We start from the raw sequence: 57,671 nt of genomic DNA on the forward strand, positions 1-57,671 counted from the left end.
CACCCATGCCGAAAAAGGGCATAACACCCATGCCGAAAAAGGGCATAACACCCATGCCGAAAAAGGGCATAACACCCATGCCGAAAAAGGGCATACAAAGAAAGAAAGTATTCAGAAAGAAAATTCTAAAGAAAACTTTAAAGAAAGTGAGAGCGCAAATTCTCCTGAATCCATCCTGCAAATCTGGCAACCAAATACCAATGATTTGAACGCTTGGTTACGCCGTTCAGGTGAAATGGCTTTGACTGAAAACCTGATCGAGCAAGTTCTACTTGAATTCAATCCGTACTACGAATCGAAGTACCGCATGGGGTTGTTATCTGAAAACCAAATGTACTCAAACTTTGTGAAGTGGGTGAAACGCGGTGTGAATTTCAATAGCTCAAAGTCAGCACCCAAACCAAATTCCCGCAACGTCAACGATGTATGGGGTGAGCCTAAGCAATATGCCCCTGCAAGTGACATCGACACAGAGGGGTATCTATGAACGCCATGACTTCCTTTGATCAATTCAAGACTGTGCAAGCAGCACAAATTTGCCCGATCCACAAAACCGAAATGATCAAGTTTGGCCCAACAGCCCAATGCAAGGCATGTGCGATTGAACTTGTAAAGCAAGGCAATATCGAGCATGACGCTGCTGTCAACGAAATGGTTCGTAAAAACCACTTTGCAGGGGCAAAACTTCCTGAGCGCCATGCTGAATGCGGATTCAAGAATTACGCCGTGAATAACCACGGTCAGCAATACGCAAAAGAAACCTGTCTCAAATTCGCAAAATTAATCAATTCAGGATCAGTGGCAAACCTGATCATGGTTGGGCGAACTGGAACAGGGAAAACCCATCTTGCATGCGCCATTGCCCGTAATGTGCTAGATGCTCGTAAATTCGCGAGATACGTCACTTCTGAGCAAATGGCTACCGACATAGCGGACGCATGGAAAAAAGCCGATGACAGCGAAGCCAGCGCAATCTATCGCTATACAGAGTACGACTTCCTGATCATTGATGAGTACGGATTGCATGATCAGCATGAAAAACTGCTGCAACTCGTCCACAAAGTGCTCTATGCACGCTATGACGCGAAGAAATCAACCATGATTATTTCCAACTGGACGAAAGAGCAATTGCAGCAAAGTTTGGGTGATCGTTTGTGGTCTCGTTTTCAACATGATGGATTAACACTGGTCGAGTGTAATTGGGCTGATGCTCGAATTGGTAGCGGAGTGGGTGGGGTATGAACATGAATTTAAACCTTTTCCCACATGAATTGATCATCGATAACTTTGCAGGCGGTGGCGGTACTAGCACAGGTCTTGAGGCTGCTTTCGGTCGACCTGTTGATGTTGCAATTAACCATGATCCAAAAGCCTTGGCGATGCATCGAGCTAATCATCCTGACACAAAACACTATTGTGAGTCTGTCTGGGATGTTGATCCAATTGAAGTGACTGGCAATCAACCTGTTGGTCTTGTTTGGCTTTCTCCTGACTGCAAGCATTTCTCAAAAGCGAAAGGTGGCAAACCGGTTGAAAAGAAAATTCGCGGTCTTGCTTGGGTAGCATTACGCTGGGCGGCGAAAACACGACCTCGCGTCATCATGCTTGAGAATGTCGAGGAGTTTAAAACTTGGGGCCGTGCTGCTGAGGATGGTCGTCCATGTCCAAAACACAAAGGCGAAACCTTCAGAAGTTTTGTTAAGGCGCTACGCTATCAGGGTTATCAGGTTGAATGGCGTGTGCTTGTAGCATGTGACTTCGGTGCACCAACTACACGTAAACGATTTTTTCTGGTTGCTCGACGTGATGGATTGCCAATTGTTTGGCCTAAAGCAACTCATGGGAAGCCTGAGAGCTTGGAAGTTAAAAAAGGCAAGTTGAAACCATGGCGCACAGCGGCAGAATGCATTGATTGGTCTATCCCATGCCCAAGTATCTTTGAGCGATCAAAACCACTTGTGGATGCTACATCGCGCCGTTTGGCAAATGGTTTAGTTCGTTTTGTCATCAATAATCCTGAGCCATTCATTGTTGGTGTTGATAATCAACACATTGCACCAGTAATGACTGAAATTGCGAATACATCAACTCCGCGTTGCATGTCAGCAAATGAGCCGCTTCGGACTATATGTGCTCAGGTGAAAGGTGGTCATCATGCTTTGGTTACTGCATTTTTAGCCAAGCATTACACGGGTGCCACTGGAAGTGATGTAAAAGAGCCAATCCACACCATTACCGCAAAAGACCATAACGCACTGGTAGCAGCAACCCTGATCAAGCTGAGAAAAGATTGTGTTGGTCAATCAGTCCAAGATCCGCTGCATACCATCACTGCGGGCGGCGGGCATTTTGCAGCGGTATATGCATTCTTAACAGCATTTTATGGAAACGAGAAAGACGGCAATAGCTTGGCTACTCCGCTTAGAACGATTCCAACCAAAGATCGATTTGGTTTAGTGACCGTAAAAGGCGTGCTACATCAAATTGTTGATATTGGCATGCGTATGTTCCAGCCAGTCGAATTGTTCAAAGCACAAGGTTTTCCAAGTACATACATCTTCAGTTACGGCATTGATGAGCATGGAAACACGATAAAGCTAACCAAAACTGAGCAAGGTCGCATGGTTGGTAATTCAGTTCCACCGCAATTATCAGAAGCACTTGTACGTGCCAATTTCAGCCATGAAAGCAAATACCAGGGGGCAGCATGATCTACATTTCAGAACAAATCAAAGAAGCGCTTAAAACACTGGCTGAAATTAAACGCCGTCCTCCTTATGAGCTTTGCATCGTGAAGTCTGTGCTTAACGCTTATCGCAATAATGAGCATCACAGTTTGAAAGCTGAGCTTGATGTGGTGCTTCAGCAGAAGTTTCCGAGATTAAATCGACCTAAGGAAATCATTATCGTACGTGAAAAACCTGCAATGGCAACCGATGAGCAGTATCAGGAATTTGTTGAAGCGGCACGTGCATTCACTGGCGCAATGAAGTTCATGGCAACACTTGCGAGAATCAATGCAACTACGGTTTCACTGATTGCAAATCGTGGGTTTATGCGAGTGCATGAATATCAGCAATTTCAACCGCATTTCGCGGCTGTGTTTGCTGAGCAGGCTAGACATTTGCAGCCTAAGCCTAAGGCAGAGTCGAAACCAAGAGTTAAGAAACCGAAGAACAACAACGGGCAGAAAGTCATGCGTCAGATTATGAGCGCATCTGTGGCTGAAGCGCGGAATAGAAAGGGGGTGGCGGCGTGAGCTTAATCGAACAATTGGGTGGGTATGAGAAGGCTAAAGAAGAATTAAATTGGATTAAAACATACATGTGGGCATCTAAAGAAATGTGGATGTTGGAGAAAGAGCTTCTTAAATACCGCCGTGAGCATGTGATTTATGAGGTTAATGATCAAGTGGTTTTGATCAATAAGCCCGACTTATCAAAATCTCTACATAGGGTTTTGGCTGTTCATGCTCCAACAACTATTCATGTTTGTCCTATAAATCAGGTCAGTGGAAATGATCTATTGATTCTTGGTTTTAATGCAAGTCCATTCTATTTGAGACATGCCTCCGATGAAGAATTTAAAGCGGGGCATCGACTATGACCCCACGCGACTTTCTAATTTTTATGATCCTTTTAATTGCCTTCTGCCTTTTGGCAGGGGCATCTGGTTACAGCACAAATCATGCTTTGGGGTGGTTATAAATGCGAATGACTGAACAACAGCTACAAGAGCATTTAAAACGCCACGGAATCAAGCGCCATTTGGCGCTAGATCAACAAAAACAGAAAAGTGAAGCTGCCATACATGCGAAGCTAAAAAAAGCGAATACGGAGGATTTAGAGCGTAATTCAGAAATTATTTTAAGTTGTGAAATTGGAATGATTCCACCGTCAGTAAATCATTATTGGGTAACCAGTGGTAAGCGCCGTTTTTTAAGTGACCGTGCACGAGATTTTCATGATCTTGTGCGCGTCATTGTTCCAGCCCATCAAACAAAAGAAAGACTCAAATTAGAAGTGACTTTTCATTTCCCTGATCGTCAGTGTCGGGACATTGATAATTACCTGAAAGCGACTATCGATAGCTTGGTGAAGTGCGGCTTATGTGTTGACGATGAGCAGTTCGATGTACTTGTTGTGAAACGTGGAAACATCGTCAAAGGCGGTTTAATTCGATTGATAGTGAGTGAATTAGAATAATGGGAGCATATGTGATGAATCAGGATTTAAGTGTTGATAATACTGTGCTTTTTGAGTCTCCTCGCGCGCGCGCGCGTTTTGTCTCAGCAAAAGAGCAAGCCAAAGATTTTATTAAGAAAAAACGTAAATACCGCCGTCCTGATTTTCCTCGCATGATTCTGGACTTGCGTAACCTTGGTTGGTCTCATGAAAAAATCGCTTTTGTGCTTGATGTGAAAAACAGCAGCACTGTTTCAGCATGGGCAACTGGATCAAAACCATTCTTTGAACACGGCGAACAATTCATTGAGCTGTGGAGAGATCAAACCAAAGTTGATCGTGTGCCGCGTATTGGTGAATTAGATTATCACTATGAAATCGGTCAGCTTGGGCTTGGTATTCCACGCAATCAGATTTACTTCTATCCACACCCAACACGCGCAGAAGTAGCAACCGAGCAGCTACATGTGACACTTGATACTTTTGCAGAGCAGATCGGTTTGAGTTTTGATTAATCACCCAACAAACCACAATCTTAAATATCAAACACTAGCCCTATTCAACCGAGTAGGGCTTTTTTATGGCACGTACAGTACGCACACCAGGCGCAACAGAAGAACCAACCGAAGAAGCGAAAGAACCTGTTGCCACTGAGCAAGAAAACGAACCAATGGTTGGTGAACAGGTGTCTCATTCAGGCGAAACAGAAGACTTTATGCCTGCTTGGGCTGTTGCAATTCTGGATGGTCAGAAACGCATTGAAAACAAGCTTGATGCACTTGCAGCAGAAGCGGGCTTAAAAATCACTAAGCCACCGCGTTTCAAGTTTGATCCAGCAAAAGGTCATGTAATGGAGTAATCGCAATGTGTGGTGGAAAAGTAGCTAAAACCGATCCTGAAGCAGAAGCTCAAGCAGCAGCCGATAAAGCAGCCGCAGAAGCAAACAAGAAGAAGGCTTTACGCAATAGTGCAAAGCAGGGAAGTTTGCTTGCAAGTGCAGCAGATACAAGCAATGCAGCTACCAGTGGCGCTAAAACAACATTAGGCGGTGGTTAATATGGATTTGGCTCAGCAATTATGTTCACGGCTTGGACAGATGAAGCTAAGCCGTTCTATTTATGAGTCGCATTGGAGTGATTGTTACAAGTACGGCGCACCTGAGCGCCAACAATCATTTTCTACAACTCAAAGCCAAAAATCGCAGCGTGAGCAGGAACGTGCGGAACTGGTCGATTCTACAGCAGCAGAGTCGATCCAGTTACTTGTATCAATGATCATGTCAGGTGTAACGCCTGCAAATACCATTTGGTTTCAAGCCACACCTGATGGCATGGATGATATTTCACATATAACCGATGGTGAACGCTGGCTTGAAGAAGTCTGTCAATTCATGTGGCGCAATATTCATGCAGCCAATTTTGACAGTGAAGCATTTGAAACCATCACCGATGTTTCTGTTGCAGGCTGGGGAATCTTATACACGGACATTAACCACAAGGAGGGCGGTGGTTATGTGTTTGAGTCATGGTCGATTGGTAGCTGCTGGATTGCATCAAGTCACCCGAATGGGTTGATTGATACGATTTACCGAGAACATGAAATGACAGCTTTGGCGATGGTCAATACATACGGTGAAAGTAAGTGCAGCACGGACGTTGTTAATGCCGCAACTGTAGAGCCTGACCGCCGTTTTAAAGTGCTGCATGTCATTCAGCCACGCAAAACCAAAGGCGCAGGACAGCTTAATACCGATATGCCATTTGCTTCTTATCATATTGATGTAAGTAACAAAATCATGATGAAAGAGTCAGGCTATCAGGAATTTCCGTGTTCGGTACCACGATTGCGCCGTCTGCCTAATTCTGTCTATGGCAACGGTCAAATGTCAGTGGCTTTGCCAGATGCAAAAACCTGTAATGAATTGATGCGTCAAACCTTACGTGCAGCAGATATGCAGATTTGTGGCATGTGGATTGCCGAAGATGACGGGGTTTTAAATCCGTACACCGTGAAAGTAGGTCCACGCAAAGTCATTGTGGCTAACAGCATTGATTCAATGAAACGCCTTGATGATGGGGTGAATTTCCAAATCTCGGAATACTTGCTGAACACATTGCAAAACGGCATTCGTAAGAAGCTCATGGCTGATTCATTGCCGCCAGTGGGACAGAAGCAGATGACAGCAACCGAGATCAATACACGTGTCGAAATCATTCGGCAGATGCTTGGGCCATTGTATGGACGTTTGCAATCTGAATTCTTATTGCCGCTTTTAGATCGTTGTTTTGGTCTTGCTTTGCGTTCTGGTGCGCTTGGACAGCCACCAAAAGAGCTTTGGGGTGCAAACCTATCATTCAAGTTTATTTCGCCTATGGCGCGCTCTCAGCGCCTAAATGAGGTGGTAGCAACTGAGCAGTTCATTGCATCACTGGCAAATATGGCAGGAGTAGATAAAACCGTTCTTGATGTCGTGAATTTTGATGCAGCGGCAAACGTAGTCGGCAAAGGTCGTGGTGTACCGCAGTCAATCATGCGTACAGATGAAGAAGTTCAGCAGTTACGTGATGAGCGTCAGAAAGCCATGCAGGAACAACAGCAACAAGCCATGCAGCAGCAGGCAGCACAGGCAGTGACGGGTGCAGCAGCTAAAGGACTTGAAAATACTTTAACCAAAGACCCAAGCGCTATGGACGATATTGGCGGAATGGCAAGCGAGGTGATGCAGTGATTTTTTTCATTATGGCTTTTGCTTTATTGGCTCTCATTGCATCACTTGGATGGATGCATACAGAGAAGAAATTAAAGGTTGCCCAAGAAGCAGCCAATAAAACCAATGAAGCTATCAATCAAATTAGTGATGCCGAAGTGCAAGACAAGGCAATCCGCAATCGATACCCACGCAAGCCAACACCTATGGACTATTACCAGTTATTTGAAGCGCACCCTATTGGGCGTGATGTGATGGATGATCTGGTCAATATTTTTGGCGGTGCAACGTATGTTCGCGGTGGACATGATGCAGACCGTGAGACGTGCTTTAAGGCTGGAAAGAAATTTGTTGTTGATCACATTTTAATTCAGGTCAGCAAAGCAACTGAAACTAAACAAGATAAATCTGAGGTAACGATTGATGACAACTGAGCAAACAACACCAGAACAAACAGCGACTACAACTGAAACCACTCAAACCGCACCAGGTGCAGATACAAGCCTATTGGGTGGTCAGGCAGTAGAACAAACTCAGACCGAAGGTAGTCAACAGACAACAACCCAAACTGCTACACCTGAGCCGATCACGGCAGATAGTTACGCCGTGGCAGACATTGAAGGTTTTAACTTTGATGAGTTTAAGGCCATTGACGAGAACAAGGCGTTTCTTGAACGTGCAGCAGAAGCAGGCATCACCAATGATCAGATGAAGTTTGTACTGGGTGAGTACAACCAAATCATTCCAAGTGTCATGGAGCAAATGTCACAACTCCAAACTGATACATGCAAAGAAACACTGCAAGCAGAATGGGGTGCAGAAACCCAAGCCAATCTTGGTTTGGCAATGAAAGCAGCACAGGCGGCTGGTCTTTCACCTGACGATATTAACAACCCAACGGTGGGCAATAACCCCGCTGTCATCAAGGTTTTGGCTCACTTCGGTAAGCAACTTGGCGAGGATTCATCACTTCAAAATACACAACCAAGTGGTGGAGAAGATATTCAACAATTAATGCGTAGTGAAGCGTATAGCAATCCAAAACACCCTGATCATTCACGTGTAACAACACAGGTCAGCCAGTGGTACGCGAAACAGTATCAAGAATAAGGAGTGATTGAGTTATGGCTCAAGATATGGCAACCAATGGCGCAATGATCACAGCAGGGTTTAAGCGCCAGTTTCATGACACTTTTGAAGTACAGTGTCAGCAAACGCAATCAGCTTTGCAAATGGGGGTAGAGGATCGCGGTGCAATTAGCGGCGCATCTTTTACGATCAATGACTTGGGTTCTGTAGAAATGCAGGCTTCAGGTAGTCGTTTCGGGGATACCGTTTGGTCTGTTCCTGATAGTGGAACACGTTTGGCATTGATGGCTGATTATGACTTGTTCGTACCAATCGAGCCGCGTGATTTACCAAAACTTGCAGCAAACCCGACTGATAAATATATGCAGGCGTGTTTAGCAGCAGAAATGCGTCAGCGTGACCGCATTATCTATAACGCATTGGGTGCATCAATTCAGCGAAAAATTGTTGATGGTGAAACTTACACCGCAACAGCTTTGCCAGCAGCTCAGCAAATTGGCGCATCATCTGCACCAATGAACAAAGCAAAAATTGTTCGTGCTCGTAAATTGTTCCGTCAAAACCATGCGGACAACTTGCCGTTATATATGATCTATAACGCTGATATTTTGGAACAAATCCTGATTGATACTGAATTGACCAAGTGGGATATTCAAACCATTCAGGCAATCCAAGATGGTGATATTGCAAAAAAATGGGCTGGGTTTATTTGGCTTCCGTATGAAGAACTTGCATCAGTTACAAATACTGGTGTAACCACTCAGACCACTTACGCATTTGCCAAAGGTGCTGTGCATTATGGTCGTAACTCAATTCAAGACTTCGATATTGCAACACGTCCAGACAAGAAAAACGTGAAGCAGATTGGCGGCATTGCATCCTATGGTGCAGGTCGTGCGAATGAGAAAAAAGTTGTGAAAATCGACTATATCGTCTAACCAGTTTCCCTGCTATTCCAGTAATGGCAGGGATTTTTACCCAACCTACTAACATGAAACCTTCTTCATACTTTAAAAAAATGGAGGAGGTTTTTTTATGGCTACAGCAGCAGTTGTCTTAACTACAACGCCACAGCAAGTATCTAGTGGTACATCTGGAGTAAGAATTCAGAGCCACAAGTATAAATTTAAGTGGGTTGCATCAACTTCACAGCCAACAGACTTATCAATATTTCATCTTGATTCAGATGTCTATATTGAAGGTAAAGGCGCTATATGGGCTTGGCAGGATTTAGGCACAACAGGAACTGTTATTGTGACTTGAGGCATGTATGATCAAAGGTAAAAATACAAAGATTTTCGGCGGCTCACAGTTCTGGTCAAAAAATACAACGATCATTGGTGGAATGATTAATTTAGATCGAATTATCAAACAACTATTCGCCAACTCAGAACAGGGTTTCACGCAAACCCTTGATGATTATTCGATACTTTTCCAAGATGCAGCAGGGACTACGGCATTAACGGGTGCGGGACAGACGTTGGGGTTGGTGCTGGATAAGAGTAAGGGGTTGGTGTTAGGTAGTGAGTTGGTAACTAATGGTGGATTTACAACAGATACAAGCTGGAGTAAAGGCACTGGGTGGTCTATTGCCAATGGATTTGCTACTCATACAAGTGGCACACCATCTACATTAACTCAGCCAGTTTCTGTTACTACTGGTAGAGCATATCAAATAGAATTTGATGTATCTAATACAAGTTCTGGAAATATTGCAGCTTGTTTTACAGGTGGCACTACAGTAGCTGGTACGCTTAGCGGTGCAAATGGACATAGAAAAGTAATACTATTTGCTGTAACAGGTAATGTTAATTTTGGTGTTACATGTGACACTCTTTTTAATGGTTCAATCACAAATCTAACTTGTAAATTATTGAATGGTAACCACGCATCACAACCAACATCATCCTACCGCCCACTCTTACAAAACACACCGCGCCGTATCCAATATGACGGCATTGACGACAAGCTCACAACGACACTACCAGCGCAATTAACAGGCTGCACAGTCATTCGAGCTATTCCAAACGTGGGCTGTCAGATTCTCACAAATCAAACCATTCCAACGCCGTACAACGATTCAACAAGTCATTGTGGTCTGATCGTGATTAACCGTGCGCTAACTGCATACGAAACGTCACTGGTAACGCAAATCTTCAATAAATTGGCAGGTGTGTAATGGATGAAGCTAATCTTTCAGACGTAAACATAATTCCAGATGAGAACCTGCAAGACGTAAACGATTTTGCAGAACTGTGTGGCTGTGGCCCAAACAACATCTCAGTCAAACTGCAAGATAGCTCGGGTGCAGTATTCTGGGCATGTCATTCACAGTGGAAGCCTGACGACTATGCGGCATTTAAAGCTATGGATATTCCAGCTCAATATCAGGCATCAATGTCAAAACTGTACGAACGTGCTGTACTTGATGGTGATGCTCGGCAGAATTGGGAAGCTGCTTTGAGCGAGTTAGGTCTAAGCATTGTGAAATAAACACTCAACCAAACTACACAAAACCTCAGCCACCATAACCAAAATGGCTGAGGTTTTTTTATGAGCACTACAAAAGTGAGTATCTGCAATGAAGCGTTGAATATGTGCGGTGCATCATCAATCACCAGCTTTGATGATGAGGATGATAACGCTCGGCGCTGTGCAGCAATTTATGACCAGACACGTAAATCATTGATCCGCATGCACCCATGGTCATGCTGTAAAAAGCGTGAAGTCTTGTCACCAACAACAGCACACCCAACATTTGGTTATCAAAACGCATTCCCAATGCCAAGCGATTTTATTCGTTTGCTTAATGCAGGGACTAAGGACTTCGATATTGAAAATAATCACATTTTAGCAAATACAGATTCAATTCAACTGGTGTACATCTATGACAATAAAAATGAACAGACGTGGGATGCCTTACTCGCTGAAGCTATGGCGCTTTATATGTGCTCCAAAATTGCAAAACCAATTACTGGCAGCCAAGCAGAAGGCGATAGCGCCTATCAAAAATTGATGAATCTGTTGAAGCAGGCGCGGGCAATTAATGGGCAGGAAAGACCTAATGATTCATTTTTTGGTGATGAAGAAGCCAGTTTAATTACGGTGCGCTACCAATGAAAAGTACAGTTATAAAAAACAATTTTAGTGCTGGGGAGTTGTCACCTGTTCTCACAACACGTACTGATATTCAACAGTATGCCAACGGTGCAAAAGAATTAACCAACATGATTCCTTTGGTTGAGGGTGGTGTGCGGAAAAGACCAGGTACTTATTTTCGGCAGATCATCGCAGGCGCATTGCGCTTAATTCCATTTGTTGTGAAGTCTGAAAGCTCATACTTACTGATATTTAAGCCGTTACAGCTCATTGTTTATAACCCACGCACCTATGCAGTTGTTGCAACGCTGACAACGCCGTACACAGCCGATCAAATACCCGATGTGCAGTTTGTACAATATCGCTATGACATGTTTTTTACACACAGCAAAGTTCCTGTGCAGCGTTTCCGGTCTTCCACCGATTTTACAAATTGGGAAATAGCAGAGTTTATTTTTACGCATCCACCACTTAATGATGATGCTGCGCGTTATCCATTTCGTAAAGCAACACCAAGCGATAAAACAATCGGTACAAACATAACCGTTACGCTTTCAGATGTTGCTGAATGGGCATCGGCGACATCGTATATAAAAGGTGATGTGGTTGTTTCTTCTTTAGTTTACTGGCAAGCATTGGTTGCAAATACTAATCAACCACCAGCAGTAAATAGCACCTATTGGGCACCAGTTACATCAACAGCAGTTGATACGTTCCTAGCAACAGATGTTGGTAGTTATATCTCTATCAATGGTGGCATTGTAAAGGTCACTCAATTTACCAGCGCAACAGTTGTTGCTGGGGAAATTGTTAAAGCATTTGACTCGGTAAATGCAGCAGTTGAGCGGTCATGGGGGATTACACCGCCTGCATTTAATGCAACGAATGGTTATCCGCGATGCGTTACGTTCTTTAAACAGCGATTAGCACTTGCCAACATATTGGCAGCACCAAACAAGATATGGCTTAGTGCTGTTGGGGAAAATGGAAATTTTCTTGAAACCACAGATGATGCAGATGCTTTTAGTATTGTTTCAGCAAGTGGATTATCCAACTCAATTCTGTTTATTGAAGCCACTCGTGGGGTTATTTGCCTGACTTCAGGTGGTGAATACATGGTGAGTAGTAATGGAGCACTAACACCAACCACGGCGGAAATTAACGAGCATACCGCATATGGCGCATATCCAATCACTCGACCATGCCGCGTTGGTAATGAGCTACTTTTTGTTCAGCGTGGCGGTGAGCGCTTACGTGCATTGTCTTACCGTTATGAAGTAGATGGCTTGGTATCTCCTGAGATCAGTACCTTGGCTTCGCATATTGGCGAGGAGCATGGCGGAATTGAGGAAATCACGTATCAGCAAGAGCCCGAATCAATTGTATGGTGCAAGATGGGCGATGGGAAAGTTGCATCAATCACATTCAATCGGGATCAGGAGGTTGTTGCTTGGGCGCAGCATGATTTTGGTGGTTCAACACTAAGTATGTGTTCGCTTCCAACCAAGCTAGGCAGTGATCAGTGTTTTATGCTGATTAATCGTAATGGTTCAATATGCCTGGAGGAGGTTAGTTTTAATGCAAACATGGACTCTCAGCGTGACGCTGCAATAGTAAATAACGCTATTGATGTATCGCCAATCACATACATTGATAGCTTTGATTTAATGAAGCAGGAAGATAGTGAAATTTACTATGCAGTTGCATTTACGAAATCGGGAACAACGCTAAAAATTAGCAATACAGATCAGTCTGGCACTGTGCAATTAGGTAAACCATTCGATTGTAAGATGCAGTTATTCCCGCCTGAACTATCACAATCACCAGCATCCACAATGATCTACAAGGCACAGATCATTCGTATGGCATTCTTTTTCTATAAGACACTGGCACCAGTATTCAATGGCAAGCAGCTTGAATTGCTTAAATTCAGCAATGATCCACTGAGCAAGCGCAAGTTATTCACAGGTAGATACTTGCATGAAGGTGGTAACTTTTCTGATTTATACGATGTTCCCTTAGTGATAACACACAACAAACCATTACCTTTTCGATTGCAAGCTGTAGCTATGGAAATCTCAATTAACGAGCGTTAATTATGAAATTGCGTGTTGCTACAGTGCAGGACATACCCATACTGGTTGAGTTTGGTGAATCGTTCATTAAAGAATCGCCAAACTATCAGGATCGACCTTATGACAACAACAAGGTAGCAGATCATTTTAAGTCGTTAATCAAGCATGGCGCTCTATTTGTTGCTGAAGAAAACGCTGTGATTTGCGGTGGATTTGCAGGCGGTATCAGTAGTGATTGGTTTAATGGGCAAAAGATTGCCTTCGATTATGTCATGTACGTTAAACCTGAATATCGCAAGACACGTGCAGCATATTTGCTGATTGATGGCTTTGTGAATTGGGCAACCATAATGGGTGTAGATCGTATCCAGTGCGGTACCACAACGGGGGTTGAATCTAAGGGTTGCATCCGACTGTATAAGCACTTTGGATTTAAAGAGTATGGCACTGTACTTGATTTGGAGCTAAAGGCATGAGTGAGATAATTTCTCCTGATAACACAGGGCTTTTAACTCATGTACTCGGTGAGTTGCACAATAAGCTTTACGTTAATGTAGTTCGTGATCTAAAACAGCAGACAGAAGAAAAACTTCAAGCTGGAGAGCTTGAACATGCAGATTTTCCAGTGACACACCACTTTGCACCCAATGTTTATATGCGGCAAATGGATGCCAAAGCAGGCACATTCTGCGTGAGCAAAATGCATCGTACTGAGCACATGAATATTTTGCTTAAAGGTGCATTGACGATCATCACTGAAAATGGGCTGCAATACCTTGAAGCACCGCAAATCATCAAGTCAGCCGCAGGCACAATGCGTATTGGGTATTTTCATCAAGATACAACATGGATAACAGTCCATCCGACACAAGAAACAGATTTAGAAATTATTGAGCGTGATGTGATTGTTCCAGATGAAGAAATTGAACAGTTTCTTGAATCTATTGGTCACTCACTGAAGGAGATAAAGTAATGTCATGGGTAGCAGTTGGTGCAGCCGCAGCAGTAGCAAGTGCTGCAATTACAGGGTATTCGGCATATTCATCAAATAAGACAGCTCAAGAGCAAGCGAAAGCAGACGCAGAAGCTCAGGCAGCACAAGGACGTTTGGAAGCAGAGCGCATTCTCAAGCAAAAAGAAAAACAGCAATCAGCAGCACGTGCAGCCGCAGCCGCTAACGGTCTTGATGTGAATGAAGGCACAGCAATCAAGATCAACGACACAATCGAACAGTATGGTCAGTATGACGCTGAAATGGCACGTCAGACTGGTTATAACGCATCACAAAAATTGCAGGCAGCAGCAAGCCAGTATGGCGCAAATGCGACAACTTCAGCGCTTTCAGGGGCATTAAATACCGCTTCAGCAGGCGCAAGTGCATATAAATCGTATCAGAAAGGGTGGAAGTAATGGCTAGAATTCCAATGGGGGATTTTGGGAATGCATTACCACAGGTGCAACCAACCCAATTACCTCAAAGCAATATTAATGAGTTGGCAGGCGCATTAGGCAATGTGTCCAATACCATTGGGCAAATTAATCAGCAAAAAGACCAGGAGCAACGTCAACTCGAAGTCACCAATAAAATGGTTGAGTTAAGTTCATTTAAGAATGATAGCGACAAGGCTCAGCTTGATATTGATAATGCCCTATCGACACAGTTCAATGATACTTATGCTGATATTAAAAGCCGTGTTGCTAATGGATCGCTCAATGCGCAACAGGCAAAGGATGAGCTGATTACCAAATCCAATGATATTTACAAAGGTTTGGAAAACAATATTCCAATGGCCATGCGTCAGGACATGCGGAACTATTGGGATCAGAACGTCAACAAGAGCAGTGGATCATTTGCGCCGTTGCAGATTCGTGCTGATGAGAACATGCAGCAAGTCAACTTGGATCGTGCATCACAAGTCTATGGGCGTTTTGTTGATCGTAAAGATGGCTTGGATAAATTCAATGCTTATGTTGATCGCTTGATTATTCCAGAAGCGCAAAAAGTTGAAGCAAAAAATAAATTCGCAGCCACTCAGGAATATAACCAAGTACAGGATGAAATCACCACAGCAACAGCGAATGGAGATATTGCCGCACTGGACAAGGTAATTACTGGACTTGGTGATAAAACTTACCTGACTGAAGACAAGGTGCAGGATATTCGCAAACATGTTTTATCTGTGAAAACTTCAATACAGAACAAAAATGATGCTGAAGAACGCCGCCGTATTTCTGAATCTGGAAAAATTCTAAACGATTTTGAAACACAGGTTCGTTCAGGCTTACCGCTAGATGATAAATATATTGCCAATGCACGGCAGGCAGTATCAGGCACACCAAATGAAGGCGAGTTCAATTTCTACTATGCACATTACGAGAAAATTCAGAACTTCACAAAAATGAGCACAGCAGATCAGCTCACTGAAATCAATCATTTCAAAACTCAATTGAAAGATACAAAGACCAGTAATCCTGCCGATGCTCAGAAATTATTGAATGTTTACGAAAGTTTATATGATCAAAAAAAGAAAACCTACAACAACGACCCGAACCAAGCCGCATCTGAAAATGGCTTAAAAGTCTATGACGTTAAAGGTCTTGAGCTTAAAACTAGCCCAAGCTCATTCATTGATAAGGTTGTGCATAATGGTATTAATCAGATCGCATTACGTTCTAAAGATGGCAATGTAAAAATCGCGCCAATTTCCCCAGCAGCATTACCTGATGCACAACGCGAATTTAACGCAATGGGCGTTACTCAAAAGCTGAATTTCATTGGTGGATTAATACAGAAAACCAAAGGCGTGACCGATGGGAATAAGCTGTGGGGTGCTGTTTTAGGTCAGTTATCAGGCGGTGATCAAAATTACACAGCAGCAGCTTTGGCACAAATGAATGGCTACAAGTCAACAGAAGGTCGTAGTGTTGCAACCGCAATTGTTACAGGCTCTCAATTGCTCAAAAACAAAGGCTTTTACATGCCTAAAGAAGATGACTTGCATCGTTATTTTAACGAACAGGTTGGGCAAACTGTATCGGGTACAACAGCCAACAATATGTACAACGTATTCCGCTCCATTTATGCGGATACGATTAATAGCTTGGGTGAACTACATAATGGCAAGGATGAGTCAATTAACAAATCTGCAGCACATACAGCGGTCAGTTTAGCCACAGGTGGAATATATACCCAAGATGGTAAATTTAGAAATTACATGGATGGCAAAATCAAGGATTGGAAAGTTACCAAGCCTTGGGGCATGACTGATGCAAAGTTTGAAGCGGCACTCGAGAAAGGCTATGCAGGCGTATCGCATTATACAAAAATTCCTGTTGCTGATTTAAAGGGCTATCGCCTATACCAGTCTTCAAAACGAACAGCACAAAACGAAATTCAATATGACTTGATCGATGAGCGTGGAAATCCACTGACGAAAGACGGTCACATCTGGCGTATTCGCATTCAACGGAGTAGCTATTAATGGGTACTTGGATTGATGAACTAAACGATGATGAGCAGACCAAAATTGATCAGCTCAATGCAAAAGGTATGGGTAAAGCGCCCAATCAACCCAAACAGGTTGGTTTTTTCGATGGCGTGGCTACAGCTCCGTTTCGTGGTGCTGCTGTTGGTTTTGCAAAGACTGCGGATGTGCTTTATCAACCGTTTTATGCGCTGGAAGATCGTCTGGCATACACGTTAGATGATATGCGGCATGATGGTTTGCCTACCGAAAGCTATGACTCATTTAAAAAGAAACGTGCTGATCAGCGTAATTCTTTCCTTGTCGAAGGTATCAATGCCCTAGAGGATCGTCAAAACACAGGCACAGCAGGGCAGATCGGTTTAGCTTTAGGTGATTATGGTTGGCGTGGTTTTGTAGGTGGTGCGCTTGGTGGTGTTGGTGGTGCAGCAACTTTAACGGCTGGAACGACAGGCAGCTATGTCTACACGGATTTAACCCAAAAGCATGTTGACCATAAAACAGCGCTTAAAGTCGCATCCACGAATGCGCTTGTCGATGGTATAGCCACGGCTCTACCTATGTCATATGGCTTTAAGGGTACTGGCGGTGCACTTGCTGATTATGCTTTATCAGTAGGTGGGGCAACTGGAATAATGCAGGGTGGTCAGGCTATCAGTCATCAAGTTTTGCAAGATGCTGGATATACTGCAGAAGCACAAAACTATCAGTTTTCAAAAGAGGGATTGGCTACTGATTTCCTTTTGAACTCATTGCTATTCGGTGGTGCGCGTTACTTTGGCAGCAAGCAAGCTAAACAGGATTTAAGCTCTCAGGTTGATCAGGAATTACATAGCCTATCCACTGATCAAATTGAAGCCAAAAACTCCGCTGTAGATACATTGTTGGCGCATAACGAAGTTGAGTTTGATAATTCATCTTTAAAAACTACCGACCCAATTGTACAAAACAAGCATTACCAAAATCTTGATAGTGCTATGTCGCAAATTCAAAGTGGACAACCTGTTAATGTTCCCAATAATGTGCAACGCCCTAAGGCTAATGCTGCATCTGTGGCATTGCATACAGGTAATCTATGGGCAAAGGAAATTGCTAGACGTGCCGAGGATAATGGGATTAATCCAGCTGATGCGGTAATTATTTCCCATATTGAAACTGGCGGTAAGTTTGACCCAAGCATTCAACCAAAAGACAAGAACGGAAATAAGCTCTCAAGCGCAACAGGCCTGTTCCAAACCTTAGACAGCACATTCTATAAAATGGGTGGAAAGGATAAGAACAATGGCAATGACCAGATCACCGCAGGGCTGAACTATTACAAGCACAATGCTGAAATATTTAAAAATAAATTTGGACGCGACCCAAACGGCCTTGAAGTGTATTTCATGCATTTCTTTGGTGAAGGTGGTGGGCCAATCTTTTTAAAAGCTAAAGATGGTGAAAGTTTTGTGGATGTAGCCACACGTTTCTCCAAACCAACGAAAACCCAAACAGCGCGACAAGTTGCTGAAGGTATTGCCAGAAGCCATGGCTTTCAAGATATGACCGTTGGACAAGTCAAATCCAAATATCAACAGCGCTGGAATGATGTAGCGAAGAAATACGGAACCACAGGTGAAAACGTATCAACAGCTTACGGCATGGATGGCTCAAGCTATGACATGCAGTATGAGATTAAAAGCCTAGATGAACTGATTGCATCGAATGACCGCATGTATGGCGTTAATTCAGCATACCCACAGGAACTACAGCCGCGTGACCGAACTCGTGCTGCATCGATCCAGCAGATTCAGGATATGGCAGATAATTTGCGCCCTGAACTTTTGGGTGAATCTCATAAGCTATCTGATGGTGCACCAATCATTGGGCATGACAATGTTGTTGAATCAGGCAATGGGCGTACGTTAGCGATTACAAAGGCTTATGAAAACGGTAGAGCTGAAGAATATCGAAAGTACATTGAAAACTATGCCAAGGAAAAAGGGTGGGATATTTCAGGGATTAACAACCCTGTCCTGGTTCGCAAGCGTTTAACAGAAACGGATCGAGTGCAGTTTGCAAAGCTGGCAAATGAGTCCGATGTATCTCAATTTAGTACGACAGAACGCGCTGCCAGCGATTCTCAACGACTTCCTGATTCAACCTTACTCAAGATTAATAATGACGGTTCTGTCAATCTTGATGGCTCTATGGATTATGTGCGTCAGTTTATCAATAACATTCCAAAATCTGAGCGCTCAAGCATGATGACTGATAGTGGTCATTTAAGTCAGGATGGTAAGCGCCGTATTGAATCCGCTATTGCTCAGCATGCTTATGGCGATTCTAATTTGATTACACGACTATCCGAGAATCTGGACGATAACAGTAAGTCGGTTTTGAATGCCTTGTTGCGTGTAGCTCCACAGCTTTCACAGCTTAATGATTTGGTGAAGCAAGGCGGACGACACAAAAACAGTATTGCTGCGGATTTGGCACAGGCAGCACAAAAGCTCAATGATCTTAAAGCCAATGGTCTAACTGTTCGAGATTACCTTAACCAAAATCAGCTTATTCCAGATGGCTTAAGCCCGGGCGCACGTGATTATCTCAATGTATTTTCTGATCATAGTCGAAGCTCAAAAGCGATTGGCGACCATATTCAGAATCATATCAATGATATTGAAGCCAAAGGCGACCCACGCCAAGGCTCATTATTTGGTGATACACCTGAACAGAAAGCAGCTTTAGACATTATCAATCAAAATCCTGATCAGGAAATTTCAGTGAGTCGCACCAATTCAAAAGGTGAGGTTGAAGAAATCACAATGACATTAGGCGAACGATTGGCAGAGCTTGAAGCAGAAGCCAAACAGGCTGATTTAGATATTTTGGCAACAGAAACAGCGATAAGCTGTGCATTACAATTTGGGGCATAACATGAAAGAACAATGTAAATCCGCCGTTGCCGCAGCACTCGGTAAAACCTCGCTAAATGCCCAAGAATCACAGCTTATTGAGCAACGCATCCGTGATGCTATGCGTAACCTTGCGCGTAAAGATATTAATACTTGGCGTAGTTTAAGCGAAACCCAAAAGCTAACTGAGGCAGCCAAGCAAGTTGCTGCGGACATTAAAGGGCAATTGGAACGCAAGAAACAGATTCTTGCTCAAGACATTCTTTCTCAGAATAAAAACATTGCTGCACTGGATCACCCAACATTATCAGCAATGGATGTTGTGGACCGCATGATTGCGCCTTATGGTGATATGTCTGGCATTCAGTCACTAGATTCAAAATCACGGGGCATTGCATCAATTTACCGTGGTGAGCTCACAAACTTATGGACCAATATTAAAGGGGCAATGAGTGTATTCACTGACAAGGATTTGGTCGAACGCATTGTGCGTGAGCGTTTTGGACAAGATACTGGCGATGCTTTAGCAAAACAGATCAGCGACAATATGGGGAATGTCTTTGAAACCATGCGAGAGCGTTTTAATCGTTCAGGTGGTGACATTGGTAAGCTAGATGATTGGGGGTTACCTCAAACCCATAACCTTGAAAAGATTGCCAAAGCAGGCAAGGAAACATGGGTAAATCAGTCTTTAAACCTCATTGATCGTAATAAGTATGTCAAAGAAGATGGAACGCTTTATTCTGATCAAGAAATTAAAGACCTGCTTAATTATGCATATGACACAATTGCCAGTGATGGCGCAAATAAAACTGAAATTGGTCGTCAGGCAACAGGTGGGGGAACTTCAAAAGTAACAAACCGTCATTCTGAAAGCCGCGTTCTTCATTTCAAGGATGCAGATGCATGGCTAAACTATCAGGCTGAATTTGGCGGCATGCCATTTATAGACCTAATCGAAGCGCATGTGAATGGGTTATCTAAAGACATTGCCATGGTTGAGAATCTTGGAAGCAATCCTAAAAATGCTATGCGTATCCTTATGGATGCAGCAGAGAAAAAGGATTGGGAAAAAGGGATTGATCATAATTCTATCCAAAAAACTCGAAACCGTGCTCAGGTTATGTTTGATGAGTTTAGCGGTGGAAATGCTCCGCAATCTCAGGTTTTGGCTAACCTTGGCTTAGCCTATCGCTCAATGAACGTAGCAGCCATGTTAGGCGGTACAACCATTTCATCTATTGCAGATCAGGCAACTGTTGCAAAAACTGCGTGGGTGCATGGTATGGCTTATCGTCAGGTATTTGGTGAGCTGATCCATCAACTTAACCCTGCCAGCAAAGCAGATCGTGAGCAAGCGCGTAGCCTGGGCTTGGCAACTGAGGAAATGTTAGGTTCTATTGCTCGTTGGTCAGATGATGGCTTAACCTCGGTACAAGGAAAATCTGAGGTACTGGCACGAGTATCAAGCAATATTGCGAATCAGGTTATGCGTATTAGTGGACTGAATGCCTTAACCGCTGCATCTAAAACCGCTTTTACCAAGATGTTGATGGATAAATACGGACGTTTGACACGGGATAAAGCATGGGCTGATCTTGATGAGGTAGACCGTGATTTATTAAAGGGCACAGGGCTTAGTGAACGTGCTTGGGAAGTCATGCGCTTAGCTGATCCGATTGAGGATACAAAAGGCAATCAGCTTATGTCATCACGCTCTATCTATCAGATTCCAGATGAAAAGCTCAAATCGTTTGGCGACCCTAAAAAGGTACGTGATGAGGTTGCAACGCAGCTACAGGCACACTTGCTTGATGAGCAAGGTATGGCAGTTATCGAAGCAGGGCTACGTGAACGCACATGGGCAAGTGCAGGACAGAAGAAGGGAACACCAATGGGCGAAATTGTTAAGGGTATTTTGCAATTCAAGTCCTTTCCTACTGCTTACTTGATGCGTCACGGTTCACGTGCAATGGCACAGCCGACATTGCGCGGAAAAGTTGTGTATTCAGTTTCTCTTGCTGCAATGATGACCCTATTAGGTGGCTTGGTTGTACAGCTTAAAGAGATTGCAAATGGTAATAATCCACAACCGATGTGGGATAGTGAAGACCCTAATGTTGCCATGAAGTTTTTGAGCGCTTCAGCGGTGGCTGGCGGTGGATTATCTGTGCTAGGCGACGTAGTGAAGGCTGGCGTAGACCCAACAGGACGCGGAATTTCTGATTTTATGGTTGGCCCATTGGGTTCGGATGTGAAAGCAGTGGCAGGCGTGACAGTAGGAAATGCGATGCAATGGTACGATGGCAAAGACACAAATGCATCAAATGAAGCATATAAGGCTTTGAAAAACAAAATCCCTGCTCAAAACCTTTGGTACACAAAGCTGGTGACGAATCGATTACTTTTTGATAATTTCCAAGATGTGATTGCACCAGGTTATCGAGAGAAAGTTTTGCGTAAAGCAGAGCGAGAGCAACATCGTACGCGCTGGTGGGGAGATGATTTAGATGTTCAGTCACCTGATTTTAGTGGTGTAGTGCAATAATAATGGAGAGGTTTGGTGAAAAAAATTGGATTGCTTTTAATGGTTTTTCTTGGTGGTTGTGCAACCCTGAATAATGGCGTTTCTAAAGATGTTCAGACTATTCCAAGTGATAGCGCCTTGATAAATGGATGCAAAAAGCTTGGTCCAATTCATGTCGATACGCAGGCATTAAATTTCCAAAAGGCTGCAAACGATGAATTGCAAAAACAGGCTGTAAGATATGGTGCGGATTCAGTAGCTATAACCAATAAACAATATTTATCCTTAGGCCATGTCATCATTGATGGTACCGCGCTCAAATGTTATGAGTAGAAGCATCTAAACACCCAACCGAACCACACTCAAACCCTTGTATAAACAAATTTTATGCAGGGGTTTTTCATGTCAGATAAAAAGAAAGCTGGTCACTTAAAAGAGGAAACAAAGGACAAGTTAAAACTTTGCTTGGAAATGTCTGCACAGGACACTGTTGATTTAATGACTGAAGCCTATGGGCAAGACCTTTTCGATAAACAAGGGCGAGGGGATAAAGTTTGGCTCTATAAGGGTGCCAAAGAAGCCCTATCCTGCATGGAGAAAATTAAGCGGATCCTGAATGATGATGAGCTAACCAAAGATATTGGTGGTCGCCAAGTCTCACCTGAAGAACAAGCAGCGACCATTTTGCAACAAGTAGCTGAAAAACTGGAAGCGCGCAAACAGCGCCCAAGTTAATCATGATGCAAGTGCCATTTGCTGCATTCTATTTGGTTTATGCTGAAACGCAAAACTGGATAGTTCCTGATTTTCATTTAGATGTCTGTGATTTCTTGGAAGATTATGGAACGCTTGGCTTATTGATGATGCCGCGTGGACATGGGAAGTCCACCATCCTTGATATTTACAATGCATGGAAATTATTCAGTAATCCTGAACACTTAATTCTGCATCAAGGCGCAACTGATCCAGATGCTTATAAAGTCAGCCGTGGTACCGAACAGGTTTTAGAGCGTCACCCATTATGCCAGTTATTTGGATTTAAAAAAGAACGTGGTGAAACTCAAAAATGGTGGGTTTCAGGTTCTTCAGATGTTCGACATGGCTCTATTCATGCACGCGGAATTCTATCCAACGTCACTGGTGCACGTGCAAATGAGATTCAAAATGATGACGTTGAGGTACCAAGCAACATTGGCACACCTGAAGCACGTGCAAAGTTACGCTATCGCCTGAGTGAACAAACTCACATTCTTATTCCTGGTGGACAGAAGCTATTTGTCGGAACACCACACACCCATGATTCACTCTATACCCACATTAAAGACTTAGGGGCAAAATGCATGATTCTTAAAATGTTCGAAAATGAAGCTCGTTTTGAGAAATGTACTGAAGCAACAGTAAATTTTGAGCCAGTCTATATTTTTAGTGGGATTGGAAAGCAATCTAAACTCTTGGCTTCTGGAAAAGACTACCAGTTTGTAAAGCGAAGTAATTCATACAAAATCATTTTTACCCAAGAACATTACCTGATTGATATTTACGGTGAAGCGTTATGGCCAGAAAGATTTACGCCAAAAGTTATGGAAGATCGGCGCAAAGAATGTACGACAATCAATGAGTGGGATTCACAGTATCAGTTACATGCCAAGCCAATTGGTGAAGTGCGCTTAGACCCTGATAAGTTGATTGCCTATGACTGTGAGCCAGTATTTAAAAAGGCAAATGGTCAGTTAATCATGATGCTTGGAGATAGGCGTATTGTTTCGGCATCTTGTCGAGTAGACCCATCAAGCGGAAAAACCAAGTCTGATATTTCAGGGGTAGCTTTAATTCTACATGATGAATTTGGCATTGAATACTGGCACAGATCAATCGCATTGCAGGGTTCAATTAGCGAACATGATGATCGAGGTAAGATTACTGGTGGTCAGGTATGGCAACTTTGCGATCTGATTGAGCAATTTAAGCTGACTCGAGTCACGGTTGAAACCAATGGTATTGGTGGATTCTTCCCACAGGTTTTAAAAAACTGCCTAAAAGTTAGAAAGTTACGATGTGGTGTAACTGAGGTGCATAGTACAGGTCAAAAGAATAAGCGTATTTTGAGCGCCCTCGAGGGGCCATTAAACAGTGGTGTGTTATGGGCACATATTTCAGTGCTCGAGGACGAGAAAGGCGATGATTCAGTACAGGTAAAACAAATGCGTGTATGGAATGCTGCAGTTGTTGATCAGGAGGATGACTACATTGACTCATTGGCTGGTGCTGTCAGTGATGAGCCGATCCGTATTGGTAAAACACATAACCCAGTAGAAGATACTCAACATCAAACTTGGAGAGCAACCAGTGGTGTTTATGAAGCCACCACCGATTTTAATTATTGAGGTAGCTCATGACTGTTTCTAACCAAACGCCGTATGTTGAATATACTGCCAATGGTTCAACAACTAACTTTTCACTTACATTTGATTGTGACAATGCAGATAATCTCATTGTAAAAGTTAACGATGTTGAAGCTATTGGAACATGGACACTACAAGGTTCAACGGTTGTTTTTATTACAGCTCCAATTGCTAACAGTATTGTTTCTATTGAGCGCGACACTCCACTTGAACGCACATCAAATTATCAAACTTATGATGATTCATTTTCACCAAAGCCTGTAAATAAAGACTTCGATAGCATTTGGTGGAAGCTGCAAGAGTTGTATTACAAACTAATCAACAAGGTCAGCATTAAGCGAAAAATCAACACAGTTGGCGGATTAACTGGCGGTGGTGATCTTTCTAGTGATTTAAATATTTCTATTGAAAATCAAAATATTGAACCAAAAACATACGGATCATCAATAAAAATTCCAGTAATTACAGTTAATGAAAAAGGCATTATTACAGGGATTAGTGTTGCAGATTTTGCAGGAGGTGGCGGCAGTACAATTCAAGTTGGTTTTGAAGATATTCTAAATTTACCTACCACCATTTTAGGTTATGGAATCACGGACGCTTTAAATAAAAATAGCAACCTAGGTGATCTTCAGGATAAGGCCGCTGCACGTACCAACCTAGATGTGTATAGCAAGACTGCAGTAGATAATGCGACTGCACAGGCTACTGAAACAGCTCTTGGGACAGCAAAAATTGCAACGACTGCACAGGCTCAAGCACTAACAAATGACACAACATTCCTTACCCCACTCAAGTCTGTATCGGCAATTCGTGCTGCTTTAAATGCTGGTGGAAATACGCCTATATATGCATGCCGTGCTTGGGTTAACTTCAATGCTATCCCGCTTACTGGTACGTACGCCCAATCAGGCACTACAGTTACGGTAACAATGACAGCTCATGGCATGAAAGTTGGTGCTATGTTCTACGCTACAGTAACATCAGGTACAGGGGTTACAGGCTCATATACTGTAGCCACTGTTATTGATGCCAATACGTTCACGTATGTGGCTGGTACTAGCTTAACTACATCGGGGAACATCACACGTAGCATCCATGTACGCAGTAGCGGAAATGTATCTAGTGTGGTGTATCTAGCAGTAGGAGAGTACGTAGTGTACTTTACCACAGCTATGCCAGACGCGGATTATGCGCCTATTATAGCGCCGCCAGTTACAGATGGGTCAGTTGCATACGGATTAGTTGCCAGTAATGGTAGTACAGTTCAAGCAGCAAACTCCATTAGGTTTGTGACCACCAACTCTACTGGATCATCAGCTACAAATTTTGGCAGGATTACCCTAGCTATATATCGCTAACTTATGTTAAACCCTAAGCACCATAATCACACAACCGAATAACCCAAGCCCTAGTGCCTAATAAGCCTAGGGCTTTTTAATTACAAAAATTTTTTGGTGGGTCTATGTCAGCAGATCAGACAGCAATCGAAGCAACAGCTTCAGCAGTAGCGACAAAAATTACATATGGCGGCGGTGCTGCAAGCTTTTTTGGCTTTGTTACTGCAATCAACTGGCTAAGCCTAATTGGTGTCACCGTTGCAGTTTTAGGATTGATTATTAACACATATTTTCAAATTAAGCGAGATCGGCGCGAAGAAGCTGAATCTCGTGCACGAGTGAAATCTTATACAAGTCAGCAAGGTGATGACTAATGAAGCAATGGCTTATCAACTTAAAAAATAAATACATCATTCCAGAGTGGTACAAGGCTTGGAAATCACTGGCTGTTTTACTTCCAACGATTGCTTATTTGATCACCACAGCAATGGATGTAATTCAGCAAACGCAGGGCATTGGACTTATTCCGCCTGAATATCGTCAGCACTTTGGCTTTCTATATATCGGTCTTGCAGCTATCGGTCGAGTGATCAATCAAGGTGGGATTTTGAAAGGGGAAAAATGATGGCGGATAAGAAAAAACCACTCGCAACTCTTGGCATCACAGGCGCTTTGCTGGCTTCGATCATCACTTATGAAGGCTACACATCAAAGCCAGTGATTCCGACCAAGGGCGATGTGCCCACCATTGGACATGGAACTACTGTTTACCCGAATGGTCAGCGCGTCAAGATGACTGACAAAGCAATTACTCGACAGCAAGCCAAAGCATATCTCACTGATTACGTGAACAAAGATGCTCAGAAGTTTGCTGCATCAATTCCAAACGCGAAGCTATCCCAAGCTGAATATGACGTGTATTTGGATTGGACCTATCAATATGGTTTAGGCGCATGGAACAAGTCATCAATCAAAGCAAATTTGGTGAAAGGCGACTATGTGCAGGCATGCAAGTCCTTACTGAAATACAAGTTTGTAGCGGGTCGTGATTGCTCAATCCGTAGCAACAACTGCTATGGAGTGTACACACGACAACTCAATCGCTATGAGAAATGCATGGGGGCTAATTCATGATGACAGCTATTCAAGAAATAATGGCCAAGTTTTATCAGCTCATCATTATTGTACTTACGGTACTAATCTTAATTTTAGGAATCGGCTTTGTCGTACAGACATGGCGTGTATCACACTGGAAAACACAATCTGAAAATGCAGATGCCAAATGCTTAACCCAAATTCAGAAAATCGAGCAAACACAACAAACAGCATTAAAACAGGCAAACGACAAAGCCAATCAAGCGAGTGCAGACTATGAAAAACTCAAAGCAACTCAACAAGTCAAAATCCAAACGGTTAGAGATACAGTGCAAAAGATCGTGGAAAGACCTGTTTATCGTAATGTGTGTTTTGACGATAGCGGGATGCAGCAGCTTGGGAAAGCAATCAGTCTTGGTCAAACCAAGCTATCCAGCGAACTTGATGACACAGTGCCAAAACCTGACAACTCCGAGTGACGGTACTGCTAAGTCTATTTTATTGTGGTCTGTAGATACGGTTGATAAGTACAATGACTGTAAGGCGAAGCATGCAGCACTGGTTGATGCGGTGAAATGAAAAAGCCATCGAAATGATGGCTATTATTTTCTTCAAAACCATGCCAAACTTATTGTGTCAGCAAATTATTGATTAAAAAAGCATAAAAATAATTTGTGTCAGATATTGTGTCAATTACATATAAGATATTGAAATTTAATAAATGTTATCCCCCTTGACATCGTAGAGGTCTCCAGTTCGAGTCTGGATATGCCTACCAAAATTAGTTGAGAAATCAACATATTAAAGCCCACCTTAAACAGTGGGCTTTTTTATTAGGGGAACTTTCGGGGACTTTTCGGGGAATTATATAAAGTCCTCATGTGGAAAACTGCCGTATTTAAATTTAAAAACAATCATTAACGATAGCTGATTTTCTCAGGTTTTGGCGCTTCATGACCTTCCAAATAATGATCTGTCATTTTCACTGTGGCGTGTCCAGCCAGTGCTTGCGCGTACTTTTTGCCATACTTCTGCGTAATGTTATAAATCCCTAAAGCACGTAAATCATGCAGCGATGGACGCTGATTTGGTTCAAGATGATCGTATGCACCCGACAGGTCACGGTACTTTTTAAACTGTTTTGTCAGGTGGTCTTCGGTGACTGCAAACGCATGCAGTTTGACGTTGCGGTTGTGTTCGGTAATGCGCTCTGGTCGGGTGGCAATCAGAAATGGGCAGCGCAGTTTCATTGCATGTTCGATACACTCTAAAACCACATCCCGCAGTTCAGGGTGCATGTCCACTTCAATAAACACAGGTTTGTCATAATTCAGAGATTTATGCTGCAACACGGTCATGGTGTTGTCTTTGATGTTAATGCTGGAGCGTTCCATCACCACCAGATCGGCGCGCCGTTGAATCGAATGCATCGCCAAATCTATTGCAAGTTTTAACCAGGGCGGGCAGATTGCCTTAATGGCTTCAACAGATTCATTTGAATGTCGGGTACGGTTTTTTTCTGGGCGAATCGGCTTTAACGTTTTCTCGGCAATATTGTCTGCAGCCCAGCCATTTGCCACAAAATACTTCCAGATGTCGATAAGCTGAGAACGGTGTTTTTCTGCCTGAAAGTCGGTTTGTCGTTTTAAAAATTCAGACACCATGAGCAGGGTAATGTCACTGCAGTAGTGCTGGTCCCACAGGTCATGATATATTTCCAATATTCGCCGTGATAATTTCCAGTGTGTTTTTGGCGTATTTCTTTTTGGGTAAGTGGATATTTTCGTATTCGGTAAGTGCCTGACCAAAGGTTGGCATGGTGGACTGTTTTTGTGCTTTTTCGACTGATGACAAGATTTTAGACACAATGTCTGGGTTACGCTCCAGTACGGCGTTTAGCGCCTGTGCTGCCTGAATGGCTTCGGTTTTGTCTTTGCCTAAAGATTTGCGTTGTCCGTTTGGTAGTAGGTAGCGGTAATACACCGTTCCATTTGCTTTTTTATCAATTTCAACGTGGGGCGGTAAGTCCTGATACCCCACGCCACGACCACGAGGTGTCATGTTAAATCTCCGCTAAAATTCGGTCTGCAATGCTGTTGCCTGTTTTGGGTGGGGATTTTAGTTCGATTTTTTGCACTTCGGTTGAGTAAAACAGGGGTGCGCCCCAAGAGGTACACTCGACATACCACTGTGTCCCGATTTTCTTGCCGCTTAACCAGCCACGTTTTATATGGCTGATGAGGGTGTCACGGCAGGGGCGGGATTCTTCGTCTTGCCAGTAGCGCTGTGCAAAGACAGTGAGTTTGAGGCGTTGAATGTTGGAGCTCATACCGTACCTCCAAGCATATACACCACTCCTGTAATGACTGCATAGCACAGCGTACCGATACTGGCAAACAGGGCAAAGTCTTTGGTATTGGCCAATACCACTTTGAGGCGGTTTGGGCGTTGTTCTTGTGGGGTGGGGTGTTGGTAGAGTCGTGCGGAGGTTGCGGGCATTTGACTCGGAATGTGTTTTTGTTTCATACTTATCTCGCTTAATTGCAAAGTTCCTACGCCGTCCAAAGTGAAGGGGCTTTTTTATTGGTAGTGAGATAAATATTACCTAAAAGGTAATTAATTGCAAGATAAATTATCTATTTTATCTTTAAGGTTGTTTTTTGGTGGTACAAAAAACCCACCAACGGTGGGTTTCTGAAACCTATTTTCTTTTATGGTTATGCAACTAGGCTATCCCATTCATAAACTTCTTTTGCTAGATTTGTAAGGTCTGTAGAACTATACAACTTAATTCCTTGGGGTTGTAATGTGCTGTCAAGTTTATCTATCACTTCATCAATTTGATCGATTCTTGATTGCTTTAAATGTTTTAAGTTTTCTTCGGATGGCTTAAGTAAAAATAATGAAGGCTCTCTTTTTAATTCATCAGAAGCTGTTCTGAGATCATTAATAGCTTGAAGGTAGTCGGTTTTAATTCTTGATGGATCTGCAAATACAACACTAGCCCAATTACCAATAGTTTTATTATGCCTAGGACGTAAAGGAACATGAATATTTTGTCTATTTATCTGTATAACTCTTGAAGGAGGTATAATTTTTTCAAAATTAATTCCAGCATGATCTTGACGTTTTAATTCATCTATCAAATTGTTGCTTAGTTGTTGCAAGTTAAATGAATGAAATCCACTAATATTACGTTTTTTGATATCTCTAGCTTTACCCAAAGGAACGGCTATATCAAATAAATGATCAATTAGCTTACTACCACTTTTTCCTCGGATAAATCCACGGTTATCGAAAACCAATTGTTTAGATACGCTTGGACATCCTTCATAGACTAACATTTCAGCTAGTTTTGTTATGCGTTGTGCATGAAATTTCATATCTTCATTAAACATGCATACGAAACGGTCAAAACTTTCGCCATCTATAGTTCTGATAAAAATTTCATTATCAGTTTTTAAGACCACACCCAAATTAAAGCATTCTTTAGTAGTTAAATCAGGCATCCATTGTATCGTCATCCATTCCCCAGATAGAGTTGGGTTGGAATTCTCTTTTGAAAGGCGTTCAAGTAAAGACATATCAAGCCACCAATCCTAATCTGTTAGCAAATACGGTTGTTGATTGAATAGAACGATAATGTAAAAAATCTTTTAAATATTCTATATATTTTGGTTGATCATTCGTTGGGATATTGGAAACTTCTAATAAATTTTTCCACCAAGTGGTCAGTATATCTTGCACTGAAATAAAAGCATCTTTGTGCTTATTGGCTGCTTCAACAGCTAGATGTTTTGTGGTGAATTTTGTCTGTGTTTTTACAGATGGTTGATCATTCAATATATTTAATAGTTTATTATTAAAAGCTAAAGTTTTATCCAAAGCCAATAAGTCAGAAAACCAATTCACACTTCCTAAAATTTCACCATGATCAATAATTCCCATATTTCCATCTCCGATCATTACAACATTTCCGATATTTCGATCGTCATTTGCTATAAAGTCATCAAATGCAATAATATTTGGTAGGTTCTTTTGATTGCAAACTAAAGAGTAAGCTTGAATTAACTTTGCAATAGCATTATCTGGATCATTTTTGAATAAGTTTTCAAAATCATTTAAATGAAAAATACCTTTAACACTTTGTCCGCATTCAGTTGTAACCCAAGCCCAAACTGTTTCATTGCTATTAAGATCTACAACATCAGAAAAATCTTTATAAAATAATTTACTAAGTGGTATGAGTGCTGCATTATCGGGCTGTAATATTCCTAAAGCTTTTCCAAGAGTAAAGCCTGTAAGCTCATTACATAATTTTCTTATGCGGTCGTGAGTTGGATAAACTTTTATATAACATTTTTTTATTGTTCCATCATCCCATTCAATACTTGCAAGTCTAGTAACACCCATAGCGCCACCCGTGACTATTTCATGAGAAGCTAGGTAAGAATTCTCTGTTAGTACATTTATAGACATATTTTCCTCATGATTTATTAATTTTTTTTAAAATAACTATTTTTCTAAACATCCCTATAAAGCCCCACAACTTTACCAACCAAACGACAGCCTTCTTTTAAGTCCATCATTTTTTCGTGCCAGTCAGGGTTTAAGGGTTTTAAAACCATCCCATTACTTTCAACAATTAGCTTTTTAAAGGTAGCTTCCACTTCATTGTCACAAACAACAATAACGAGATCGCCAGTTTTTAAATCACTGAGCTGAAAGTCAGGGTTTACATAAATTTTGTCATTTGGTCTGAAGTCGGGAAGCATCGACTCGCCAACCACCACCAAGCCATAACCATTCTTCCCGCATTTAGGATTGGGTGGTAACCATTCGTCAAACTGTGTTCCTGTTGGAGCACTGTCCATCGTTGTCCATGTTCCTGCCTGTACCCATGAGATCACTGGCACTAAACGTCCTGCAATCGGGAATTGATCAGCTACATTCGCATCTAATTTATTATTTTGTTCAGAATCATGTGGTACATCTAGCCAACCATGCGGCTTTCCAAAAGCATCTTCAATTTCACGGGCAACTTTATTGCCAATTCCTTTGATAGGGTTTGTGCCTGCAAACTGGCTTGTTTGTGACTGACCTTTATTAATTTTGTCAGCAAAATTTGAAACGCCACCTACTTGTTCAACTAATAAGCGAGTGTTGTTATATCTAATTGTTTTGCTGTCCATATTTTTCCTAAAAATCTTGTGATTCATCACATAAAGTAATTGTAGAGTTATCACCTAAAAGGTAAACAAGAAAAAAGGTTGTATTTATCTTTACCAAAAAGGTAATATGTGGCTAATACATAAGGATTAGCCCTATGCAATTTCGAAAATACATACTCGGACTTTCAAAAGAAGAACTAGCCAAATATGCAGAATCAGTCGGTACAACAACTGGTTATCTAAAGACACATCTGTTGTATGGGTATAAAGAACCTAGAAAAAAACTGAGAAAAGCACTGGCATATCACAGTCAAGGAAAAGTGTCTGAGGCTGAGGTTTTGGAGCATTTTGGTATTTACTCGACTAAAACGGTAATTAACCAAAATGGTAATACTCCAAGCATCTAATAACACGTTCAAAGGACACCACCATGAACATCCTAGATGCCGCATACGCAACCGTACACGACCACCACGGCGGTGCATCTGCCTTAGCCCCACGCCTAGGCATCAAAAGCCCCGCCGTACTGAACAGCAAGGTCAACCCAAATACGGAAACCCACCACCTGACATTGCTCGAGGCTTCAAAACTCATGGCACTGACAGGGGACTACCGCATATTGCAAACCCTTTGCGCCGAACACGGCAAAGCCGCCATAGATCTGCCCGACATACCCGAAAGTCAGCGTGACCATAGCCTTATGGACACCTTTGTACGCATCGCCATCCAAAAGGGCAATGTCGCACAAACCTTCCACGACATGATGGCAGACGGACGCATTACCCACGGCGAAGCCCTCGACATGAGCAAAGTCATCCATGAACTCCATGTGCTACTTGGCACACTCGCTACACAGGTGCAGGCATGTATAGAGAAAAACTAAACCCACACAGCCTGACCGCGCAAAAACAACGTCAGGCCATCCAGACATGGTACGAACCCGCATTACGCGTGCTGAACGAATTACTGGCAGAAGCACAACAGAACTTACGCCAACGGCGCTACAACGAAGCCAATGCCGCCGTACCACGCCACAAATTTAAAGAACAACTCCAGCGCCGTTTTCGCATTCAGTGGGCGCTGATTAATGACATCGAAAAAAGCCTGCTCAATGCAGACAAAATCGAAATGATGGGCGGTTACATCAAGCCCAAGGCAGGTGAGCAATGAGTCTAGATGCAACCAACTGGGCATGGCGGATTAAATTTCCCGACCGTAAAGGCGGTAGCCTTAAACCCCTGAAAAAACTGGTACTGCTGTCACTGGCAGATCGGGCAGGCGAAGACCATACTTGTTACCCAAGTATGCAACGACTGGAACAGGACACAGGACTAGACCGCAAAACCATCCTGAAAATTATTTCAGAATTACTGGCGGATAACCTGATACAGGATACAGGCGAACGCAAAGGCGTGACCAAACGTGTCAAAGTCTACAAACTGCTTGGCGTAACAGGTCGGGAAACAGTACCAACAACGGAACCATTTAACCGCCAAAAACCACCCGAAACAGTCCCATCAATGGAACAGTCCCAACAACGGAATGATTCCAACAATGGGATGTTGAATAGTCCCAACAGTGGTACTTTGAATAGTCCCAACAATGGGACACAGAATCTACCAAAGAATCTACCAGTAGAATCTAAAAATAAAAAAACGTGGTTGAGTTTGAAAAAACTTGAAGAAGAACTTGGTTTGATCACCGATGCAGAAACCATCGAGCAGATCAAAACCGCCAAGTGGTTCAAACGAGAGCAAACTGCATTTGAGCGTTACAATAGCGACAAGAACCTGTGTGATGACCTGATGCATTATCACTTTGCTGACTGGTTACTGAATGCTCGTTTAAAATACCAAAGCAGAGAGCAACAACCTGCAGCACAAAACCAAACAGCGCAGACAGCAAAACCGAAAAAGCTCTCTGACAAACAAATCAACCTGTTCGCCCAAAAACTTGCACACCATCCCGAAGTATCGAGCAAGTTTGCCGAAGCAGGGGAAAGCTACGAGCAGCTTACGGCGCGCATCGCTGTAAAACTGAATCATGCTGAACAACGCAAAAAACTTGCGCCGTATCTGGCACAGGTGGGATTTGAGGGGGTAGTGGTATGAAGGCAAATACGTTTGTAAAAAAATACGGCTGGAGTGAAGCGCAGGAGGTTGTGAAAAATGCACACTGGGACAACGCCTATAGCGATGGATCCTACTACTCGCATGTAGATTCGGAACACGATGTTTTGCTGAGTGATCTAAAACGCCTGGTTCAGTCGCATGAGATCATCGAAAAAGGTCAGGGTCTGGATGCTTGCAAAGACGTATTTTTATCTGTGGACAGTGACGAATCTGAATACATAAACCGATTAGGGGTTGAATACAAAAAATCATCTGGAGACCCAGACGATAAGGCTTTGATGCTTTGTGACGATGGGGCGTGGATTGATAGCTCGTATTTAAATTACCAACTGGACAGCGCTTACGGTTTTATCAATCTGAAACAACTCAAACAAGCCATCGCTGATGAGGAGTCCTGCTTATGACTCCGCGCGATTTTCTCATTTGTATGATTATTCTGATCATTTTTTGTTTGATTACAGGGGCATCAAGTTACAGCACAAATCATGCGTTGGGGTTTTTATGATGGGTCACAAAATCTTGATCGGGGTCGATACTCGAAGCATGCACAGCAGAATATCGAGCAATGGCAGAAAAAGCTGATGGACACGCAATTGATGCGGAGCGATTGAGTCAGGCATGGGATGCGGTTGTCAGTGAGGTAAAGCCTTCAGATTGAGGACTTTAAAAGGCTTGTAAAATGAATTTCTTACGACTTTTATGGGAGCATAGTATTTTTGAACATAAAATGATAATTAATTATCACTTTATTTCAAATAATTAAATTAAATCACATTTTCCTGTGTATTATTAAGAAATATATAAATTTGAGGGAGCATTTGTGGGCAAGCATATAAAAGGATTCAGCTTAGTTGAAATGCTAATAATTGTAGCAATTATCAGCATCTTAGCTAGCTTCGCTGTTTTAACTTATCAAATATATGTAGCAAAAGCAGAAGTGGCAGATGCATTAATAGAAGCCGATGGATTAAGGCCAATCGTTACCTTGAATATAGCAAGTAATAATAGCTGTGGAGATGAGTCATCCGTTGGAACATATGGTACGGCTGTAGTTTCTGGAACAGCACCTAATTGCATTATTACCTATACATTTAACCAAACAAAGGCTATATCAGCTCTGAAGTTAAAAGTTATAGGGTTTAATGTTGGATTAAACGGGTCATTCACAATTAATGCGGATACCACAGTAGATAGTTTGTACTTGCCGAGTTCATTTCAATAAATTGTTATAGGTATTTACGATGCATAGTATGCAATTGATGCGGAACAATTGAGCCAGGCATGGGCGGTTGTCGAAGAAACAAAAAAATAAAATAATATTTGACAGTTTTTCTAAATAATTTATATACTTATCTTGTAGTAAATTATTTTTTTTAACGCACGCTGTAGTTTTTTCGTTTTATAGCCATGTGAACCTTCACATGGCTTTTTTTATGTTTAAAGTGTTGGTCAGCCATCGTTTGGAGTAAAGTACTCTAGTCAAGATCATTTTATTTACATATATTATTTATTGTGAAAAAATACCAAAAGATAAAATATAAAAACTTTTAATTTTAGGGGAATACATGGCATTTAAACCAAGAAAAAACCAAAATAATAACTCTGGAGCAGCGGCCATCATTGGTATAGTTGTTACAGTTGTTTTAGCTTATAACATTTCGGGATACATAAAAAATAGACATAGTAATACATTAAACTCGGGATCAAATATTTCTGGGCAAACTAACCCTGAAACCAATAATGATTTATCTAAAATACAAAGTCTCGATCAACAAAGACAATTGCAAGAAAAAAATAATGCTGTGCCCTTTGAAAAGAAAGTGATGTATTTCTTTAGCAATCAAGAGCCTGCGGTTGGAAAAATTACATTTGAAGCTGAAAATTATGATGTGGTTTTTACCGTTAGAGATAAAGCTACCAACAAAATTGCTGCGGTGATTCAGTTGCCACAAAACAGGACAGCGGAGCTGAATGTTCCCTTAGGCGATTATTCAGTGAATTATGCGCTTCCAAATGGTGGAACATGGCAGGGTTTAGAGAACCTTTGGGGGACTTTCACTAGCTTCCATGATTCAAATCAAGATTTTTTGATTTCGAGAGAAAATACTGTGAATGGATATGTTATTCATAATAGTGGTATTAAATGTTGTCATCAAACTGTTGTAGCCAGCAATAGACATATTAGTAAATCTGAGTTTCTTGGCGGATCATAATGATTTGTTGGGTGAGTATTGGGCATAAATCAAAGAGCATCTAATGATGCTTTTTCTGTCTCAAATCATGTTGTAAAAAGGACATTTGGTTGACAAACTCCATTTTTAGTCCTAAAAGTTGGTTGACAAACTTAAGAATCAGTCCTAAATCGACTTTAAACTTATAAAGATAGAAATATGCTAGAAATTTTGTTAAAAATTATTGGTGCAATTGCAGCTCTATTCTTACCAATAATACTTGCTTATTTAAATAATAAATTAGCACATTTAAAGAATGGTCGGGAAAGCCGAGCTGAGCTTTTAAAGCTAGCTGAAGACCTTGATTTTGATAGTAAAGATTTAAATAAAAAAACGATTTTGTATAAAGATAGGTTGGCAAAGTCACTATTCAACAATGATTATTTGACTTATGAAGAAGCTAGATTTTTTTCTCAATATGAAAATGCGGATTTTTGGGTTAAAGAATATGCAGAAATTAGAGGTCTACTGAAAAGAGAAAGAGATACATTAGGAGCAATTACAGAAATCACTCCTAAATATACAAAGAAAAGAGTTTGGCTATGTATTGTAGGATATTTCATCTTTGCATTTATTGGAATAATACCCTTTGTAATGATGAATAAATATATTAGTTGGATAGTCAGTTATTATGAAAGAGGCATGCTTGTAAGTATATTTCTTTTGGTTATGTGGCCTATAATTTTTTTATCAATAGGTTACCTTTTTTTGAGATATTCTGAACGCTGTGCAACATGCAGGATATTTTTACATGATTTTAAGAAAGATGCTTTTAAATCTCCAATACTAATTGAGCCTCCTGAAAATCCTCAAGTTACAGAATAGTATATATCTATAGTTTTTTATTTCTCTAATAATCTTAATTTCTTTAATTTAGATTTAATTGAAAATAAATTTTTACCATATTTAAATTACATCAATAAATATAACATTTATTCTAAAATTCCACCCCACACTTGACTCAAGTTGGGGTATATTTATAGAAGTTTTTGGGTTGAGGTAGGGTAGCCTGTGTACAGTAAAAATAATATTTTGCTTCCAACTAAATCAGCATATTCATTAGAAGAAGCTTGTAAAGAATTGAACTTATTTTTCAATAGAGATGATATAGATATTGAATATGTATTGGATCTAGTTCATCAAGGACATATCTGGTTGCATGCAAAATTTAGTAAGGATAATGATCTTTTTGCTCTTCCTATCGAGTGGGAATTAGATCAAAAATTTGATAATAAAGATGAACAGGCAATAGCGGAAATAATTTTTTTTAATAAAATGCTTACCTATCAAAACATTTATAATGGAATGGGGGATTATGATTTATTTTTAAAATTAAGTATTAATTCAGCTTTTGATTTTTTAAACAATAAAAATTTTACCACTCCAATAATAGTTGATATTTATGACCCATGTGAACGTTTTTATCTTTTTGAAAACTATTTAAAACCAGATTCTTCACATAATATAGAGTTAAAAGTAATTCCAGAAAATTTTAATAGAAATGATTTTTTGAATACAGTTCTTATAAACCATTCAACAAGAGAATATATTAAAAAAATTCTTGGCTTGAAGTTTACGATGAAATTTTTGATGGAACTGAATTTGCTAATAGATACTATGAATTTCCAGAAGTTTTAGAAGTTACTGAAATACAAAATCAGCATGCTATAGATAGAATTGAGAAGTTTAAGTGGAAGGAAGAATGGGTTGAGTATTACTGGTATGGTGATAAAGAACTAGAAGATTTTCAAATAAAATATAAAATAGAGGATATCTATATTTTAAAAGATGATATAGATTTTTTAAAAAGAGGTGAAAGTAGAAAAATTAGAGAAAGAAGTGATTATATATCACCACACATCAGAAAAGTGGAAAAACAATCAGATTTAAAGCTAGCTTATGCTAGTAAAAATAGTATTTCTACTAAGTCAATAAACAAGATTATTTATGCTTTAGCTAGTATGGCAAATATTGATATCTCACAACCTCAAGCTGCATTTGCTCAACTACAGCTTTATTGCGAAAGAAACAACTTAGAGTTGCCTAATAAGGATACATGCGGTAAAGCATTCAAGGATGCTAAATACTATTTTGATAATTTTAATTCTAAATAGACTCTAAATAGAACAAATCTAGATGAACTTTAATGATACTAGCCTCATCCCCACGACGAGGCTTTTTTTATGGATATTAAATTTTTAACTAATAAGTCAGTGGTGACTTACTTTTCTGGATTTTTTTTAGGTTCATCGTCCAGTAATAAATTTGCGGATTTTACAATTGTTCGATTAATCAATTGGTTATCCAGACCTTGTTCTTTAAGAACCCGCATTAAATTCAGCAGAAATTTCTCAGATATAAGTTCGTATACTTCATCAGTACTTTCATTTCTATTTGATAGAAAACTTTCCTCTAGTCTAGAAACCATTTCAGCGCTTTGTGAACGATTGTTTTCTTCGGCAGCTTTTTCAATTTTCTCTTTTAATTCAGGAGGAACGCGTAATCGAACAATAGTGTGATCGGCTTGGTTACTCATAAATGACCTCGAAAGCCACAAAATGTGGCAAATATTTTAGTTTACGTATTTACATTACCACAAAGTGTGGCTATATTAATTAAAAGCCACAAATTGTGGCATTTGGAGAAAGCATGAAACCTAAAGAATTTGTATATGTAAAAGTTCGCTTGGAACTTGATTCACATAAGCAACTGAAAGCTAAAGGTGAGCGTGAAGAACGTTCAATGAACTTTTTAATTAACAAGGCAGTCAAATTATTGATCGCTCAAGAAGGAGTTAAAGTATGAATGCAATTGTTCCATTACAAACTCAAACCATGACAAGTTTAGAAATTGCTGAACTTGTAGAAAAACGCCATGACAATGTTAAGCGTACTATTGAAAGCCTTGTAAATACTGGTGTAATTGTCCAACCTCAAATTGAGGATGAACAATCTAAAGATACTATGGGGCGTATTCGTACAACTCAAGTTTGTAAATTTTCAGGCGAACAAGGCAAACGAGACAGCATCATCGTAGTCGCTCAACTTTGCCCAGAGTTTACCGCTCGTTTGGTAGATCGTTGGCAAGAACTAGAAGCCCAAGTTTCAAAACCTGTTGACCCCATGCAGGCACTCTCTGACCCAAATATTTTACGTGGGCTACTACTTGGCTACTCTGAAAAAATGGTTGAACTGGAGCAGAAAGTTGAAGTCATGCAACCAACCATTGATGCTTTTGATCGAATTGCGACTGCGGATGGTAGTTTATGTTTAACGGATGCAGCCAAAGCCTTACAAATGCGTCCTAAAGATTTTATTTCTTTCCTATCTCAAAAGCAGTGGATCTACAAGCGAACAGGTTCAGCTCACTACGTCGGTTATCAAGACAAAGTACAGTCAGGCTTTTTAGAACATAAAGTGACAGAAGTAACGCGTGGTGATGGTTCAAACAAAATCACAGAGCAGGTGAGGGTCACTCCAAAAGGCTTAACTAGACTTTCCAAACTATTAGGTAACGACCATGTTTAATTTAGGCAATAAAAAAGCCCTCATGAATCTTGGCGGAATCAAGGGCTTTCAGTTGTCAACATTCAGGAATATCAACTATGAACAGTATGGTACAACCGAAAGAACAAGTCAAATCCTACGATGCCAGTGATGTATCCGAAGGCTACGCCTTGGCATATGAGCAAGTAGCAGATCTATCCGTCATGATTAATGCAATCCGTAATAATCATGAAAAAACGGCTGAGTATGTAAAGAAGGTCTACAACGTACCAGATACAGTCTTTAGCGATATGAAAAGACTCTTTGCAATTGTAGAAGGTCTTATTTCGGATAATCTGGAATTTTCAAAATCACAAGAAGATGCTTACCAAAATGAATATGATTTAAATTCATAAAATAAAAGCTAAACTGGTTTAATGCGCCTGCATAAATGTTAGCTTGTTGACAAATGTCAACAACAGCATATAATTTAACAATAGTAAAAGGATTAAAGATGAAAAGACATCCTGATAAGCATATTCGAGAAGCCATCGAATACGCGATAGATAACGGTTGGGATGTTGTAGATACAGGCAAATCAGGGCATGCATTCTGTCGCTTAAAATGCGTGCTCGGGCATGCCGAACATCAAATGAGTGTCTGGAGCACACCAAAAGACCCAGAAACTCATGCAAAACAGATCCTTCGTAAAGTTAAACAATGCAACGGAGATGAACTATGAATACATATCACTTCACCGTAGTGGTACGTGATGCACGTTCAGACCTAGCAGATCTCGAAGACCAGTTTTTTGAAGCAGGCTGTGACGATGCATTGCTCTGTAGCTATAACGACACCATCTACCTAGAGTTTGATCGTGAAGCACCGAGCGCAGCACAAGCGATTACATCGGCTTTAGACAATATTCGCTCACTTGGCTTTTCAGATTTGATTGTAGAGGAACAAGGCTTTTCTACACTCTCTGAAATGGCAGAACGGGCAGGCATGAGCCGACAGGCACTTTCGCTATATGCTCAAAACAAACGTGGTGATGGAAACTTTCCAAGACCGATGTATGGACTGGCATCGAAGTCGGCTATGTACTCTTGGCCAGAGGTCGCAACCTGGTTATTTAAACAAGGAAAATTAGACAAAACACATTATGAAGTGGCGAGCACAGCCTCTTAATTTCGTGCTATTTCAGATGTAAAAAGAGACTCTTTCGGGAGTCTTTTTTTATAAAAAATTTGAAAAATAACTGGAAAAATCTCTTTGGGGATAGAAGGTATTAGTTGGCTCTAAAAGTGATATTTCTTTAATTTTTTGATTTTAATTCATTAATTAACTTATCAATCACTTCATGTTCAAAATAGTGTATTTGAGGTGTAATTTTATCTAAAGAACTTTTAATTCCTGAGATAATATGTTTAGAGTCATTTTTTTCTAAATGATCCAGATTAAGGTTTAAGAATAAGTCATAGATTTTTTCTTCTTGCCCCTTATACCAGTCTTCTTTACTGCTATAAACCGAATATTTTCTTAAAGACTCTCTGAAATTTGATAAATTAAATTTCATTGATTTGGTTTCTATTAACAGAATCAGAGCTTCTCTATCTAAATTTTTAAGCTCTTCACTAAAACTCTGTGGGTTCTCAATTTTTTTTTCAAGATCATCTAATGATTTTAAAAAGTTCATAAAAGAAATATCAAATAAATCAAAGCTATCAATAACTTTCCATGCGAATTTATTAGAAATAGACTTATCGTGCTGTTCTCTCCAATCTGTAAAAAAAAGAACTGCTGTACAAGCTGCAGTAAAAGTCGCAAAGGCAAGAAATAGGTTGGTAAGTACAGAAATCTGATCTGAATCTAACTTAAATACATAACTTGCGATCATGTAAATAGCGGCAAGAACTGAAAAAATAGTCAAACAAATCCAGCCAAGCTTATTAAATAATTTTTCTTTCATTTTATCAGCCGCCATGCCAAACCCATTCAACTACTGTATCAACTATTCAGTCCGCATGTCTTTTAAATCACCAAACTTTTACATATGAGGTTCAATAGTAGTAATGGTTTTTTTAATACAATTTTTCTATAACAAATTTGGGAAATAACTGAAAAAATATTTCGGGGAATAGATTTCTAACTGACTGTTTTTATTGAGATTAGATTCTCGAATTTTACAGTGTTTAGACACGAAAAAATGACCATAAATTTGTTGTTTAACATGGTATTAGCGGACTCTCGACGTAATATTGACATCGTAGAGGTCTCCAGTTCGAGTCTGGATATGCCTATTGCTTTCGTCTTGTTGTGTTTCTGTTTAATTTTACATATTGTTATGAGTGAAACATCATTTTAATAAAAATGTGATGTGTATAAACTTTTGAGTTCTACATGATCCAAAAGAATAATTACTGTTTCGCCTAATGGAGTATTTTTTATGGATAAAAAGATTAGCGCCGTTTTATTGGTAGGGTGTTTAGGGGCTTTGGGTATGAGTAGTTATGCTGGAGCAGTACCAGCACCAACTTATAGCGATAGTTCTCGTACAGATAACCGCGTTTATGCAGGCTTGTCATGGAGTTGGGGAAATAAACAGGGTTTGAAACCAGATTATATTGTTGGTTTCCGCTCATTGCATGTGGATTCAGATAATTCAGTGCAAGGTGGAGACATTAATCTTCGTGTAAAATATAACCACGGATTTGTGTTGGGTGATGCTCGTTTAGCTTATGTGAATGGTAAACGTGACTTTGTAGGTAACTATGGCGGTGGCTATTCCTTCATGAATAGAAGTATTTTTGGAACTGTGGCAGGTCAAGGTAGTTATTACCGTTTTGGTGGGGACTATTACTTCAAAAATCATGATTTTAAACCGTATGTTGAAATTAATACCTTAGAAAAACCAGATCGTGAACAACCTAAGGTTACGGTTTTTACTCCGCCACCAGTGTAATCTTTTTTATAAAACCTAATGGTTAGATCTATTTAAAAACCTCGCTTCTGCGAGGTTTTTAAATTCTTACTAGCTTCATGGATTATGTGACATAAAATCATACTACTTGAGCAATTTGGTGCGGCTTTTCTTTTTATGCTTATTATCTGAAATACATCAATAACTATAGTTTTTATAAGATAATAATCTTTTGGTTGTGAATACAAACATTAAAATATGACTGTTCTCATAAAGAACCTGATATGAATTTTTAGTATTTTTTAGTATTTCTTAATAAAAATGTGATATAGTTGACAAAAATAACAAGCATTAAAGTTTGTTTGTGAATAATAAAAATTGGAGAAAAATATATGGCAAAAATAGAAAAAGTAATCTTCATACATCAAGCAGATGAAATTGAAATCACTATAGAAGAGCATGAAAATCAAAACCTAGATATATGTGCTGAGGTTGATTGGTATTCGCTTAGATCGAGTGTTCAATTGAATGCTGTTTTGGGAGAGGTTCAAAGAATTCATAATAATTTAAAGCAACATTTCAATAATTTAGGTTCATTAATTGAAATTGAATGTAAGGGTGCACAACAAGTGATAAAAATAGCAGATATTCAGGCAGCCTTCCCAAATATCCCAATAAAATGGATTTAGAAATTTTAACCACCTTCGGGTGGTTTTTTTATGCTCTATTTTCCTTAGCCGAACAGATGACTGTATACACTGCCGTACTTAACTTGAAAATTTGGTGTGATTTTTTTTTTGCTTATTATCTGATTAAACAAGGTAATCAACTTATTAAAATCAGCAGTGACTAAACTAAATAGCCCCAGATGCCTACAGCGTCCAAGCAAGCGGTTATTAATGATGCACTAACACAGAATTCCTACTCGAAGCATGTGCAGTAGAAATACAATAATTCCAAAAAAATGACAGATATGCAATTAATGTAGAGCGATTGAAGCAGATGCTAGATGTTCTAGTAAATAAAAAAATTGGACACATTTATTTTAAAAATAAATTGATTAAAAAATAAACATTTTATATATTTTTAAGATATAAAGAACAAAGAGTCATAAATTTTACTTAGAGACAATAAATCTAATATACCCTAAATTTGGAGAAATACTTATGGATACTCATCATAAGGGGTTTAGTTTAATTGAATTGCTTACAGTGATCGCAATAGTCGTTATTTTAGCTGCTCTAGCACTTTATGCATATCAAACTTATATAGCGAGAACACAGGTAACTGAGGCTATAGTTCTAGCAGGTGGTTTAAAACCCCAAATTGTAACAGATATAGCAAACAGCACTTGTAGTACTGATTCATCTACAGGGACATATGGTGTAGCTGTCATTGGAGGGGTAGTACCGAATTGTACTATTACTTATACATTTAACAATACCAATGCTACAGCTATTCTAAAGTCAAAGGTAATAGGCTTTGACGTTAGTTCTAATGGAACTCTTACATTAAATTCAGATACCACTGTAGACAACAAATATCTACCTAATTCAATAAAATGATTTATTGATAAATTTTATTCACATAGAAGTTTTTTTAATTACAGCACCACCACAGAAAAGTTATTCGAAGCTTACCGCAGGATGTGGAGCAATAGCAGGAAAAACTGACAGGTATGTAATGAATGTACACCGAGTGAGAAGCGGGTGTTGGGATATTTGATTATAAGTTGGAAAAGCTCTCGATAGAGGGGTTTTACTAATCATTGAGAATACCTCATCGCTGATAGATTTTGGAGTCGTTTGAAATCGAAAATGAATCATAGTATTTATATTTCAAAGGTTTATGGGGTTTCTTTGTATAAATCATAAGTAAGGCGGCTGTATTGTGAAGAGGGAAGTTCTAGTAGAGTTCTGGTCTAAAATAGTGCTTACAAACGGGATAAGATGTTTGTATTTAACCTTGTATGTTCGCCTCTAAAGAACAAAATGCCAGTCAATTTCTTAATTGACTGGCATTGAGTATATCTAGGATTAAGGGTTAATTGGTTTCGACTGAAGAAAGACCCGCATTTAAACTATTTTGACGACGACGTTTGGTCACAATCAGACCTGAAATCACCACCAATATACTTAAGATTGCTGTTGAGGTAATTTCATGTACATGGTTTGGATCAAAAGCCATAATACCAAGCGCTGCAATAATAAACACAATTACTGCCCAAGTCAGGTATGGGAAACACCACATTTTCATGCTAAGAGGTTTACCCTCGGCAATTAATCTTTTACGCATTCTGAGTTGAGAGCAAGCAATTACCAAGTACACCAACAGTGCAATTGCACCAGAGCTGTCGAGTAAAAAGCTAAAGACCGCTTTTGGTGCAGCGTAGTTAGCGAAGGTGCAAAGGAAAGCAATCGCTGTTGACATCAGTACGGCATAGACAGGAGTATGGCTTTTGTTGACTTGGCGGGTAATCGCAGGTGCATCACCGCGTTTGCCTAAAGAGTACAACATACGAGATGCCGTATATAAAGCAGAGTTCAAGCAGCTTGTCACTGCAGTTAAAACGACAATATCAACAATCAGTTTGGCATGAGGAATATGCAAAACTTGTAATACAGTTTGATATGATCCCATTTCTGCCAAGCGAGGATCATTCCAAGACACCAAGCTCACAACAATAAAAATAGACACCAGATAGAATAGACCAATACGCCAGATCACAGAGTTAGTCGCTTTGGTAATTTGACGCTCAGGATCTTTAGATTCACTGGCTGCAATGGTGACAATTTCAGAACCCATGAAAGAAAACATGGTGGTTAATAAGGCTGCGATGACTGTGCCAAAACCATTTGGCATAAACCCGCCTTGATCCCATAAGTGTTTGACACCATTCACTTCAGGTGCTGGCGAGAAACCAAAAATTGCTGCACAGCCAAGCACAATAAAGACAATGATTGAGCCAACTTTTACTGTTGCAAGCCAGAACTCAAATTCACCGTAATTTTTTACACTAAACAAGTTGGTGACCGTTAGCGCTGCGGTAATCAGGAAGGAGAGTAACCAGACTGGCGCACCTGGAATCCAAGAGTTAATAATGGCCGCTGCGGCATTGGCTTCAAATGGAATAACCAACACCCAAAACCACCAGTATAACCAGCCAATCGTAAAACCAGCCCATTTACCAATGGAACGGTCAGCATAAGTAGAAAATGAACCACTGTCAGGTTGTGATACTGCCATTTCGGCAAGCATACGCATCACTAAAACGACCAGTGTTCCAGCCATAAAATAGGAGAGTAGAACGGCTGGACCTGCCGAAGCAATGGCATGTCCAGAACCAACAAATAAACCAGCTCCAATAGCACCTGCAATAGATAGCATGGTGACATGGCGGTTTTTTAATCCTTGAGAGAGATTGGCTTGATTGTTATGTGCCATGAATAAAAACCTACGCAAAACGAAAATATAAAAGCCCCATCGTAGATAAGCATAAAGCGTACCAACTTGGGCGTATTCACATGCAAGAGTTTGGTTTTTGATCTAGAAAGAGAAAAGACAATTCCATCTGTGGGGAGAGCGAGCAAACATTATTCCATAATCACCAAATCGGATAGATTTGGGTTTGCCTGTCAAAAGAATCCCTGATAAAGAATACTTTCTAATTTAAATCAACACCAGTCCTTGGCGTTTGCTGATACAGGGGGTGACCCTATAATCAAGCAGCATTTAATAAAACATAATTGATTGGAGAACTCAATATCCTAAATTCACATCACTGATAAAAATACACAACATTTTTGTAGAAATATATGTCAGGAAGTCAGAAAGCTGCAACTATCACACTGAATATTGTCTTAAATCCAAAGTTATTCTACATTCTTGGTTCATATTTTTAGTGCATAGTCGCATCCTGTAAATAATTGTTATATATGTTTTTGAGTCACACAAATGAGATATGATCCTCATTCAGGTTTGTTGAAGCTTCCTTGAAGCAGACCGTATATATTGCTTAAGTCAAGAAGCTTTATATGTCCCAATTCAAATCTATGAAAATCGTACAAGCTGATTCAATTTTTTGTGTCACTAATTTTTAAATTTCAAGCTGAGTGTCATATGCAACGCAAAAAACTCTTGATATTGGTCTGCCTGTTGATATTGGTGGTTGGTGTAGTCGCCTATTTTTTTGTAAAAAATAAAAATACTCAAAAAAGAAATGGCCCACCAAAAAATGCAACATCAGTGCAAGTGTCTACAGCAAGCCAAAGCAATGTTCCTGTGATTTTATCGGCACTCGGTACAGTGACTGCAAGCCAGACGGTTTCTGTGACCAGCCTGATACAGGGCCATTTACAAGAAGTGTATTTTAAAGAAGGTCAGTATGTACAAAAAGGTCAGCTACTGGCAAAAGTCGATACCCGTTCTTATGAAGCGACCTTGCAGCAGTATCAAGGACAGCTCGCAGAAAATCAGGCACAGTTGAACAATGCCAAACTGACATTGGCACGTTATCAACGTTTGTATGCACAAGACTCGATTGCCAAGCAGGATTTAGACACTCAAATTGCAACGGCAGCGCAATATGAAGGGGCAATTAAAGCTGATCTGGGGCAAATTGCATCGGCCAAACTCAATATCGAATATGGACGGATTGTCGCGCCAATTTCAGGCTATATCGGCATTCGTAATATTGATGTGGGTAACTTGGTCAGCACAGATTCAACCACCGCAATTGCAACCATTACTCAAACCAAGCCAATTGCTGTGGTGTTTAGTATTCCACAAACTAAACTTGATGACGTGGTTCAGCCGCTTCGTAATGGTGGAAAGCTCATGGTGAAAGCCTATGACCAGCAAGGCAAAACCATGCTGGCAGAAGGCGAAGTGCGCGTCATTAGTAACGAAATTGACTCGACTACAGGGACAGTCAAACTCAAAGCCACTTTTAATAACGATGACAACAAACTGTTCCCTAACCAGTTTGTGAATGTCAAATTGCAAACAGGCGAGTTGAATAACGCGATTGTTGTGCCAAGTGCCGCGATACAAACCAGCACAGCAGGGCAATATGTGTTTGTGATTGACCAAAAATCGGTTGCACACAAAGTGATGGTCAAAGTTGGCCCGCAAACCGAAGATGGTAAAACTGCGATTCTCTCTGGGGTCAAAACAGGTCAGAAAGTTGTGACAACAGGTGTGGATTCGCTAGGAAATGGTTCTAAAGTGAATATCGTGACGGCTCAGAAAGTCGATACCAGCATTTTAGATGCCGCACCAAACAAAGGCAGACATTCTCCTAGATAAATTATGAATCCATCTCGCATATTTATTGAAAGACCCATCGCCACAATGCTTATGATGATTGCGGTGATCTTAAGTGGTCTATTGGCTTATCGAAGCCTTTCTATTTCGGCATTGCCTGAAGTTGATTATCCCGTGATTCAGGTGACGACACAGTTTCCTGGTGCAGGGCCTGAAGTCATGACCAGTGGGGTAACCGCCCCACTGGAACGGCAACTTGGGCAAATGGCAGGCTTGAACCAGATGTATTCCACCAGTTCAGGTGGCGCATCGGTGATTACCCTGAAATTTAACCTCGATACTTCGCTCGATGTTGCCGAGCAGGAAGTTCAGGCTGCCATTAATACGGCTGACTCACTCTTGCCATCGGATCTGCCGAACAAACCAACCTACAAAAAGGTTAACCCAGCGGATACACCAATTTTGACTTTGGCGGCAACCTCAGACACTTTGCCGCTGACCAAAGTCCAAGACCTGATTAATACGCGTGTTGCGTTGAAATTGTCACAAATTTCGGGTGTGGGTTTAGTGAGTCTGGCAGGTGGTCAGCAACAGGCCGTACGAATCCGTGCGAACCCTGCGGCTTTAGCCAGTCATGGGCTTACTCTGGCTGATGTAAATACCGTGATTAATGCGGCTAACGTCAATGGCTCTAAAGGTGGATTTGACGGCCCTGAGCGTTCGGTCACGATTGATGCCAACGACCAGTTACAAACGGCTGATGAATATAGCAACCTGATTTTAAAGTATGAAAATGGTCAGGCACTGTATTTGCACGATGTTGCAACCATTGAACAAGCGCCGCAAGACGAATATCAACAAGCGTGGGCAAATGGTCAACCTGCGATTATTATTAATATTCAGCGTCAACCTGGCACCAATGTGGTCTCTATTGCCGATACCATTAAAGCCAAGCTACCTGAGCTTCAGGCAGGTTTGCCTGCTTCTGTAAAAATCAGCACCTTGTCTGACCGTACCGATACCATCCGTGCTTCAATTTCTGATGTGCAGTTTGAGTTGATCTTGGCAATTGCTTTGGTGGTCATGGTGTCATTTTTGTTCTTACGGACTTTTGCAACCACGCTGATTCCAAGTTTGGCAGTGCCATTGTCGATTGTGGGAACTTTTGGCGTGATGTATCTGTCAGGTTTCTCGATCAATAACTTGACATTGATGGCGCTGACGATTGCCACGGGCTTCGTCATTGATGATGCGATTGTGGTGGTGGAGAACATTCAGCGGCATATTGAGAATGGCGAAAAACCGCTGATTGCTGCGCTGAAAGGCTCACAAGAAATTGGTTTTACTATTATTTCCCTGACCATTTCGCTGATTGCCGTGCTGATTCCGTTGTTGTTTATGGGTGATGTGATTGGGCGCTTGTTTCGCGAGTTTTCGATTACGCTTGCAGTGTCGATTTTGGTGTCGATGTTTGTGTCTTTGACTCTGACGCCAATGCTCAGTGCATATTTGCTGAAACATATTCCTGAAGAAAAGCACAATAAACTGGCGCAAGGTTTTGGGCGTGGTTTTGACAAACTGCTCAAGGTTTATGAAAAATGTCTGCTTTGGGTACTGGATCATCAACCGTTGACGTTATGCGTTGCCATTTTATCGCTTGTGGTGACAGCAGCCTTATATCTATGGATTCCTAAAGGCTTTTTCCCCGCACAGGATACAGGGAAGATTCAGGGAATTACCCTTGCTTCGCAAGATGTGTCGTATGCTGAAATGGTGAAACGTCAGCAGGCGATGGCAACAGAGCTGCAAAAAGACCCTGCGGTGGATTCGATTGCATCAATTGTCGGGGTGGATGCCACCAATAACACCTCGTTAAATATGGGGCGTTTGCAGATTAGCCTGAAAGATTTTGGTGAGCGCGATAAAGCTGATGTGGTGATTGCCCGTTTAAAAGAACGTGCTGCTAAAATCGCAGGGATTCGACTGTATGCGATCAAAAGTCAAGACCTGAATGTCGATGATCAGGTCACACCGAGCCAGTATCAGTTGACGCTGGATACTTCAATTCAGAGTGATTTAGAAAACTGGGCACCGCAGTTTGTTGAGGCACTCAAAGATCGTCCTGAATTTAAAGATGTAAACAGTAATCTACAAAATCGGGCAAAAGTGGCATATGTGCAGATCAATCGCGATGAAGCCAGTCGTTATGGATTAACCGCTAGTGATATTGATAAAGCACTCTACAATGCTTTTGGTCAGCATTTAATTTCAACAATTTATACCCAAGCCAACCAGTACCGCGTGGTGCTTGAAGTTCCACCTGAATATAAACAAGACCTGTCAGCCTTTTCACATATTTATTTGAAGGCATCGACAAGTTCAAGCAGTTCATCATCGACTTCTACAATCACCACAAGTAGTGCAACATCGACTACAAGTAGCACGGCGAGCAGCACGATGGTGCCGTTAAGCAACCTGATTAGCGTAACCGAAAAAGATGGTTATTTAAATTATGCACGCCGTGACCAAACGCCTGCAGCAACCATATCCTTTAACCTTGCAGATGGTTACTCGATTGAACAAGCGCGTCAGGCAATTGATGATGTGAAGCAAAAAATCCAGATGCCAGATACGGTTAATCTGCAATATCAGGGGTCGCTCGAAGCATTCAGCTCATCGAGCCAAAATACTTTGTGGCTGATTCTTGCAGCCGTGATCACCATGTATATCGTACTGGGAATTTTGTATGAAAGCTGGATTCATCCAATTACGGTATTGTCGACCTTACCTTCGGCGGCAATTGGTGCATTACTGGCACTGAAACTAACTGGCACCGAATTTAGCCTGATTGCACTGATCGGGATTATTTTGCTCATCGGGATTGTTAAGAAAAATGCCATCATGCTGATTGACTTTGCGCTCGATGAGAAGCGGCAAGGGAAAAGCGCGCATGATGCGATTTATCAGGCATGTTTACTGCGTTTCCGTCCAATTTTAATGACGACCTGTGCTGCGCTACTTGGTGCAGTGCCGTTGATGCTGGCATCGGGTTCAGGAGCAGAACTGCGTCAACCTCTTGGTTTAGTAATTGTCGGTGGTCTGATCTTTAGTCAATTCCTTACCTTGTTTACTACACCTGTGATTTATCTGGCGTTTGAAAAATTAACGCAACGGAAAAAATCAGGGGCAGCGTCATGAATTTGTCTAGAGTCTTTATTTTAAGACCGATTGCGACCATTTTGGTTAGTCTGGCACTGACCTTGCTGGGTATTTTGGCATTTCGTTTGTTGCCTGTAGCCCCATTGCCGCAAATAGATACGCCAACGATTATGGTGCAAGCCAGCCTAGCAGGAGCAAGCCCTGAAACCATGGCCGCGACTGTCGCTACTCCGCTTGAACGTGCCATGGGGCAGATTGCAGGAATTACGGAACTGACCTCGACTAGTGGTCAGGGTTCAACCAATGTCGTTGTGCAGTTCGACTTAAACCGTGATATTGATGGCGCTGCGCGAGATGTGCAGGCGGCAATCAACGCAGCACGCAGCTTGTTGCCAAGCAGTATGAAAACTTTGCCGACGTATCGTAAGGCAAACCCTTCTGATGCACCGATTTTAATGTTGGCACTGACCTCAGATACGTTAAACCGTGGTCAGTTATATGACTTGGCTTCAAGTCAGTTACAGCAGAAAATTGCACAGGTGCAGGGTGTTGGACAGGTATCAATTCGTGGTGGTGCTTTGCCTGCAGTGCGGATTAACCTAGATCCCAAACAGCTCACCAGTTATGGCATTAGTCTAGATACAGTACGTGCAGCAGTAGATAATGCCACTACAAACTCACCTCGTGGTTTAATTAGTGGGAGTCACTATACATGGTGGATTGATGCCAATGGGCAGCTCACCAAAGCCAAAGATTATCAAAATCTGATTGTGACCTATCGTAATGGTGCAGCTGTACGTTTGCACGATGTGGCATCGGTCACTGATTCAATTCAGGATATTTATTCGGCAGGTTATTTTAACAACCAGCCATCGGTTTCGATTGCGGTGACGCGTCAGGCCGGTGCGAATATGCTGGAAACAATTGATGCGATTAAAGCACTCATTCCTGTACTGAATGAAATGTTGCCCAAAGGCACACAAATTACTTTAGCAATTGACCGTTCACTGAATATTCGTAGTGCCTTGCATGAAACGGAACGAACGTTGATTATTGCCATCTTATTGGTGATTTCAGTGGTATTTGTTTTCCTGCGCAAAGGTCATGCTTTGCTGATTCCCGCGATTACCTTGCCGATTTCAATTGTCAGTACTTTTGCTGCCATGTACGTTTTGGGTTATAGCCTCGATGCACTGTCGATGATGGCGCTGATTGTCGCAACGGGCTTTGTAGTCGATGATGCGATTGTGGTGCTGGAAAATATTAGTCGCCATATTGAAGACGGCATGAACCCGATGGAAGCTGCACTGAAAGGTAGCAAGGAAGTGGGATTTACCGTTTTGTCGATGACGGCATCACTAATTGCGGTGTTTATTCCATTACTGTTGATGGGTGGTGTACTCGGACGTTTGTTTCGTGAATTTGCCGTTACCTTGTCGGTGGCGTTGCTTATCTCCATGTTTGTCTCTTTAACGCTGACGCCGATGTTGTGTTCGCGTTTGTTAAAGAAAGAAACAGGCGAGGAAAAAGAAAACCGTGTCATGGCATGGATTGGCAAAGGTTTAGACAAATTACATGTGAGTTATGTCAGCAGCCTTGCGGTTGTTATGAAGCATAAGCGTCTGACCATGTTCATGTTATTGCTGACTGTGATTGGTAATGTCTATCTGTATAAAGCTGTGGAAAAAGGTTTATTTCCTGATCAGGATAACGGCATACTGATGGGGCAATTACGTGCCGATCAAGCCACCAGTTTTCAGTCGCTCGAACCGCGATTGAAAGCGATCAGTCGTATGCTGCAAAAAGACAAAGACATTCAGTATGTGATTGCTTCAACGGGTGGTGGTGGTTTCGGCGCTCGTAATACGGCAAATTTCTTTATTCGTCTCAAAGATGAAGGTCAACGTACACAAACAGCGATGCAAATTGCCAATCGTATCAGTATGAAAACTCGCAATATGGCAGGGGCATCGTTATTTTTAATGCCAGCTCAGGATTTGCGGGTTGGTGGGCGCAGTGCCAATGCCACTTATCAGTACAGTTTACAAAGTGATAATTTGCAAACGTTGCGCGAGTGGAGTCCGAAAGCTTATGCGACCTTGAAACAGTTACCTGAACTGACCAGTGTCGATAGTGATGCACAGTCAGGCGGTTTAAACGTCAAAGTCGTGATTGATCGCGCCGTAGCGCAGCGTTATGGTTTAAATGTCAATGAAATTGATACCTTTTTAAATAACGCATTTAGTCAGCGTCAAATTGCAACTCAATATCAAATGTTGAACCAGTATTACAGTATTATTGGTTTAAATAACAATTACATTCAAAATCCTGAAGTCTTAAAGCAATTGTATGTACTGACCAGTAATAATCAGTCGATTCCGATTTCAGCTTTTGCGCATCTGGAATATACCACTGCACCATTATCGGTTGCCCATCAAAATCAGATGGCAACGACCACAATTGCCTTTAACTTGGCAAATGGGGTGTCTTTACAGCAAGCCAAAGCCGCGATTGAACAAGCGATGGTGAAAATCGGGATGCCAGATTCTGTGCATGGCAGTATGGCAGGTACGGCACAGGTGTTTGAAACATTAGTAAAACAAATGCCGTGGCTGATTTTTGCAGCATTGGCTACCATTTATATTTTGCTGGGTATGCTGTATGAAAGCTGGATTCATCCTGTGACGATCTTATCGGCCTTGCCATCGGCGGGAGTCGGTGCGCTGGTTCTGATGATGTTAACAGGCACGCAGCTCACAGTGATTGCGTTGATCGGGATTTTGCTGCTGATCGGGATCGTGAAGAAAAACGCAATTTTGATGATTGATTTTGCTTTAACCGCAGAAAAACAGCAGCAGCTTTCGCCCGAGCAAGCCATTATCAAAGCCTGTGATAAGCGTTTCCGTCCTATCTTGATGACTACGCTGGCTGCATTTTTTGGTGCATTGCCGCTGATTTTGCAGACAGGTTCAAATTCATCACTGCATCGCCCATTGGGAATTGCGATTTGTGGTGGTTTGGTATTTAGCCAGTTATTAACCTTGTATACAACGCCTGTGGTGTATGTGTATTTAGATCGTTTTGGTTCATGGGTGAAATCGTTCTGGAAACGTCCGAATTCATCGCAAGTGCCCCTGAATGATGAGCATTGATATGTTAAAAAATAAATTATGCCTCGCTTTATGTTGTGCGTTGCCGATTTTCTCAGGTTGTACCGTAGGCCCAAATTATACCAAGCCTGAGATTTCAATGCCTGTGACTTATAAGGAAGTGCAAGGCTGGAAAGTCGCTCAGCCACAAGATCAGCAAACTCGTGGCGCGTGGTGGGAAATTTACCAAGATGCAACTTTAAATCGCTTACAGCAGCAAGTGGTACTGTCAAACCAGAATATTGCCCAGTACGTTGCCAAGTATGAACAGGCTGCGGCATTGGTATCACAGGCGAAAGCCGATCAGTATCCGAGTATAGGCGCGACAGGCGGTGCTACGCGTAGCGAACAAAGTCAGGCGAAGCCGAGTAACAGTTATAGTGCCAAGGCGAGTTTGAGCTGGGAGCTGGATGTCTGGGGTAAACTGAAACGCACCGTACGTGAAAATCAAGCCTCGGCACAAGCTAGTGCAGCAGACCTTGCCAATGCTACTTTAAGCGCACAAACCACGTTAGCGAAGGATTATTTTGCGCTGCGGGTTCTGGACAAACGTATTGCCCTGTATGACAAAACGATTGACACCTATACGCGTTATCGTAAGGTTTTGGCGGCCAAATATAAAGAAGGCGTGATTGCCAAGTCCGATCTGACTCAGGCTGAGCAGTCGCTGTATAGTGCCAAGTCAGCACGTGAAGATTTGGTTTGGCAACGTGCCCAGTATGAACATGCCATTGCCATCCTCATCGGGAAAATGCCTGCCGAATTTGATCTTCCAGTCAGTCAGGCGGCATTGCCTAAACCTCCAAGCATACCACTGACTTTACCCAGTCGCTTACTTGAACGCCGTCCCGATATTGCATCTGCTGAGCGTAGTGTAGCTGCGGCAAATGAAGCTATTGGTATAGCGATTACGGGATATTTTCCTGACATTACGCTATCAGGTTCAAGCGGCTATTCAGCAAGTAGTTTATCCAATTTGATCAGCGCGCAAAACTTGCTCTGGTCATTGGGTGCTTCTGCAACACAAACGGTATTTGATTTTGGCGCAAACAAAGCCAAAGTGAAACAAGCACGAGCTGCTTATGATGCGTCAGTGGCGAACTATAAGCAGACGGTGCTTGAAGCCATGCAGAATATTGAAGACTATTTGGCAGAAGGCACAAGTCTAAGCAAAGAAGTGCAACATACTAGCCAGTCTTTGGCAGCGGCAACTGAAACCGCGCGGATTATACGTAACCAGTACAATGCAGGCGTGATTGACTATACCAATGTTGCGTCAACTGAAGCCACACGTTTATCAAGCGAACAAAGCTTGTTACAGCTCCAGTCGACCCAATTGCAAAACAGCGTGGCACTCATTACTGCGCTGGGTGGAGGTTGGCAAAGTTCTGATCTGCCAAAATAGTTTTGATTTATAAAAAGGCCTTGTTGAACAAGGTCTTTTTTTATATCTCTTTTAAGCAATGTGATGAGATTTCATCGGTTGAATTTGCCGAACCAGTATGCCGCCAATCACACTATATAAGATCATCACGATGCTGACCGAAACTTCGAGTTTTAGTGGTAGAAGATACAAAATTGCACCTGAAACCAGTCCAAAGGCAAATTGTAATGCACCGAGCAGGGCACTGGCCTGACCAGCGCGCTGTCCTTGTTTGGACAAAGCCAGAACAGTTGCATTGGGGCCAATAAAACCGACACATGCCACAATCATGAACAGACCCAGCATCACACTCCAAAGAGCAATATGTTGGCTAAACACAAAAGCGCTTAGAACAATTGCACCTAAAAATTGTATGCTTGAGCCTAACTTTAACAGCTCGAGTGAATCATAGCGTTTGATTAGAAAGCGATTAAGGTTGGAAACTGCAATAATCCCGCAGGCATTCACCCCAAATAACAGGGCAAATATACCTGAGCTGACGCCTAAATGATCAATCAAGATTTCTGAAGCGCTGTTGATATAGGTAAACAGCATGCCCATTAAAATCCCACTGGCGACAGCAGGCACAATAAAGCTGCGGTCTTGGCATAAGTAGATATAACTTTTCAGTGCAGAACCAACCGTATGTTTTTGGCGACGTTCAGGGGGGAGGGTTTCAGGAAATCTAAAATATGACACGGTCATACTGATGAGGCCCAAAACCAACAGCACTACAAAAATAGAGCGCCAGTTAAACGCCCACAGCATTAGGCTACCGATAAGCGGGGCAACAATTGGTGCAACCCCTTGAACAATCATCAATAGTGAAAAGGCATGTGCAGCATCTGTACCATTAAGTCGGTCACGAATTGCAGAGCGAGCCACGACTACACCAACACAGCCACCTAGCGCTTGGGCAATACGTGCAATCAGCAAGACTTCAAGGTGCATGGCAAACACGCACACTGCACTTGCCAAAACATAGAGCGTCAAACCAAAAAATAATGGTTTACGCCGCCCAAAATGATCGCTCACAGGGCCGTAAACGAGCTGTCCCAATGCCAGACCAATAAAGTAAGCGGGTAAACTATTGGCAATTTGTGCAGTGCTCACCGATAAATCTTTTGCCATGGTGGGGAGTGCAGACAGATACATATCAATAGAGAATGGCCCCAATGCCGTGAGTACGGCAAGCACTGCGATCCACAACAGAGAAAATGGCTTTTGTTGCATGAGAAATACCAAAATAAAAGGTGATTGTGGCGCTACTGATGTTGGATTCGTTCATCACCTATCAGCAACTCAGTGTTTTGAGAGTCTAGAGTCTGAAAATAACGATCAAAAAATTTATTCGTCATCAATGACTGTATGCGCGCTCGATGTACCGCGTTGCCAGTAACCTGCCGCTTTAATCGCATGCTTTGCCACCTGATACTGTTCTACCAGTATTTTACGCAACTGGCGTGCGACCTGAGTTTCTGCAGCCAGCCAGATAAAATAATTCTGCTGTGGCAAAGACAGGTTTTGTAATGCTTGCTGAAATAAAGTCACCTGACCACTGGCTTGACCTTCACGGTGTAACCAAGTGACCTGAACTTTAGCCGCCGAATCCAGAACAATTTCATCGGCTGGCGAATTCACTTCGATAATTACTGTTGCCTGAGCCGATGCAGGAAGTTCCTCTAAACGCCGTGCAATTGCAGGTAAGGCAGTGTCATCACCCATTAAGACATAATGTTGATATACCATTGGAATGACCATTGAACTGCGAGGACCACCGATGGCAATTTGATCACCAATATTTGCATGCTGTGCCCATTTGGTTGCAGGCCCCGC

The 57,671-nt window shown here is 41.5% G+C and carries 65 protein-coding genes and 1 pseudogene (1 of these 66 cut by a window edge); 54 read left to right on the top strand and 12 right to left on the bottom strand.

Features of this window, described 5'->3' with window-relative positions:
- From P255_RS15450 to P255_RS04915, 32 genes and pseudogenes are all read left to right on the top strand, one after another.
- Positions 1-487: pseudogene (locus P255_RS15450) on the top strand (replication protein); the annotation flags it as partial.
- Positions 484-1,242: an ATP-binding protein gene (locus P255_RS04765; protein WP_004903984.1), complete on the top strand. Its 759-nt coding sequence runs from the start codon at positions 484-486 to the stop codon at positions 1,240-1,242. The pseudogene P255_RS15450 and the gene P255_RS04765, both read left to right, overlap by 4 nt.
- Positions 1,243-1,244: 2 nt before the next feature.
- On the top strand, positions 1,245-2,711 hold the full coding sequence (locus P255_RS04770; RefSeq protein ID WP_370664286.1) for a DNA cytosine methyltransferase: 1,467 nt from the start codon (positions 1,245-1,247) through the stop codon (positions 2,709-2,711).
- On the top strand, positions 2,708-3,259 hold the full coding sequence (locus tag P255_RS04775; RefSeq protein WP_004900953.1) for a hypothetical protein: 552 nt from the start codon (positions 2,708-2,710) through the stop codon (positions 3,257-3,259). Before P255_RS04770 ends, P255_RS04775 begins: the two co-directional genes overlap by 4 nt.
- Entirely contained in the window at positions 3,256-3,606 is a 351-nt protein-coding gene (locus P255_RS04780) for a hypothetical protein (RefSeq protein WP_004900956.1), read from the top strand. Before P255_RS04775 ends, P255_RS04780 begins: the two co-directional genes overlap by 4 nt.
- A gap of 101 nt (positions 3,607-3,707) precedes the next feature.
- Positions 3,708-4,205, top strand: a complete 498-nt coding sequence (locus P255_RS04785) for a RusA family crossover junction endodeoxyribonuclease (protein ID WP_004900957.1) — start codon at positions 3,708-3,710, stop codon at positions 4,203-4,205.
- Between the two features lie 14 nt (positions 4,206-4,219).
- Positions 4,220-4,699, top strand: a complete 480-nt coding sequence (locus P255_RS04790) for a hypothetical protein (RefSeq protein WP_004900960.1) — start codon at positions 4,220-4,222, stop codon at positions 4,697-4,699.
- A gap of 65 nt (positions 4,700-4,764) precedes the next feature.
- The gene (locus P255_RS04795; protein WP_004900964.1) at positions 4,765-5,043 is read left to right on the top strand and encodes a hypothetical protein; all 279 of its coding nucleotides are present in this window, start codon (positions 4,765-4,767) and stop codon (positions 5,041-5,043) included.
- Between the two features lie 5 nt (positions 5,044-5,048).
- The gene (locus P255_RS04800; RefSeq protein ID WP_004900966.1) at positions 5,049-5,240 is read left to right on the top strand and encodes a hypothetical protein; all 192 of its coding nucleotides are present in this window, start codon (positions 5,049-5,051) and stop codon (positions 5,238-5,240) included.
- A gap of 1 nt (position 5,241) precedes the next feature.
- Complete coding sequence (locus tag P255_RS04805; protein WP_004900969.1) at positions 5,242-6,912, top strand: portal protein; 1,671 nt, start codon at positions 5,242-5,244, stop codon at positions 6,910-6,912.
- A gap of 11 nt (positions 6,913-6,923) precedes the next feature.
- Complete coding sequence (locus P255_RS04810) at positions 6,924-7,325, top strand: hypothetical protein (RefSeq protein ID WP_228127508.1); 402 nt, start codon at positions 6,924-6,926, stop codon at positions 7,323-7,325.
- Complete coding sequence (locus tag P255_RS04815; protein ID WP_004900972.1) at positions 7,315-8,001, top strand: hypothetical protein; 687 nt, start codon at positions 7,315-7,317, stop codon at positions 7,999-8,001. The genes P255_RS04810 and P255_RS04815 overlap by 11 nt, the downstream gene beginning before the upstream one ends.
- A 14-nt stretch (positions 8,002-8,015) precedes the next feature.
- On the top strand, positions 8,016-8,918 hold the full coding sequence (locus P255_RS04820; protein WP_004900974.1) for a phage capsid protein: 903 nt from the start codon (positions 8,016-8,018) through the stop codon (positions 8,916-8,918).
- Between the two features lie 97 nt (positions 8,919-9,015).
- On the top strand, positions 9,016-9,243 hold the full coding sequence (locus tag P255_RS04825; RefSeq protein WP_004900975.1) for a hypothetical protein: 228 nt from the start codon (positions 9,016-9,018) through the stop codon (positions 9,241-9,243).
- A gap of 7 nt (positions 9,244-9,250) precedes the next feature.
- Complete coding sequence (locus tag P255_RS04830; RefSeq protein ID WP_004900980.1) at positions 9,251-10,159, top strand: hypothetical protein; 909 nt, start codon at positions 9,251-9,253, stop codon at positions 10,157-10,159.
- Positions 10,159-10,473, top strand: a complete 315-nt coding sequence (locus P255_RS04835; RefSeq protein WP_004900982.1) for a hypothetical protein — start codon at positions 10,159-10,161, stop codon at positions 10,471-10,473. The genes P255_RS04830 and P255_RS04835 overlap by 1 nt, the downstream gene beginning before the upstream one ends.
- A gap of 60 nt (positions 10,474-10,533) precedes the next feature.
- The gene (locus P255_RS04840) at positions 10,534-11,100 is read left to right on the top strand and encodes a phage connector family protein (RefSeq protein ID WP_004900983.1); all 567 of its coding nucleotides are present in this window, start codon (positions 10,534-10,536) and stop codon (positions 11,098-11,100) included.
- The gene (locus P255_RS04845) at positions 11,097-13,175 is read left to right on the top strand and encodes a phage tail protein (protein WP_004900985.1); all 2,079 of its coding nucleotides are present in this window, start codon (positions 11,097-11,099) and stop codon (positions 13,173-13,175) included. The genes P255_RS04840 and P255_RS04845 overlap by 4 nt, the downstream gene beginning before the upstream one ends.
- Positions 13,176-13,177: 2 nt before the next feature.
- Positions 13,178-13,630: a GNAT family N-acetyltransferase gene (locus P255_RS04850; RefSeq protein ID WP_004900987.1), complete on the top strand. Its 453-nt coding sequence runs from the start codon at positions 13,178-13,180 to the stop codon at positions 13,628-13,630.
- A complete protein-coding gene (locus P255_RS04855) occupies positions 13,627-14,127 on the top strand; it encodes a hypothetical protein (RefSeq protein ID WP_004900990.1) in 501 nt (166 codons plus the stop codon). The genes P255_RS04850 and P255_RS04855 overlap by 4 nt, the downstream gene beginning before the upstream one ends.
- The gene (locus tag P255_RS04860; RefSeq protein WP_004900992.1) at positions 14,127-14,564 is read left to right on the top strand and encodes a hypothetical protein; all 438 of its coding nucleotides are present in this window, start codon (positions 14,127-14,129) and stop codon (positions 14,562-14,564) included. Before P255_RS04855 ends, P255_RS04860 begins: the two co-directional genes overlap by 1 nt.
- Positions 14,564-16,636, top strand: coding sequence for a TrbJ/VirB5 family protein (locus P255_RS04865; protein WP_004900995.1), 2,073 nt, complete (start codon positions 14,564-14,566; stop codon positions 16,634-16,636). The genes P255_RS04860 and P255_RS04865 overlap by 1 nt, the downstream gene beginning before the upstream one ends.
- Complete coding sequence (locus P255_RS04870) at positions 16,636-19,557, top strand: hypothetical protein (RefSeq protein ID WP_004900996.1); 2,922 nt, start codon at positions 16,636-16,638, stop codon at positions 19,555-19,557. The genes P255_RS04865 and P255_RS04870 overlap by 1 nt, the downstream gene beginning before the upstream one ends.
- Before the next feature lies 1 nt (position 19,558).
- Positions 19,559-22,084 (top strand): hypothetical protein, encoded by a 2,526-nt coding sequence (locus tag P255_RS04875; RefSeq protein ID WP_004900998.1) that lies wholly within the window; start codon positions 19,559-19,561, stop codon positions 22,082-22,084.
- Positions 22,085-22,099: 15 nt separating this feature from the next.
- The gene (locus P255_RS04880) at positions 22,100-22,396 is read left to right on the top strand and encodes a hypothetical protein (RefSeq protein WP_035365021.1); all 297 of its coding nucleotides are present in this window, start codon (positions 22,100-22,102) and stop codon (positions 22,394-22,396) included.
- Between the two features lie 69 nt (positions 22,397-22,465).
- Positions 22,466-22,798, top strand: a complete 333-nt coding sequence (locus P255_RS04885; protein WP_004901004.1) for a hypothetical protein — start codon at positions 22,466-22,468, stop codon at positions 22,796-22,798.
- A gap of 2 nt (positions 22,799-22,800) precedes the next feature.
- Positions 22,801-24,447: a phage terminase large subunit gene (gene terL / locus P255_RS04890; RefSeq protein WP_004901006.1), complete on the top strand. Its 1,647-nt coding sequence runs from the start codon at positions 22,801-22,803 to the stop codon at positions 24,445-24,447.
- 8 nt (positions 24,448-24,455) lie between these two features.
- On the top strand, positions 24,456-25,826 hold the full coding sequence (locus P255_RS04895) for a hypothetical protein (protein ID WP_004901009.1): 1,371 nt from the start codon (positions 24,456-24,458) through the stop codon (positions 25,824-25,826).
- A 104-nt stretch (positions 25,827-25,930) separates the two neighbouring features.
- Positions 25,931-26,179: a holin gene (locus P255_RS04900; RefSeq protein ID WP_004901013.1), complete on the top strand. Its 249-nt coding sequence runs from the start codon at positions 25,931-25,933 to the stop codon at positions 26,177-26,179.
- Positions 26,179-26,430: a DUF7940 domain-containing protein gene (locus tag P255_RS04905; protein ID WP_004901021.1), complete on the top strand. Its 252-nt coding sequence runs from the start codon at positions 26,179-26,181 to the stop codon at positions 26,428-26,430. The genes P255_RS04900 and P255_RS04905 overlap by 1 nt, the downstream gene beginning before the upstream one ends.
- Positions 26,427-26,939 (top strand): glycoside hydrolase family protein, encoded by a 513-nt coding sequence (locus P255_RS04910; protein WP_004901023.1) that lies wholly within the window; start codon positions 26,427-26,429, stop codon positions 26,937-26,939. The genes P255_RS04905 and P255_RS04910 overlap by 4 nt, the downstream gene beginning before the upstream one ends.
- The gene (locus P255_RS04915; protein ID WP_004901025.1) at positions 26,936-27,379 is read left to right on the top strand and encodes a hypothetical protein; all 444 of its coding nucleotides are present in this window, start codon (positions 26,936-26,938) and stop codon (positions 27,377-27,379) included. Before P255_RS04910 ends, P255_RS04915 begins: the two co-directional genes overlap by 4 nt.
- A 438-nt stretch (positions 27,380-27,817) precedes the next feature.
- Here the strand turns inward: P255_RS04915 and P255_RS04920 are convergent, their stop codons facing one another.
- The 7 genes from P255_RS04920 to P255_RS04945 form a co-directional block, all read right to left on the bottom strand.
- Entirely contained in the window at positions 27,818-28,621 is an 804-nt protein-coding gene (locus P255_RS04920; protein ID WP_228127509.1) for a tyrosine-type recombinase/integrase, read from the bottom strand.
- Positions 28,605-28,961 carry a phage integrase Arm DNA-binding domain-containing protein gene (locus P255_RS15610; RefSeq protein WP_004901028.1) on the bottom strand — a complete coding sequence of 119 codons (357 nt, stop codon included), beginning with the start codon at positions 28,959-28,961 and terminating at the stop codon, positions 28,605-28,607. The genes P255_RS04920 and P255_RS15610 overlap by 17 nt, the downstream gene beginning before the upstream one ends.
- Position 28,962: 1 nt before the next feature.
- Positions 28,963-29,229 carry a hypothetical protein gene (locus tag P255_RS04925; protein WP_004901029.1) on the bottom strand — a complete coding sequence of 89 codons (267 nt, stop codon included), beginning with the start codon at positions 29,227-29,229 and terminating at the stop codon, positions 28,963-28,965.
- Complete coding sequence (locus P255_RS04930; RefSeq protein ID WP_004901030.1) at positions 29,226-29,426, bottom strand: hypothetical protein; 201 nt, start codon at positions 29,424-29,426, stop codon at positions 29,226-29,228. The genes P255_RS04925 and P255_RS04930 overlap by 4 nt, the downstream gene beginning before the upstream one ends.
- A 191-nt stretch (positions 29,427-29,617) precedes the next feature.
- Positions 29,618-30,484 (bottom strand): hypothetical protein, encoded by an 867-nt coding sequence (locus P255_RS04935; RefSeq protein WP_004901031.1) that lies wholly within the window; start codon positions 30,482-30,484, stop codon positions 29,618-29,620.
- 1 nt (position 30,485) lies between these two features.
- Positions 30,486-31,379, bottom strand: coding sequence for a hypothetical protein (locus P255_RS04940; RefSeq protein ID WP_004901032.1), 894 nt, complete (start codon positions 31,377-31,379; stop codon positions 30,486-30,488).
- A 44-nt stretch (positions 31,380-31,423) separates the two neighbouring features.
- Entirely contained in the window at positions 31,424-32,092 is a 669-nt protein-coding gene (locus P255_RS04945; protein WP_004901036.1) for a LexA family protein, read from the bottom strand.
- A gap of 134 nt (positions 32,093-32,226) precedes the next feature.
- Here P255_RS04945 and P255_RS04950 point away from each other — a divergent pair, with 134 nt between their 5' ends.
- From P255_RS04950 to P255_RS15620, 10 genes are all read left to right on the top strand, one after another.
- Positions 32,227-32,478, top strand: coding sequence for a hypothetical protein (locus P255_RS04950; RefSeq protein WP_004901038.1), 252 nt, complete (start codon positions 32,227-32,229; stop codon positions 32,476-32,478).
- Between the two features lie 23 nt (positions 32,479-32,501).
- Complete coding sequence (locus P255_RS04955; protein WP_004901041.1) at positions 32,502-32,954, top strand: phage regulatory CII family protein; 453 nt, start codon at positions 32,502-32,504, stop codon at positions 32,952-32,954.
- Entirely contained in the window at positions 32,936-33,241 is a 306-nt protein-coding gene (locus tag P255_RS04960; protein ID WP_004901044.1) for a hypothetical protein, read from the top strand. Before P255_RS04955 ends, P255_RS04960 begins: the two co-directional genes overlap by 19 nt.
- Positions 33,238-34,182 (top strand): helix-turn-helix domain-containing protein, encoded by a 945-nt coding sequence (locus P255_RS04965; RefSeq protein WP_004901047.1) that lies wholly within the window; start codon positions 33,238-33,240, stop codon positions 34,180-34,182. The genes P255_RS04960 and P255_RS04965 overlap by 4 nt, the downstream gene beginning before the upstream one ends.
- Positions 34,179-34,607, top strand: a complete 429-nt coding sequence (locus P255_RS04970; protein WP_004901048.1) for a hypothetical protein — start codon at positions 34,179-34,181, stop codon at positions 34,605-34,607. The genes P255_RS04965 and P255_RS04970 overlap by 4 nt, the downstream gene beginning before the upstream one ends.
- A gap of 416 nt (positions 34,608-35,023) precedes the next feature.
- Positions 35,024-35,425, top strand: a complete 402-nt coding sequence (locus P255_RS15060) for a pilin (protein ID WP_004901050.1) — start codon at positions 35,024-35,026, stop codon at positions 35,423-35,425.
- 343 nt (positions 35,426-35,768) lie between these two features.
- A complete protein-coding gene (locus tag P255_RS04980; RefSeq protein ID WP_004901054.1) occupies positions 35,769-36,416 on the top strand; it encodes a hypothetical protein in 648 nt (215 codons plus the stop codon).
- A gap of 177 nt (positions 36,417-36,593) precedes the next feature.
- Positions 36,594-37,259: a hypothetical protein gene (locus P255_RS04985; protein WP_004901057.1), complete on the top strand. Its 666-nt coding sequence runs from the start codon at positions 36,594-36,596 to the stop codon at positions 37,257-37,259.
- Between the two features lie 186 nt (positions 37,260-37,445).
- A complete protein-coding gene (locus tag P255_RS15615) occupies positions 37,446-38,072 on the top strand; it encodes a hypothetical protein (protein WP_004901060.1) in 627 nt (208 codons plus the stop codon).
- A gap of 230 nt (positions 38,073-38,302) precedes the next feature.
- On the top strand, positions 38,303-38,548 hold the full coding sequence (locus tag P255_RS15620) for a hypothetical protein (RefSeq protein ID WP_035365028.1): 246 nt from the start codon (positions 38,303-38,305) through the stop codon (positions 38,546-38,548).
- 107 nt (positions 38,549-38,655) lie between these two features.
- On the opposite strand, the gene P255_RS05005 is transcribed toward P255_RS15620, so the two are convergent.
- Positions 38,656-38,970 carry an Arc family DNA-binding protein gene (locus tag P255_RS05005; protein ID WP_004901064.1) on the bottom strand — a complete coding sequence of 105 codons (315 nt, stop codon included), beginning with the start codon at positions 38,968-38,970 and terminating at the stop codon, positions 38,656-38,658.
- Between the two features lie 113 nt (positions 38,971-39,083).
- Between P255_RS05005 and P255_RS15320 the strand changes: the two genes are divergently transcribed.
- The 5 genes from P255_RS15320 (at position 39,084) to P255_RS05025 (ending at position 41,107) form a co-directional block, all read left to right on the top strand.
- On the top strand, positions 39,084-39,239 hold the full coding sequence (locus P255_RS15320) for a hypothetical protein (protein WP_004901066.1): 156 nt from the start codon (positions 39,084-39,086) through the stop codon (positions 39,237-39,239).
- The gene (locus P255_RS05010; protein WP_004901067.1) at positions 39,236-39,961 is read left to right on the top strand and encodes a phage antirepressor KilAC domain-containing protein; all 726 of its coding nucleotides are present in this window, start codon (positions 39,236-39,238) and stop codon (positions 39,959-39,961) included. The genes P255_RS15320 and P255_RS05010 overlap by 4 nt, the downstream gene beginning before the upstream one ends.
- A gap of 77 nt (positions 39,962-40,038) precedes the next feature.
- The gene (locus P255_RS05015; protein ID WP_004901069.1) at positions 40,039-40,335 is read left to right on the top strand and encodes a hypothetical protein; all 297 of its coding nucleotides are present in this window, start codon (positions 40,039-40,041) and stop codon (positions 40,333-40,335) included.
- A 98-nt stretch (positions 40,336-40,433) separates the two neighbouring features.
- Positions 40,434-40,661: a hypothetical protein gene (locus P255_RS05020; RefSeq protein WP_004901072.1), complete on the top strand. Its 228-nt coding sequence runs from the start codon at positions 40,434-40,436 to the stop codon at positions 40,659-40,661.
- On the top strand, positions 40,658-41,107 hold the full coding sequence (locus P255_RS05025) for a transcriptional regulator (RefSeq protein WP_004901074.1): 450 nt from the start codon (positions 40,658-40,660) through the stop codon (positions 41,105-41,107). The genes P255_RS05020 and P255_RS05025 overlap by 4 nt, the downstream gene beginning before the upstream one ends.
- 127 nt (positions 41,108-41,234) lie before the next feature.
- Here P255_RS05025 and P255_RS05030 read toward each other — a convergent pair whose 3' ends face one another.
- Positions 41,235-41,903: a hypothetical protein gene (locus P255_RS05030; protein WP_035365030.1), complete on the bottom strand. Its 669-nt coding sequence runs from the start codon at positions 41,901-41,903 to the stop codon at positions 41,235-41,237.
- A gap of 462 nt (positions 41,904-42,365) precedes the next feature.
- Here P255_RS05030 and P255_RS05035 point away from each other — a divergent pair, with 462 nt between their 5' ends.
- The 3 genes from P255_RS05035 to P255_RS05045 all read left to right on the top strand — a co-directional run bounded on the left by P255_RS05035 (position 42,366) and on the right by P255_RS05045 (position 44,404).
- Positions 42,366-42,881 carry a hypothetical protein gene (locus P255_RS05035; protein ID WP_004901077.1) on the top strand — a complete coding sequence of 172 codons (516 nt, stop codon included), beginning with the start codon at positions 42,366-42,368 and terminating at the stop codon, positions 42,879-42,881.
- A 350-nt stretch (positions 42,882-43,231) separates the two neighbouring features.
- Positions 43,232-43,528 (top strand): hypothetical protein, encoded by a 297-nt coding sequence (locus P255_RS05040; RefSeq protein ID WP_004901080.1) that lies wholly within the window; start codon positions 43,232-43,234, stop codon positions 43,526-43,528.
- Between the two features lie 477 nt (positions 43,529-44,005).
- Positions 44,006-44,404 (top strand): pilin, encoded by a 399-nt coding sequence (locus P255_RS05045; RefSeq protein WP_004901084.1) that lies wholly within the window; start codon positions 44,006-44,008, stop codon positions 44,402-44,404.
- A gap of 478 nt (positions 44,405-44,882) precedes the next feature.
- Here P255_RS05045 and gabP read toward each other — a convergent pair whose 3' ends face one another.
- Positions 44,883-46,283, bottom strand: coding sequence for a GABA permease (gene gabP, locus P255_RS05050; RefSeq protein WP_004901085.1), 1,401 nt, complete (start codon positions 46,281-46,283; stop codon positions 44,883-44,885).
- A gap of 675 nt (positions 46,284-46,958) precedes the next feature.
- Between gabP and P255_RS05055 the strand changes: the two genes are divergently transcribed.
- Genes P255_RS05055 through P255_RS05070 form a run of 4 tightly spaced genes read left to right on the top strand, consistent with a single transcriptional unit; the run spans position 46,959 to position 55,817 of the window.
- Positions 46,959-48,146 carry an efflux RND transporter periplasmic adaptor subunit gene (locus P255_RS05055; RefSeq protein WP_004901087.1) on the top strand — a complete coding sequence of 396 codons (1,188 nt, stop codon included), beginning with the start codon at positions 46,959-46,961 and terminating at the stop codon, positions 48,144-48,146.
- A 3-nt stretch (positions 48,147-48,149) separates the two neighbouring features.
- Entirely contained in the window at positions 48,150-51,302 is a 3,153-nt protein-coding gene (locus P255_RS05060) for an efflux RND transporter permease subunit (RefSeq protein ID WP_035365032.1), read from the top strand.
- Positions 51,299-54,415 (top strand): efflux RND transporter permease subunit, encoded by a 3,117-nt coding sequence (locus P255_RS05065; RefSeq protein WP_004901091.1) that lies wholly within the window; start codon positions 51,299-51,301, stop codon positions 54,413-54,415. Before P255_RS05060 ends, P255_RS05065 begins: the two co-directional genes overlap by 4 nt.
- Before the next feature lies 1 nt (position 54,416).
- Complete coding sequence (locus P255_RS05070) at positions 54,417-55,817, top strand: efflux transporter outer membrane subunit (protein ID WP_004901092.1); 1,401 nt, start codon at positions 54,417-54,419, stop codon at positions 55,815-55,817.
- A gap of 51 nt (positions 55,818-55,868) precedes the next feature.
- Here the strand turns inward: P255_RS05070 and P255_RS05075 are convergent, their stop codons facing one another.
- Positions 55,869-57,068 carry a multidrug effflux MFS transporter gene (locus tag P255_RS05075; RefSeq protein ID WP_004901093.1) on the bottom strand — a complete coding sequence of 400 codons (1,200 nt, stop codon included), beginning with the start codon at positions 57,066-57,068 and terminating at the stop codon, positions 55,869-55,871.
- A 114-nt stretch (positions 57,069-57,182) separates the two neighbouring features.
- On the bottom strand, positions 57,183-57,671 hold the 3' end of the coding sequence (locus tag P255_RS05080) for an SIP domain-containing protein (RefSeq protein WP_004901102.1). It continues 819 nt past the right edge of the window; 489 of the gene's 1,308 nt are visible here — the last part of the coding sequence; its start codon lies off the right edge, out of view; the stop codon is at positions 57,183-57,185.

Source organism: Acinetobacter brisouii CIP 110357 (genome assembly GCF_000488275.1).
GTDB lineage: Bacteria > Pseudomonadota > Gammaproteobacteria > Pseudomonadales > Moraxellaceae > Acinetobacter > Acinetobacter brisouii.

Coding starts and splice junctions, on each gene's coding strand:
- P255_RS04765 (WP_004903984.1), top strand. CDS start 484: ATGAACGCCATGACTTCCTTTGATCAATTCAAGACTGTGCAAGCAGCA.
- P255_RS04770 (WP_370664286.1), top strand. CDS start 1,245: ATGAATTTAAACCTTTTCCCACATGAATTGATCATCGATAACTTTGCA.
- P255_RS04775 (WP_004900953.1), top strand. CDS start 2,708: ATGATCTACATTTCAGAACAAATCAAAGAAGCGCTTAAAACACTGGCT.
- P255_RS04785 (WP_004900957.1), top strand. CDS start 3,708: ATGCGAATGACTGAACAACAGCTACAAGAGCATTTAAAACGCCACGGA.
- P255_RS04790 (WP_004900960.1), top strand. CDS start 4,220: ATGAATCAGGATTTAAGTGTTGATAATACTGTGCTTTTTGAGTCTCCT.
- P255_RS04795 (WP_004900964.1), top strand. CDS start 4,765: ATGGCACGTACAGTACGCACACCAGGCGCAACAGAAGAACCAACCGAA.
- P255_RS04800 (WP_004900966.1), top strand. CDS start 5,049: ATGTGTGGTGGAAAAGTAGCTAAAACCGATCCTGAAGCAGAAGCTCAA.
- P255_RS04805 (WP_004900969.1), top strand. CDS start 5,242: ATGGATTTGGCTCAGCAATTATGTTCACGGCTTGGACAGATGAAGCTA.
- P255_RS04810 (WP_228127508.1), top strand. CDS start 6,924: ATGGCTTTTGCTTTATTGGCTCTCATTGCATCACTTGGATGGATGCAT.
- P255_RS04815 (WP_004900972.1), top strand. CDS start 7,315: ATGACAACTGAGCAAACAACACCAGAACAAACAGCGACTACAACTGAA.
- P255_RS04820 (WP_004900974.1), top strand. CDS start 8,016: ATGGCTCAAGATATGGCAACCAATGGCGCAATGATCACAGCAGGGTTT.
- P255_RS04825 (WP_004900975.1), top strand. CDS start 9,016: ATGGCTACAGCAGCAGTTGTCTTAACTACAACGCCACAGCAAGTATCT.
- P255_RS04830 (WP_004900980.1), top strand. CDS start 9,251: ATGATCAAAGGTAAAAATACAAAGATTTTCGGCGGCTCACAGTTCTGG.
- P255_RS04835 (WP_004900982.1), top strand. CDS start 10,159: ATGGATGAAGCTAATCTTTCAGACGTAAACATAATTCCAGATGAGAAC.
- P255_RS04840 (WP_004900983.1), top strand. CDS start 10,534: ATGAGCACTACAAAAGTGAGTATCTGCAATGAAGCGTTGAATATGTGC.
- P255_RS04845 (WP_004900985.1), top strand. CDS start 11,097: ATGAAAAGTACAGTTATAAAAAACAATTTTAGTGCTGGGGAGTTGTCA.
- P255_RS04850 (WP_004900987.1), top strand. CDS start 13,178: ATGAAATTGCGTGTTGCTACAGTGCAGGACATACCCATACTGGTTGAG.
- P255_RS04855 (WP_004900990.1), top strand. CDS start 13,627: ATGAGTGAGATAATTTCTCCTGATAACACAGGGCTTTTAACTCATGTA.
- P255_RS04860 (WP_004900992.1), top strand. CDS start 14,127: ATGTCATGGGTAGCAGTTGGTGCAGCCGCAGCAGTAGCAAGTGCTGCA.
- P255_RS04865 (WP_004900995.1), top strand. CDS start 14,564: ATGGCTAGAATTCCAATGGGGGATTTTGGGAATGCATTACCACAGGTG.
- P255_RS04870 (WP_004900996.1), top strand. CDS start 16,636: ATGGGTACTTGGATTGATGAACTAAACGATGATGAGCAGACCAAAATT.
- P255_RS04875 (WP_004900998.1), top strand. CDS start 19,559: ATGAAAGAACAATGTAAATCCGCCGTTGCCGCAGCACTCGGTAAAACC.
- P255_RS04885 (WP_004901004.1), top strand. CDS start 22,466: ATGTCAGATAAAAAGAAAGCTGGTCACTTAAAAGAGGAAACAAAGGAC.
- terL (WP_004901006.1), top strand. CDS start 22,801: ATGATGCAAGTGCCATTTGCTGCATTCTATTTGGTTTATGCTGAAACG.
- P255_RS04895 (WP_004901009.1), top strand. CDS start 24,456: ATGACTGTTTCTAACCAAACGCCGTATGTTGAATATACTGCCAATGGT.
- P255_RS04900 (WP_004901013.1), top strand. CDS start 25,931: ATGTCAGCAGATCAGACAGCAATCGAAGCAACAGCTTCAGCAGTAGCG.
- P255_RS04905 (WP_004901021.1), top strand. CDS start 26,179: ATGAAGCAATGGCTTATCAACTTAAAAAATAAATACATCATTCCAGAG.
- P255_RS04910 (WP_004901023.1), top strand. CDS start 26,427: ATGATGGCGGATAAGAAAAAACCACTCGCAACTCTTGGCATCACAGGC.
- P255_RS04915 (WP_004901025.1), top strand. CDS start 26,936: ATGATGACAGCTATTCAAGAAATAATGGCCAAGTTTTATCAGCTCATC.
- P255_RS15610 (WP_004901028.1), bottom strand. CDS start 28,961: ATGACACCTCGTGGTCGTGGCGTGGGGTATCAGGACTTACCGCCCCAC.
- P255_RS04925 (WP_004901029.1), bottom strand. CDS start 29,229: ATGAGCTCCAACATTCAACGCCTCAAACTCACTGTCTTTGCACAGCGC.
- P255_RS04930 (WP_004901030.1), bottom strand. CDS start 29,426: ATGAAACAAAAACACATTCCGAGTCAAATGCCCGCAACCTCCGCACGA.
- P255_RS04935 (WP_004901031.1), bottom strand. CDS start 30,484: ATGTCTTTACTTGAACGCCTTTCAAAAGAGAATTCCAACCCAACTCTA.
- P255_RS04940 (WP_004901032.1), bottom strand. CDS start 31,379: ATGTCTATAAATGTACTAACAGAGAATTCTTACCTAGCTTCTCATGAA.
- P255_RS04945 (WP_004901036.1), bottom strand. CDS start 32,092: ATGGACAGCAAAACAATTAGATATAACAACACTCGCTTATTAGTTGAA.
- P255_RS04950 (WP_004901038.1), top strand. CDS start 32,227: ATGCAATTTCGAAAATACATACTCGGACTTTCAAAAGAAGAACTAGCC.
- P255_RS04955 (WP_004901041.1), top strand. CDS start 32,502: ATGAACATCCTAGATGCCGCATACGCAACCGTACACGACCACCACGGC.
- P255_RS04960 (WP_004901044.1), top strand. CDS start 32,936: ATGTATAGAGAAAAACTAAACCCACACAGCCTGACCGCGCAAAAACAA.
- P255_RS04965 (WP_004901047.1), top strand. CDS start 33,238: ATGAGTCTAGATGCAACCAACTGGGCATGGCGGATTAAATTTCCCGAC.
- P255_RS04970 (WP_004901048.1), top strand. CDS start 34,179: ATGAAGGCAAATACGTTTGTAAAAAAATACGGCTGGAGTGAAGCGCAG.
- P255_RS04980 (WP_004901054.1), top strand. CDS start 35,769: ATGGCATTTAAACCAAGAAAAAACCAAAATAATAACTCTGGAGCAGCG.
- P255_RS04985 (WP_004901057.1), top strand. CDS start 36,594: ATGCTAGAAATTTTGTTAAAAATTATTGGTGCAATTGCAGCTCTATTC.
- P255_RS05005 (WP_004901064.1), bottom strand. CDS start 38,970: ATGAGTAACCAAGCCGATCACACTATTGTTCGATTACGCGTTCCTCCT.
- P255_RS15320 (WP_004901066.1), top strand. CDS start 39,084: ATGAAACCTAAAGAATTTGTATATGTAAAAGTTCGCTTGGAACTTGAT.
- P255_RS05010 (WP_004901067.1), top strand. CDS start 39,236: ATGAATGCAATTGTTCCATTACAAACTCAAACCATGACAAGTTTAGAA.
- P255_RS05015 (WP_004901069.1), top strand. CDS start 40,039: ATGAACAGTATGGTACAACCGAAAGAACAAGTCAAATCCTACGATGCC.
- P255_RS05020 (WP_004901072.1), top strand. CDS start 40,434: ATGAAAAGACATCCTGATAAGCATATTCGAGAAGCCATCGAATACGCG.
- P255_RS05025 (WP_004901074.1), top strand. CDS start 40,658: ATGAATACATATCACTTCACCGTAGTGGTACGTGATGCACGTTCAGAC.
- P255_RS05030 (WP_035365030.1), bottom strand. CDS start 41,903: ATGGCGGCTGATAAAATGAAAGAAAAATTATTTAATAAGCTTGGCTGG.
- P255_RS05035 (WP_004901077.1), top strand. CDS start 42,366: ATGGATAAAAAGATTAGCGCCGTTTTATTGGTAGGGTGTTTAGGGGCT.
- P255_RS05040 (WP_004901080.1), top strand. CDS start 43,232: ATGGCAAAAATAGAAAAAGTAATCTTCATACATCAAGCAGATGAAATT.
- P255_RS05045 (WP_004901084.1), top strand. CDS start 44,006: ATGGATACTCATCATAAGGGGTTTAGTTTAATTGAATTGCTTACAGTG.
- gabP (WP_004901085.1), bottom strand. CDS start 46,283: ATGGCACATAACAATCAAGCCAATCTCTCTCAAGGATTAAAAAACCGC.
- P255_RS05055 (WP_004901087.1), top strand. CDS start 46,959: ATGCAACGCAAAAAACTCTTGATATTGGTCTGCCTGTTGATATTGGTG.
- P255_RS05060 (WP_035365032.1), top strand. CDS start 48,150: ATGAATCCATCTCGCATATTTATTGAAAGACCCATCGCCACAATGCTT.
- P255_RS05065 (WP_004901091.1), top strand. CDS start 51,299: ATGAATTTGTCTAGAGTCTTTATTTTAAGACCGATTGCGACCATTTTG.
- P255_RS05070 (WP_004901092.1), top strand. CDS start 54,417: ATGTTAAAAAATAAATTATGCCTCGCTTTATGTTGTGCGTTGCCGATT.
- P255_RS05075 (WP_004901093.1), bottom strand. CDS start 57,068: ATGCAACAAAAGCCATTTTCTCTGTTGTGGATCGCAGTGCTTGCCGTA.